Origin of the sequence: Bacillus sp. CHD6a, assembly GCF_001293645.1 — a bacterium.
Classification (GTDB): Bacteria; Bacillota; Bacilli; order Bacillales; family Bacillaceae_I; genus Sutcliffiella_A.
Window position 1 is genome coordinate 1 of the sequence record NZ_LBMD01000014.1, and the last position, 57,671, is coordinate 57,671.

Annotated in this window: 55 protein-coding genes (1 of these 55 running past the window's edge); 52 read left to right on the forward strand and 3 right to left on the reverse strand. The window is 41.3% G+C overall.

Features of this window, described 5'->3' with window-relative positions; translation table 11 throughout:
* The first annotated feature begins 272 nt into the window (after nucleotides 1-272).
* The 12 genes from lspA (at nucleotide 273) to pyrE (ending at nucleotide 13,597) form a co-directional block, all read left to right on the forward strand.
* On the forward strand, nucleotides 273-740 hold the full coding sequence (gene lspA, locus AAV98_RS12075; protein WP_060665828.1) for a signal peptidase II: 468 nt from the start codon (nucleotides 273-275) through the stop codon (nucleotides 738-740).
* Nucleotides 737-1,651, forward strand: a complete 915-nt coding sequence (locus AAV98_RS12080) for an RluA family pseudouridine synthase (RefSeq protein WP_060665829.1) — start codon at nucleotides 737-739, stop codon at nucleotides 1,649-1,651. The genes lspA and AAV98_RS12080 overlap by 4 nt, the downstream gene beginning before the upstream one ends.
* Nucleotides 1,652-1,858: 207 nt before the next feature.
* Complete coding sequence (pyrR, locus tag AAV98_RS12085) at nucleotides 1,859-2,401, forward strand: bifunctional pyr operon transcriptional regulator/uracil phosphoribosyltransferase PyrR (RefSeq protein ID WP_060665830.1); 543 nt, start codon at nucleotides 1,859-1,861, stop codon at nucleotides 2,399-2,401.
* A 157-nt stretch (nucleotides 2,402-2,558) separates the two neighbouring features.
* Nucleotides 2,559-3,878, forward strand: coding sequence for a solute carrier family 23 protein (locus AAV98_RS12090; RefSeq protein ID WP_060665831.1), 1,320 nt, complete (start codon nucleotides 2,559-2,561; stop codon nucleotides 3,876-3,878).
* A gap of 203 nt (nucleotides 3,879-4,081) precedes the next feature.
* The gene (locus tag AAV98_RS12095) at nucleotides 4,082-5,008 is read left to right on the forward strand and encodes an aspartate carbamoyltransferase catalytic subunit (protein WP_060665832.1); all 927 of its coding nucleotides are present in this window, start codon (nucleotides 4,082-4,084) and stop codon (nucleotides 5,006-5,008) included.
* The gene (locus AAV98_RS12100; protein WP_060665833.1) at nucleotides 4,974-6,263 is read left to right on the forward strand and encodes a dihydroorotase; all 1,290 of its coding nucleotides are present in this window, start codon (nucleotides 4,974-4,976) and stop codon (nucleotides 6,261-6,263) included. The genes AAV98_RS12095 and AAV98_RS12100 overlap by 35 nt, the downstream gene beginning before the upstream one ends.
* A complete protein-coding gene (locus AAV98_RS12105) occupies nucleotides 6,260-7,357 on the forward strand; it encodes a carbamoyl phosphate synthase small subunit (protein ID WP_060665834.1) in 1,098 nt (365 codons plus the stop codon). The genes AAV98_RS12100 and AAV98_RS12105 overlap by 4 nt, the downstream gene beginning before the upstream one ends.
* The gene (gene carB / locus AAV98_RS12110; RefSeq protein WP_060665835.1) at nucleotides 7,342-10,557 is read left to right on the forward strand and encodes a carbamoyl-phosphate synthase large subunit; all 3,216 of its coding nucleotides are present in this window, start codon (nucleotides 7,342-7,344) and stop codon (nucleotides 10,555-10,557) included. The genes AAV98_RS12105 and carB overlap by 16 nt, the downstream gene beginning before the upstream one ends.
* On the forward strand, nucleotides 10,557-11,333 hold the full coding sequence (locus tag AAV98_RS12115) for a dihydroorotate dehydrogenase electron transfer subunit (protein WP_060665836.1): 777 nt from the start codon (nucleotides 10,557-10,559) through the stop codon (nucleotides 11,331-11,333). The genes carB and AAV98_RS12115 overlap by 1 nt, the downstream gene beginning before the upstream one ends.
* Complete coding sequence (locus AAV98_RS12120; RefSeq protein ID WP_060665837.1) at nucleotides 11,330-12,271, forward strand: dihydroorotate dehydrogenase; 942 nt, start codon at nucleotides 11,330-11,332, stop codon at nucleotides 12,269-12,271. Before AAV98_RS12115 ends, AAV98_RS12120 begins: the two co-directional genes overlap by 4 nt.
* Nucleotides 12,243-12,956, forward strand: a complete 714-nt coding sequence (gene pyrF, locus AAV98_RS12125; protein WP_060665838.1) for an orotidine-5'-phosphate decarboxylase — start codon at nucleotides 12,243-12,245, stop codon at nucleotides 12,954-12,956. Before AAV98_RS12120 ends, pyrF begins: the two co-directional genes overlap by 29 nt.
* Before the next feature lie 8 nt (nucleotides 12,957-12,964).
* On the forward strand, nucleotides 12,965-13,597 hold the full coding sequence (pyrE, locus tag AAV98_RS12130; RefSeq protein ID WP_060665941.1) for an orotate phosphoribosyltransferase: 633 nt from the start codon (nucleotides 12,965-12,967) through the stop codon (nucleotides 13,595-13,597).
* 418 nt (nucleotides 13,598-14,015) lie between these two features.
* On the opposite strand, the gene AAV98_RS12135 is transcribed toward pyrE, so the two are convergent.
* Both AAV98_RS12135 and AAV98_RS12140 read right to left on the reverse strand, forming a co-directional pair.
* Nucleotides 14,016-14,774 carry a SurA N-terminal domain-containing protein gene (locus AAV98_RS12135; protein ID WP_060665839.1) on the reverse strand — a complete coding sequence of 253 codons (759 nt, stop codon included), beginning with the start codon at nucleotides 14,772-14,774 and terminating at the stop codon, nucleotides 14,016-14,018.
* Nucleotides 14,775-14,938: 164 nt separating this feature from the next.
* The gene (locus tag AAV98_RS12140) at nucleotides 14,939-16,642 is read right to left on the reverse strand and encodes an Rqc2 family fibronectin-binding protein (RefSeq protein WP_060665840.1); all 1,704 of its coding nucleotides are present in this window, start codon (nucleotides 16,640-16,642) and stop codon (nucleotides 14,939-14,941) included.
* A 159-nt stretch (nucleotides 16,643-16,801) separates the two neighbouring features.
* On the opposite strand from AAV98_RS12140, the gene AAV98_RS12145 reads away from it, so the two are divergent.
* The 18 genes from AAV98_RS12145 to spoVM all read left to right on the forward strand — a co-directional run bounded on the left by AAV98_RS12145 (nucleotide 16,802) and on the right by spoVM (nucleotide 35,286).
* Nucleotides 16,802-19,489, forward strand: a complete 2,688-nt coding sequence (locus AAV98_RS12145) for a calcium-translocating P-type ATPase, SERCA-type (protein WP_060665841.1) — start codon at nucleotides 16,802-16,804, stop codon at nucleotides 19,487-19,489.
* A gap of 194 nt (nucleotides 19,490-19,683) precedes the next feature.
* A complete protein-coding gene (locus tag AAV98_RS12150) occupies nucleotides 19,684-20,559 on the forward strand; it encodes a YicC/YloC family endoribonuclease (RefSeq protein ID WP_060665842.1) in 876 nt (291 codons plus the stop codon).
* 60 nt (nucleotides 20,560-20,619) lie between these two features.
* Nucleotides 20,620-20,883, forward strand: a complete 264-nt coding sequence (gene remA / locus AAV98_RS12155; protein WP_010193107.1) for an extracellular matrix/biofilm regulator RemA — start codon at nucleotides 20,620-20,622, stop codon at nucleotides 20,881-20,883.
* A 15-nt stretch (nucleotides 20,884-20,898) separates the two neighbouring features.
* Nucleotides 20,899-21,513 (forward strand): guanylate kinase, encoded by a 615-nt coding sequence (gene gmk / locus AAV98_RS12160; RefSeq protein ID WP_060665843.1) that lies wholly within the window; start codon nucleotides 20,899-20,901, stop codon nucleotides 21,511-21,513.
* Between the two features lies 1 nt (nucleotide 21,514).
* On the forward strand, nucleotides 21,515-21,748 hold the full coding sequence (gene rpoZ / locus AAV98_RS12165; RefSeq protein WP_060665844.1) for a DNA-directed RNA polymerase subunit omega: 234 nt from the start codon (nucleotides 21,515-21,517) through the stop codon (nucleotides 21,746-21,748).
* Nucleotides 21,749-22,390: 642 nt separating this feature from the next.
* A complete protein-coding gene (gene coaBC / locus AAV98_RS12170; RefSeq protein WP_060665845.1) occupies nucleotides 22,391-23,596 on the forward strand; it encodes a bifunctional phosphopantothenoylcysteine decarboxylase/phosphopantothenate--cysteine ligase CoaBC in 1,206 nt (401 codons plus the stop codon).
* Nucleotides 23,593-26,004, forward strand: a complete 2,412-nt coding sequence (gene priA, locus AAV98_RS12175; protein WP_060665846.1) for a primosomal protein N' — start codon at nucleotides 23,593-23,595, stop codon at nucleotides 26,002-26,004. The genes coaBC and priA overlap by 4 nt, the downstream gene beginning before the upstream one ends.
* 18 nt (nucleotides 26,005-26,022) lie before the next feature.
* Nucleotides 26,023-26,502, forward strand: a complete 480-nt coding sequence (def, locus tag AAV98_RS12180; protein WP_060665847.1) for a peptide deformylase — start codon at nucleotides 26,023-26,025, stop codon at nucleotides 26,500-26,502.
* Nucleotides 26,503-26,508: 6 nt separating this feature from the next.
* Nucleotides 26,509-27,456, forward strand: coding sequence for a methionyl-tRNA formyltransferase (fmt, locus tag AAV98_RS12185; RefSeq protein WP_060665848.1), 948 nt, complete (start codon nucleotides 26,509-26,511; stop codon nucleotides 27,454-27,456).
* 1 nt (nucleotide 27,457) lies between these two features.
* Complete coding sequence (rsmB, locus tag AAV98_RS12190; protein ID WP_060665849.1) at nucleotides 27,458-28,795, forward strand: 16S rRNA (cytosine(967)-C(5))-methyltransferase RsmB; 1,338 nt, start codon at nucleotides 27,458-27,460, stop codon at nucleotides 28,793-28,795.
* A gap of 3 nt (nucleotides 28,796-28,798) precedes the next feature.
* A complete protein-coding gene (gene rlmN / locus AAV98_RS12195) occupies nucleotides 28,799-29,890 on the forward strand; it encodes a 23S rRNA (adenine(2503)-C(2))-methyltransferase RlmN (RefSeq protein ID WP_060665850.1) in 1,092 nt (363 codons plus the stop codon).
* 9 nt (nucleotides 29,891-29,899) lie between these two features.
* The gene (locus AAV98_RS12200; protein WP_060665851.1) at nucleotides 29,900-30,649 is read left to right on the forward strand and encodes a Stp1/IreP family PP2C-type Ser/Thr phosphatase; all 750 of its coding nucleotides are present in this window, start codon (nucleotides 29,900-29,902) and stop codon (nucleotides 30,647-30,649) included.
* Between the two features lie 5 nt (nucleotides 30,650-30,654).
* Nucleotides 30,655-32,628: a Stk1 family PASTA domain-containing Ser/Thr kinase gene (pknB, locus tag AAV98_RS12205; protein WP_060665852.1), complete on the forward strand. Its 1,974-nt coding sequence runs from the start codon at nucleotides 30,655-30,657 to the stop codon at nucleotides 32,626-32,628.
* 18 nt (nucleotides 32,629-32,646) lie between these two features.
* Nucleotides 32,647-33,525: a ribosome small subunit-dependent GTPase A gene (rsgA, locus tag AAV98_RS12210; RefSeq protein ID WP_060665853.1), complete on the forward strand. Its 879-nt coding sequence runs from the start codon at nucleotides 32,647-32,649 to the stop codon at nucleotides 33,523-33,525.
* Between the two features lie 4 nt (nucleotides 33,526-33,529).
* Nucleotides 33,530-34,183, forward strand: coding sequence for a ribulose-phosphate 3-epimerase (gene rpe, locus AAV98_RS12215; protein ID WP_060665854.1), 654 nt, complete (start codon nucleotides 33,530-33,532; stop codon nucleotides 34,181-34,183).
* A 52-nt stretch (nucleotides 34,184-34,235) separates the two neighbouring features.
* On the forward strand, nucleotides 34,236-34,421 hold the full coding sequence (locus AAV98_RS12220) for a hypothetical protein (protein WP_060665855.1): 186 nt from the start codon (nucleotides 34,236-34,238) through the stop codon (nucleotides 34,419-34,421).
* Between the two features lie 56 nt (nucleotides 34,422-34,477).
* Nucleotides 34,478-35,134 (forward strand): thiamine diphosphokinase, encoded by a 657-nt coding sequence (locus tag AAV98_RS12225; RefSeq protein WP_060665856.1) that lies wholly within the window; start codon nucleotides 34,478-34,480, stop codon nucleotides 35,132-35,134.
* Between the two features lie 71 nt (nucleotides 35,135-35,205).
* On the forward strand, nucleotides 35,206-35,286 hold the full coding sequence (gene spoVM, locus AAV98_RS12230) for a stage V sporulation protein SpoVM (protein ID WP_060665857.1): 81 nt from the start codon (nucleotides 35,206-35,208) through the stop codon (nucleotides 35,284-35,286).
* A 480-nt stretch (nucleotides 35,287-35,766) separates the two neighbouring features.
* Here spoVM and rpmB read toward each other — a convergent pair whose 3' ends face one another.
* A complete protein-coding gene (rpmB, locus tag AAV98_RS12235) occupies nucleotides 35,767-35,955 on the reverse strand; it encodes a 50S ribosomal protein L28 (protein WP_010193132.1) in 189 nt (62 codons plus the stop codon).
* Between the two features lie 364 nt (nucleotides 35,956-36,319).
* Here rpmB and AAV98_RS12245 point away from each other — a divergent pair, with 364 nt between their 5' ends.
* From AAV98_RS12245 to ylqF, 22 genes are all read left to right on the forward strand, one after another.
* Nucleotides 36,320-36,682 carry an Asp23/Gls24 family envelope stress response protein gene (locus tag AAV98_RS12245; RefSeq protein WP_010193134.1) on the forward strand — a complete coding sequence of 121 codons (363 nt, stop codon included), beginning with the start codon at nucleotides 36,320-36,322 and terminating at the stop codon, nucleotides 36,680-36,682.
* A gap of 16 nt (nucleotides 36,683-36,698) precedes the next feature.
* The gene (locus AAV98_RS12250) at nucleotides 36,699-38,375 is read left to right on the forward strand and encodes a DAK2 domain-containing protein (protein WP_060665859.1); all 1,677 of its coding nucleotides are present in this window, start codon (nucleotides 36,699-36,701) and stop codon (nucleotides 38,373-38,375) included.
* 114 nt (nucleotides 38,376-38,489) lie between these two features.
* Nucleotides 38,490-39,152, forward strand: a complete 663-nt coding sequence (gene sdaAB / locus AAV98_RS12255) for an L-serine ammonia-lyase, iron-sulfur-dependent subunit beta (protein WP_060665860.1) — start codon at nucleotides 38,490-38,492, stop codon at nucleotides 39,150-39,152.
* A gap of 60 nt (nucleotides 39,153-39,212) precedes the next feature.
* The gene (sdaAA, locus tag AAV98_RS12260) at nucleotides 39,213-40,100 is read left to right on the forward strand and encodes an L-serine ammonia-lyase, iron-sulfur-dependent, subunit alpha (RefSeq protein WP_060665861.1); all 888 of its coding nucleotides are present in this window, start codon (nucleotides 39,213-39,215) and stop codon (nucleotides 40,098-40,100) included.
* Nucleotides 40,093-42,141, forward strand: coding sequence for an ATP-dependent DNA helicase RecG (gene recG / locus AAV98_RS12265; protein WP_082380883.1), 2,049 nt, complete (start codon nucleotides 40,093-40,095; stop codon nucleotides 42,139-42,141). The genes sdaAA and recG overlap by 8 nt, the downstream gene beginning before the upstream one ends.
* A 141-nt stretch (nucleotides 42,142-42,282) precedes the next feature.
* Nucleotides 42,283-42,849: a transcription factor FapR gene (fapR, locus tag AAV98_RS12270; RefSeq protein ID WP_010193141.1), complete on the forward strand. Its 567-nt coding sequence runs from the start codon at nucleotides 42,283-42,285 to the stop codon at nucleotides 42,847-42,849.
* Nucleotides 42,850-42,868: 19 nt separating this feature from the next.
* Nucleotides 42,869-43,888: a phosphate acyltransferase PlsX gene (plsX, locus tag AAV98_RS12275; RefSeq protein WP_060665862.1), complete on the forward strand. Its 1,020-nt coding sequence runs from the start codon at nucleotides 42,869-42,871 to the stop codon at nucleotides 43,886-43,888.
* The gene (fabD, locus tag AAV98_RS12280) at nucleotides 43,888-44,844 is read left to right on the forward strand and encodes an ACP S-malonyltransferase (RefSeq protein ID WP_060665863.1); all 957 of its coding nucleotides are present in this window, start codon (nucleotides 43,888-43,890) and stop codon (nucleotides 44,842-44,844) included. Before plsX ends, fabD begins: the two co-directional genes overlap by 1 nt.
* Entirely contained in the window at nucleotides 44,837-45,577 is a 741-nt protein-coding gene (fabG, locus tag AAV98_RS12285) for a 3-oxoacyl-[acyl-carrier-protein] reductase (protein WP_060665864.1), read from the forward strand. Before fabD ends, fabG begins: the two co-directional genes overlap by 8 nt.
* 475 nt (nucleotides 45,578-46,052) lie before the next feature.
* Nucleotides 46,053-46,286 carry an acyl carrier protein gene (gene acpP / locus AAV98_RS12295; protein WP_010193151.1) on the forward strand — a complete coding sequence of 78 codons (234 nt, stop codon included), beginning with the start codon at nucleotides 46,053-46,055 and terminating at the stop codon, nucleotides 46,284-46,286.
* A gap of 262 nt (nucleotides 46,287-46,548) precedes the next feature.
* On the forward strand, nucleotides 46,549-47,262 hold the full coding sequence (rnc, locus tag AAV98_RS12300) for a ribonuclease III (protein WP_197284289.1): 714 nt from the start codon (nucleotides 46,549-46,551) through the stop codon (nucleotides 47,260-47,262).
* 248 nt (nucleotides 47,263-47,510) lie between these two features.
* Complete coding sequence (smc, locus tag AAV98_RS12305; protein WP_060665867.1) at nucleotides 47,511-51,077, forward strand: chromosome segregation protein SMC; 3,567 nt, start codon at nucleotides 47,511-47,513, stop codon at nucleotides 51,075-51,077.
* Between the two features lie 19 nt (nucleotides 51,078-51,096).
* Nucleotides 51,097-52,095, forward strand: coding sequence for a signal recognition particle-docking protein FtsY (ftsY, locus tag AAV98_RS12310; protein ID WP_060665943.1), 999 nt, complete (start codon nucleotides 51,097-51,099; stop codon nucleotides 52,093-52,095).
* A gap of 566 nt (nucleotides 52,096-52,661) precedes the next feature.
* On the forward strand, nucleotides 52,662-53,000 hold the full coding sequence (locus AAV98_RS12325) for a putative DNA-binding protein (protein ID WP_060665870.1): 339 nt from the start codon (nucleotides 52,662-52,664) through the stop codon (nucleotides 52,998-53,000).
* A 12-nt stretch (nucleotides 53,001-53,012) separates the two neighbouring features.
* Nucleotides 53,013-54,359 (forward strand): signal recognition particle protein, encoded by a 1,347-nt coding sequence (gene ffh, locus AAV98_RS12330; RefSeq protein ID WP_060665871.1) that lies wholly within the window; start codon nucleotides 53,013-53,015, stop codon nucleotides 54,357-54,359.
* A 118-nt stretch (nucleotides 54,360-54,477) separates the two neighbouring features.
* Nucleotides 54,478-54,750: a 30S ribosomal protein S16 gene (gene rpsP / locus AAV98_RS12335; RefSeq protein ID WP_060665872.1), complete on the forward strand. Its 273-nt coding sequence runs from the start codon at nucleotides 54,478-54,480 to the stop codon at nucleotides 54,748-54,750.
* An 8-nt stretch (nucleotides 54,751-54,758) separates the two neighbouring features.
* Nucleotides 54,759-54,989 carry a KH domain-containing protein gene (locus AAV98_RS12340; RefSeq protein ID WP_060665873.1) on the forward strand — a complete coding sequence of 77 codons (231 nt, stop codon included), beginning with the start codon at nucleotides 54,759-54,761 and terminating at the stop codon, nucleotides 54,987-54,989.
* A 111-nt stretch (nucleotides 54,990-55,100) separates the two neighbouring features.
* Nucleotides 55,101-55,619 (forward strand): ribosome maturation factor RimM, encoded by a 519-nt coding sequence (gene rimM, locus AAV98_RS12345; RefSeq protein WP_060665874.1) that lies wholly within the window; start codon nucleotides 55,101-55,103, stop codon nucleotides 55,617-55,619.
* 1 nt (nucleotide 55,620) lies between these two features.
* Nucleotides 55,621-56,370, forward strand: a complete 750-nt coding sequence (gene trmD, locus AAV98_RS12350; RefSeq protein WP_060665875.1) for a tRNA (guanosine(37)-N1)-methyltransferase TrmD — start codon at nucleotides 55,621-55,623, stop codon at nucleotides 56,368-56,370.
* A gap of 121 nt (nucleotides 56,371-56,491) precedes the next feature.
* Nucleotides 56,492-56,836 carry a 50S ribosomal protein L19 gene (gene rplS / locus AAV98_RS12355; protein ID WP_010193413.1) on the forward strand — a complete coding sequence of 115 codons (345 nt, stop codon included), beginning with the start codon at nucleotides 56,492-56,494 and terminating at the stop codon, nucleotides 56,834-56,836.
* A 163-nt stretch (nucleotides 56,837-56,999) separates the two neighbouring features.
* The gene (gene lepB / locus AAV98_RS12360) at nucleotides 57,000-57,551 is read left to right on the forward strand and encodes a signal peptidase I (protein WP_060665876.1); all 552 of its coding nucleotides are present in this window, start codon (nucleotides 57,000-57,002) and stop codon (nucleotides 57,549-57,551) included.
* A 38-nt stretch (nucleotides 57,552-57,589) separates the two neighbouring features.
* A protein-coding gene (gene ylqF, locus AAV98_RS12365) for a ribosome biogenesis GTPase YlqF (RefSeq protein ID WP_060665877.1) crosses the window boundary here: on the forward strand, nucleotides 57,590-57,671 show its 5' portion. The gene runs 776 nt beyond the window's last position; the window shows 82 of its 858 coding nt (coding positions 1-82); its start codon is at nucleotides 57,590-57,592; the stop codon falls past the right edge of the window.

Below are 57,671 nucleotides of genomic sequence, written 5' to 3' on the forward strand. Positions count from 1 at the left end.
AAGGGAGAGGTAGTCATAGACCCCGAATGAGGACAAAGTTTCCCATATTTCTAAGAGAGAGGTAGTCATAGACCCCGAATGAGGACAAAGTTCCCAGTATTGCAAAGGCAGAGGTAGTCATACGCCACCAATAAGGACAAAGTTCCCGATATTTCAAAACCAAAGGTAATCCTCCACCCTGAATAACGAATTGTTTCCTAGCAGCTTTATTTACCACCCTCTATTTGCTATAATTCTAAAGTACATATAAAAACCTGGGGGTACGTGTTAAGATGTATTATCTTATTGCACTTGTCATTATCATAATTGATCAACTAACAAAATGGTTGGTAGTAAGATATATGGAAATTGGAGAGAACATTCCGATCATACATAACTTTTTGTACATATCTTCCCACCGCAATAGAGGAGCGGCATGGGGGATACTTGAAGGCCAGATGTACTTTTTTTACATTATTACTGTTGGTGTTGTTATTGGACTTATCGTATATTTGCAAAAGCTTCCTAAAGATCAGCCTTGGATGAAACTTGCATTAAGCCTGATGCTGGGAGGCGCTATTGGGAACTTTATCGATCGTGTATTACACCAAGAAGTAATCGACTTTATCAATACATTCATCTTCACCTACGATTTCCCTATCTTTAATGTAGCTGATTCTGCATTAGTAATAGGGGTTGGGATTATATTAATCTTAACGATACTTGAGGGCAAGAAAGAGAAGGAGTTATCACAAAAATGACTGAAACAATGACGATTCAGATTGATGAATCACAAAAAAATGACCGTATTGACAAGGTGCTTTCCACTCAAAATGAAGAGTGGTCCCGTTCACAGGTCCAACAATGGATTAAAGAAGGACAGGTTCTTGTTAACGGCGAAAAGATTAAACCAAACTATAAATGTAGTGTTGGAGACGATATTTCCGTTACTATCCCGGAACCGGAGGCACTAGATGTCTTGCCGGAAGAAATGGATCTGGATATTTATTATGAAGATGCGGACGTTATTGTTGTCAACAAACCTCGTGGTATGGTTGTTCATCCTGCGGCAGGCCATGCAACCGGCACGCTTGTGAACGGGTTGATGGCACATTGCAAAGATCTTTCCGGTATTAATGGCGTTTTAAGACCGGGGATTGTCCACCGTATTGACAAGGACACTTCAGGGTTGTTAATGATAGCAAAAAATGATTTTGCCCATGAAAAGCTTGTAAATCAACTAGTAGCCAAGACAGTTACAAGAAAGTACCAGGCAATTGTGCACGGTGTTATTTCTCATGATGTAGGGACAGTAGATGCGCCAATCGGCCGTGACAAAAAAGATCGTCAAGCGATGACGGTGACAAATGAAAACAGTAGAAACGCTGTCACTCACTTCCGTGTGATTGAACGCTACAAAGACTTTTCGCACATTGAGTGCCAGCTTGAAACAGGGCGAACGCACCAAATCCGTGTTCATATGAAATATATTGGTTATCCTTTGGCAGGTGACCCTAAATACGGTCCGAAAAAATCACTCGATATTGAAGGACAGGCTCTGCATGCAGGGATCCTAGGGTTTATTCACCCTCGTACGGAAAAATACATGGAATTCCAGGCACCGCTTCCGCTAGAATTCGAGCGCGTTTTAAAACATTTAAAAAATCATTGACAGGTTAATATTATTTTGAGATAATCATACCAGTTGAATAAGACCTTTAAACGACAGTCCCGTGAGGCTGAGAAGGTAACGGCATATACGAATGGAGAAGCTATATCTATAGCCATCCCTCTATTTTCGTGTACAAAAACCTCTCATCATACGGTGAGAGGTTTTTTGTTTCTCGTTACAACTAAGGGCAAGAAAGGGTGAAAATAAATGGCGGAAAAAGCATTGATTTTAGACGAGCAGGCAATAAGAAGAGCGTTAACACGCATCGCTCATGAAATTATTGAACGCAATAAAGGTGTGGAGGATTCTGTTCTTGTGGGAATTAAAACAAGGGGAATTCACTTGGCTAAAAGATTGGCCGAGCGCATCAATCAGATAGAAGAAAAGGATATCGCGGTAGGAGAACTAGATATCACCCTTTACAGAGACGATCTGACAACCAAAACTTCTGATAATGAACCACTTGTCAAAGGCTCTGATATTCCGGTGGACATCAACAATAAAAAAGTCATTCTAGTAGATGATGTATTGTTCACAGGTAGAACCGTTCGAGCGGGAATGGACGCCCTGATGGATTTCGGAAGACCTTCACAAATCCAGCTAGCCGTACTAGTTGATAGAGGTCACAGAGAATTACCGATTCGAGCTGATTTTGTAGGAAAAAACATTCCTACTGCTAGCACGGAAAAGATAGTGGTGGAACTATCTGAAATTGATGATAACGATCAAGTAAGCATACATGATAAATAAATAAACCCTTTTAAATGCAGTCCCGTGAGGCTGGCAAAGGGGTACATTGGTTTTAGAATTCGCTGCTGGCGAATCTTCCTGAAACCTCTCTACCTCTTTGTGTCATCACGCTGCGCACAAAGAGTTTTTTTATGGGAAAATTCGGGAGGTAAACATTATGAGAGAGAAACCAGTTTTAGATATACACGAAGTACCAAGTAAGCCAAAGTGGTTAATTTTAAGCCTGCAGCACTTATTTGCCATGTTCGGCGCAACCATCCTCGTTCCGCTTTTAGTAGGTTTAAGTCCAGCTGTAGCATTAGTATCAAGCGGACTAGGGACACTTGCATACCTTCTAATAACAAAAGGTCAAATACCAGCATACCTTGGTTCATCCTTTGCCTTCATCGTACCAATCATTTTGGCTACTGAAATAGGAGGCCCAGGGGCTGCGATGATCGGAAGCTTTATGGCCGGTCTTGCTTATGGAATGGTAGCATTGTTAATCAAACAGCTTGGACATCAATGGATTATGAAACTCTTGCCGCCTGTTGTGGTAGGACCAATCATCATTGTCATCGGTTTAGGATTAGCTGGAGTTGCTGTGGATATGGCAATGTACGAAAATCCGGGAGCACCGGAAGCTGAATTAATATACAGTGTAAAGCACTTGATGGTTGCGATGGCTACTTTAGCCATCACAATCGGAGCAATCATTTTTCTAAAAGGGATCTTTAGCCTGATCCCTATCTTGATCGGAATAGTTTCCGGCTACCTGATTGCTTATTTTACTGGCCTGGTAGACTTATCACCTGTAAAAAATGCAAGCTGGATTCAAGTACCAGATTTCATCATCCCATTTGTCAGCTACACACCAAGCTTCAATGCATCTATCTTCTTCATCATGGTGCCTGTGGCTATCGTAACCTTGTCAGAGCACATCGGACATCAGATGGTACTAAGTAAAGTTGTAGGGAGACCTTTTATCGAAAAGCCAGGTCTACACCGTTCCATCCTTGGTGATGGAGTGGCAACCATGCTTGCATCACTGATCGGAGGACCTCCAAATACAACCTATGGGGAAAATATCGGTGTACTTGCGATAACAAGAGTGTTCAGTGTGTTTGTCATCGGGGGAGCAGCAGTGATCGCCATCACATTCGGTTTCATCGGAAAAATTGCTGCATTAATTAGCACTGTTCCAAGTGCAGTGATGGGCGGAGTAAGCATCCTGCTCTTCGGAATTATTGCATCAAGCGGATTAAGAATGCTGATTGATAACAAGGTAGATTTCAATAGTAAAAGAAACTTGATCATTGCAGCAGTCATAACGGTTATAGGAATTGGAGGAGCGTTCATAAAGATTGACGATTTCCAAATACCTGCAATGGCAATGGCTGCCATTATCGGAGTTTTCTTAAACCTAGTCTTGCCGCATGATGAACAAGAAAAAACAGAACAAAGAAAATACGAAGAAAAACAAAATACAGTAGCTTAACCTTTTAAGAGAAGTCCAGAGAGGCTGAGAAGGGTGCAAGTCAAACGCTTAGGTGACAAGGAAGATTCTGCAATAGTATCCTCTTGTTTACCTAAGTATGACCGAAACACCCTTCCGGCAAAACGGATAGGGTGTTTTTTGCTGAAGGGAACACAATAGCTGTGCGAAAATCCACAGTGGTGTATGAAATAGGAGGGATGGTAATGAGACACTTACGTACGATGAGTGACTTGGCAAACGAGGAAATTATGGCACTGATTGAAGAAGCAACGGATTTTCAAGAAGGCAAACAATGGACACCAGAAAAACTGACATTCGTCGCCAACCTCTTTTTTGAATCAAGCACAAGAACAAAATGCAGTTTTGAAGTGGCAGAAAGAAAACTTGGCCTTCAAGTAATACCATTTGAAGTCAGTACATCAAGTGTCAATAAAGGGGAAAGTTTGTACGATACCGCTAAAACTTTAGAGTCACTTGGCGTAAGTGCACTTGTCATTCGCCACCCGGAAGAGGAATATTTCGACCAATTACATACTATCGATGCAGCAATCATCAACGGAGGCGATGGTTGTGGAAATCATCCAACGCAATCGCTTTTGGACATGATGACAATATTCCAAGAGTTTGAACGCTTCGAGGGCCTGAAAATAACCATCATCGGCGATATCCGCCATAGTCGGGTAGCAAGATCGAACACAGAAGTTCTTGAGCGATTGGGCGCAGAGGTAAGATTTGTCGCACCTGATGAATGGAAGGATAACACTTTTCCAAAAGAAGCGTACATCACAATGGATGAGGCAATTAATACAAGTGATGTCGTGATGCTCTTAAGAATTCAGCATGAAAGGCATCACAGCAGTAATGCAGAATTGGATGATTACCATGCGCATTATGGTATGACAATTCAACGAGAAAGAAAAATGAAGCCGAAAAGTATCATCATGCACCCGGCACCAATTAACCGTGGGGTGGAAATTGCAGATGAGCTTGTGGAATGCGAGCGCTCAAGAATTTTTAAACAGATGGAAAACGGCTTATACATGAGAATGGCTGTATTGAAAAGAGCATTAACAAACAATGAAGGAGGAAAAGAGCATGACAACATTATTAAAGAATGGGAAATGGCTTAATTCTGAAGGTGAACTGGAAAAGGTGGACATCCTGATTGAGGGGAAAAACATCAAAAACATCGCCTCCGACATTGAAATTAACGGCATGGAAGAAGTAATTGATCTGGAAGGAAATCTTATCTCAGCTGGGTTCATCGATGTGCATGTCCACTTAAGGGAACCTGGCGGGGAAAAGAAAGAAACCATTGAAACCGGAACGAAAGCAGCGGCTAAAGGTGGTTTCACCACGATCTGCGCAATGCCTAATACGAGACCAACACCTGATACGAAAGATCAGCTAGCTTGGATGAATAATAGAGTCAAAGAAACGGCAAGCGTAAAAGTCCTTCCATATGCTTGTATTACGACAAGGCAGCTTGGCCAGGAACTTACCAATTTTGCTGAATTAAAAGAAGCTGGCGCATTTGCTTTTACAGACGATGGGGTAGGCGTACAGGATGCCTCTAAAATGCTGGAAGCAATGAAACAAGCGGCGTCTCTTGATATGGCAATCGTAGCTCATTGTGAAGAAAATACTTTGATAAATAAAGGATCTGTGCATGAAGGGAAGTTTTCTAAGGAACATGGATTAAATGGGATCCCTTCTGTATGTGAATCTGTTCATATCGCACGTGATATTCTGCTTGCGGAAGCTGCAGGCTGTCACTACCATGTCTGTCATATCAGCACAAAAGAATCGGTCAGGGTGGTCAGGGATGCAAAACGTGCTGGAATAAAGGTAACTGCTGAAGTCAGTCCGCATCATTTGTTGCTATGTGAAGAGGACATCCCTGGACTTGATCCAAATTTCAAAATGAACCCCCCATTAAGAGGGAAAGCAGATCAAGAAGCGTTAATCGAGGGGTTGGTTGACGGTACCATTGATTTCATCGCAACTGATCATGCCCCTCATACGGCGGAAGAAAAAGCGGAAGGCATGGAAAAAGCACCATTTGGAATTGTAGGATTAGAAACTGCCTTTCCATTACTCTACACAAACTTTGTGGAAACAAAGAAATTCACGTTAAAGCAATTATTAGCTTGGTTAACTGTTAAACCTGCAGAAGTGTTCAAACTCCAAAGTGGAAAAATGGAAGAAGGAGCTACTGCAGATCTTACCATTATTGACTTAAATATCTCATCCACTATTAATCCGGAAACCTTCCTATCCAAAGGTAAAAATACTCCTTTCACGGGGTGGGAATGTAAAGGTTGGCCAGTGTTGACCATAGTAGAAGGAAAACTAGTTTGGCAGAAAGGTAGTGTTCAAGTATGAATCGACAACTAATTTTAGAAGACGGCACTTTCTTTGTAGGAAAAGCGTTTGGCAGCTTAAAGGACTCTATAGGTGAAGTTGTTTTTAATACAGGAATGACAGGATATCAAGAAATTTTATCTGATCCGTCTTACTGCGGCCAGCTTGTTACCCTCACATATCCGCTTGTTGGTAATTACGGAGTGAACAGAGATGATTTTGAATCCATACATCCTGCCATCCACGGTTTTATCGTGAAAGAAGTCAGCGATTATCCTTCCAACTTCCGTAATCAGTGGACACTGGATGAGTTTTTCAAAGCGAAAGACATTCCCGGAATTGCAGGGATTGATACGAGAAAACTGACAAGAATCATTCGTCAGCACGGAACATTAAAAGGAGCACTATGCGGACTTGATGTAGATCGTGAAGAAGTGATTCAACAGTTAAAAACAACGACGCTTGCAACTAACCAAGTACATCAAGTATCTACGAAGACTGCTTATCCTAGCCCTGGGCGTGGGTACCGAGTGGTTCTTGTGGACTTCGGAATGAAGCACGGGATCTTACGAGAATTGAACAAACGGGGATGCGATGTGGTGGTGGTCCCCTACAATATTACAGCCGAAGAAATCATGCAGTTAAGCCCGGACGGAGTGATGCTGTCTAATGGCCCTGGAGATCCAAAAGATGTTCCAGAAGCCATCACCATGATTCAAGGACTACTCGGAAAAGTACCGGTATTCGGCATTTGCCTTGGACACCAGTTATTTGCCCTTGCATGTGGGGCGGATACGGAAAAAATGAAATTCGGCCATCGTGGTTCCAATCATCCGGTAAAAGATTTGAAAACTGGAAAAGTGGCCTTAACATCCCAGAACCATGGTTACACCGTAACAGAAGAGTCATTAGGAAATACAAGACTAGAAGTAACGCATATCGCACTAAACGACGGTACGGTCGAAGGTGTCAAACATAAAGATTACCCTGTTTTCACGGTCCAATATCACCCGGAAGCAAGTCCCGGACCAGAAGATGCGAACTACTTATTTGATCAATTCATGGAACTTATCAAGGAAGCAAAAAAGGAGGAACTTGTATGCCAAAACGTCTAGACATCCAATCTATACTAGTAATCGGGTCAGGTCCAATCGTGATCGGCCAGGCAGCAGAATTTGATTATGCAGGTACACAAGCGTGTATCGCCCTACGCGAAGAAGGATACCGCGTCATTCTAGTAAACTCCAATCCTGCAACCATCATGACAGATCAAGAGATGGCAGATAAAGTATACATGGAGCCATTAACGGTAGAATTTGTCAGCAGAATCATCCGCAAGGAACGACCAGATGCCATTCTTCCTACCCTGGGAGGTCAGACAGGATTGAATCTTGCTGTGGAGCTGGCAGAAGCAGGTGTGCTAGAGGAATGTAATGTTCAGATCCTTGGGACGAAGCTATCTGCTATTCAAAAAGCAGAAGACCGCGACCTGTTCCGTACTTTGATGAATGAACTGGGAGAGCCTGTCCCTCAAAGTGAAATCATCACAAACCTGGATGAAGCTTATGAATTTATAAAAGAAGTAGGATACCCGGTCATTGTAAGACCTGCCTATACGCTTGGCGGAACAGGCGGAGGAATTTGTTCGGACGAGGAAGAGTTAATTGAAATTGTGACAAGCGGCCTGAAAAACAGTCCTGTCACACAATGTTTGTTAGAGAAGAGCATCGCTGGATTCAAGGAAATTGAATACGAAGTAATGCGTGACAGCAATGACAATGCGATTGTGGTCTGTAATATGGAGAACATTGATCCAGTTGGTGTGCATACGGGAGACTCCATCGTGGTGGCGCCGAGCCAAACACTTAGTGACAGGGAATATCAATTGTTGCGAAATGTTTCTCTAAAAATCATTCGTGCCCTAGAAATCGAGGGTGGATGTAATGTACAGCTGGCGCTTGATCCACACAGTTTCAACTATTACATCATTGAAGTAAATCCTAGGGTTAGCCGCTCATCTGCACTTGCTTCCAAAGCAACAGGTTATCCAATTGCTAAATTAGCCGCAAAAATCGCAGTAGGTTTGACGTTAGATGAAATGATGAACCCAGTTACAGGAAAAACGTATGCATGCTTTGAGCCGGCACTGGATTATATCGTAACAAAAATTCCTAGGTTCCCATTTGATAAGTTTGAGTCAGCGAACCGCCGACTTGGCACTCAAATGAAAGCAACAGGAGAAGTAATGGCCATCGGCAGAACGTTTGAAGAATCACTTCTAAAAGCAGTTCGTTCTCTTGAATCGAACATTTCCTACCTTGAGCTGGAAGGAAGCGAAGGGTTCTCAGATGAACTTGTGGAAAAACGAATCAGAAAAGCTGGAGATGAAAGATTGTTCTATATCGCAGAAGCGATGAGAAGAGGCGTCACTATCCATACTATCCATGACTGGTGTGAGATTGATCTGTTTTTCCTGCAAAAGCTGCATAAAATTTTGGCGATGGAAGAGTTCATCACAAGCAACAACGGATGCCTCTCCACCTTAATTGAAGCAAAAGAAATGGGATTCAGCGACGAAACCATCGCTAAACTATGGGCCACAAGCGAAAGAGACATCTATGAACTTCGCCTTCAAGAGAACATTGCACCAGTCTTTAAGATGGTGGATACGTGCGCAGCAGAATTTGAATCCGGTACTCCTTACTACTATGGAACGTATGAAGAGGAGAACGAATCAGAAGTAACCGAAAAAGAAAGCATTGTCGTGTTGGGCTCAGGTCCAATCAGAATTGGTCAAGGTGTTGAGTTCGACTATGCAACGGTCCATTCTGTTTGGGCGATTAAGGAGGCGGGTTATGAAGCAATCATCATCAACAATAACCCGGAAACCGTATCAACAGACTTTAGTATTTCTGACAAACTTTATTTTGAGCCATTAACGATTGAAGACGTCATGAATATCATCAATCTCGAAAAGCCAAAAGGAGTCGTCGTGCAATTTGGCGGCCAAACGGCAATCAACCTTGCTGCAGAATTAGAAGCAAGAGGAGTAAAGATTCTGGGTACTACTTTGGAAGACTTAGATCGAGCGGAAAACCGTGATAAATTCGAACAGACATTGAACAACCTTGGTATTCCACAGCCTAAAGGGAAAACAGCTATCTCTATCCCTGAGGCAATCGAAATTGCAGAGGGAATAGGCTATCCAGTGCTTGTACGTCCATCTTATGTTTTAGGCGGTCGTGCAATGGAAATTGTCTATAAGTCTGAAGAGCTTTTACACTACATGAAAAATGCGGTAAAAATTAACCCCGAACATCCTGTGCTGATTGATAAGTATATGACAGGTAAAGAAATAGAAGTAGACGCGATCTCAGATGGACAAGATGTATTCATCCCAGGCATCATGGAGCATATTGAACGCGCTGGTGTTCACTCAGGTGATTCGATTGCGGTCTATCCTCCACAAACATTGAGTGAGGCAATAAAAGAACAAATCATTGATTACACAACAAGGCTGGCACAAGGCTTAAACATTATTGGACTACTAAACATTCAATTTGTTATCTACAAAGAGGAAGTTTATGTAATCGAAGTAAACCCGCGATCAAGCCGTACTGTACCATTTTTAAGCAAAATAACCCATGTGCCAATGGCAAAAGTAGCAACCAAAATCATTTTAGGTCAAACTCTTGCTTCACTTGGCTATGGATCTGGACTGCAGCCAGAAACAAAAGGGGTGTTTGTGAAGGTTCCGGTATTCTCTTTTGCAAAACTAAGAAATGTAGACATCACCCTTGGACCAGAAATGAAATCTACAGGAGAAGTAATGGGGAAAGACATCACCCTAGAAAAAGCGCTATATAAAGGTCTGGTTGCATCTGGAATCTCCATAAAAACTTATGGCGCGGTGTTGTTCACCATTGCCGACAAGGATAAAGAAGAGGCGCTTCAACTAGCGAAAAGATTCCACCGTATCGGGTATGAACTTTTGGCAACAGCAGGAACTGCCGAATTCTTTGGAGAATCCGACATCCCCGTAACGGTTGTAAATAAAATAGGTGGAGAATCACCAAACCTGATTGATGTGATTAGAAAAGGGCAAGCACAATTTGTTATCAACACGTTGACAAAAGGAAAACAGCCTGCACGTGACGGATTCAGAATCCGCCGTGAATCAGTGGAAAATGGGATTCCTTGCCTCACATCCCTTGATACAGCAAAAGCGATTCTGAGGGTATTAGAATCGATGACATTCTCCATTGAATCAATCGAGACCTTGGAAAGCTCAGAAAAAGAGGCGGTGTTCAGCTAATGAAAAAAGCCTGGATGACCATCATCTCACAAACTGTTATCGCTCGTAATATTTATGAAATGACCTTAGAAGGAGAACTCGTCGACCTGATGAGTTCCCCTGGTCAGTTCGTTCATATCCGTGTAACAGAAGGCTTAGATACCCTTTTAAGGCGTCCTATCAGTATCTCTTGCATAGATAAAGAAAAAAGCCAATGCAAGATCACGTACAGAGCTGAGGGAAAAGGAACAATGCTTTTAGCTGGTAAGAAACCTGGAGAGAAACTAGATGTATTAGGACCGCTTGGAAACGGATTTTCCTTAGACGAACTCCAACGCGGCGATCATGCATTAATAGTTGGAGGAGGAATCGGTGTTCCTCCGCTGCTGGAATTGACCAAGCAATTAAACCGAAGAGGAGTAAGTACCACCCACGTATTAGGCTTTCAATCAAAAGAAGATATTTTTTATAAAAATAACTTTGCTTACTTTGGTGACACCTATGTGGCAACGGTTGATGGAACTTACGGAACAGAAGGATTCGTGACAAATGTGTTGGAGGAGATCCAGATTCCTTTCACGACACTTTTTGCATGCGGTCCAACTCCGATGCTTGGCGCACTTGAAAATCTATTTCCAGATAAAAACGTCTACCTTTCTCTTGAAGAGCGGATGGGATGCGGAATCGGAGCATGCTTTGCGTGCGTCTGTCATCTTCAAAATGACCCAGAAGGGTACTCTTACAGAAAAGTTTGTACAGATGGGCCGGTTTTCCGAGCAGGGGAGGTTGTACTATGAGTTGCTTATCGATAAAGTTACCAGGTCTTGATTTGAAAAATCCAATCATGCCGGCTTCAGGATGCTTCGGCTTTGGAAGGGAGTTTGCCAAACTTTATGACTTAAATGTTTTAGGAGCAATCATGATAAAAGCCACCACTTCAGAGCCTAGGTTTGGAAACCCGACCCCAAGAGTAGCCGAAACGAACGCCGGGATGCTGAACGCAATCGGGCTGCAAAATCCAGGATTGGAAAAGGTCATGTCAGAGGAACTGCCTTTTTTAGCAGAGTACAATGTTCCGATCATTGCAAATGTTGCAGGATCCTTTATTGAAGACTACGTAAAAGTTGCAAAAGAAATCTCTGTCGCTCCGAATGTTCACGCTTTGGAGTTAAACATTTCCTGTCCAAACGTAAAAACAGGAGGGATTGCATTCGGAACAGACCCTGCGGTAGCTTTTGAAGTAACGAAGGCAGTTAAGGAAATTTCAGAAGTACCTGTCTATGTAAAATTATCCCCAAATGTTGCAAACATTTCAGAGATTGCGGTGGCAATTGAAAAGGCTGGAGCCGATGGATTGACAATGATTAATACACTGCTCGGTATGAGAATCGATCTGAAAACAGGGCGACCAGTGTTAGCCAATGGCACAGGTGGATTATCTGGTCCGGCTATAAAGCCTGTAGCGATTCGAATGATCCATGAAGTCAGTCAAAAGGTTTCCATTCCAATCATTGGCATGGGTGGGGTACAATCTGCTGAAGACGTCTTAGAATACCTTTTTGCAGGAGCTAGTGCCGTAGCTGTTGGAACTGCAAACTTTGTAGACCCATTTGTTTGTCCGACCATCATCGAAGAACTTCCTTATAAAATGCACGAATTAGGATTTGATCATATTTCTGAGTGTATCGGAAGGAGCTGGAAGCAGCATGCAAAAATCGCTTATAGTCGCGCTTGATTTCGCAGGTAAAGAAGACGTTTTGGGATTTCTTGCACATTTTGGTGAGGAAAAATTATATGTAAAAGTGGGAATGGAACTGTTTTACCAAGAAGGGCCAGGAATTGTAGAATACTTGGTTGCAGAAGGCCACGAAGTATTTCTTGATTTAAAGCTTCACGACATACCAAATACTGTTTATAAGGCAATGAAAGGTCTTGGGAAGTTAGGTGTTTCATTGACCAATCTACATGCTGCCGGCGGGAAAGAGATGATGAAGGCAGGATTGGAAGGATTGATGGAAGGTGCGAGTGGACGTCGTCCCAACTTGATTGCTGTCACCCAGCTTACTAGTATGTCAGAAAAACGTATGCAAGCGGACCTCTTGATCAATGCGCCGCTTAATGAAGTAGTTCTGCACTATGCACGGAATGCGTTTGAGAGCGGCTTGGATGGTGTGGTGTGTTCCTCACTAGAAGCAACGATGCTGCGTGATGCCTTTGGAGAGCAGTTCAAAAAGGTGACACCCGGAATCCGAATGAAAGAGGAAAGTGTGGATGACCAGCAACGTGTAGTAACTCCTCTGGATGCACGGAATTTTGGTGCGACCGAAATTGTAGTAGGTCGCAGTATCACCCGTGCTGGTGACCCACGCAAGGCTTATCAAGCAATTTTACAACAATGGCAAGGAGTGGAGATAGGATGAACAATATCATGAATAGAACAGTGGCGGAAGATTTACTAGAAATCAAAGCAGTATTTTTTCAACCGAACGACCCATTTACATGGTCTTCAGGAATAAAATCACCTATTTATTGTGACAACCGTTTAACTATTTCTTATCCTCGTGTTAGGAAGAACATTTCTGAATCTTTGTCGAGATTAATTGTTTCAAAATTTCCGGATCTGCAGGTGGTAGCTGGTACCGCAACAGCCGGTATCCCTCACGCCGCATTGGTGAGCAACGAACTGAACTTGCCGATGTGCTACGTTCGAAGCAAAGCAAAAGCACATGGAAAAGGCAATCAGATTGAAGGAAGAGTAGAAGCCGGCCAGAAAGTTGTGGTTGTGGAAGATTTAATTTCCACCGGTGGCAGCGCTATTGCAGCCGTTGACGCACTAAGGGAAGCTGGATGCGAAGTGCTTGGTGTGGTAGCAATTTTTACATACGGTTTGGAAGTTGCAGATGACAACTTATCTAATTACATGATTGAAGCTCATGCTCTGTGTGATTATAAGACTTTGATGGATGTGGCAATCGAGAAGAACTACATTGCAGAAAATGACCGCAAGAAGCTTTCGAAGTGGGTGGAGAACCCAACGAGTGAGACTTGGATGGAATTTTAAGTTTTTAGGGGAATCCCTTGGACCGGTGGTGGTCTGGGGGATTTTTTTGTTGGGGAGTAAATTATTGAATTAGAAGATTACCTATTATGAAAAAGAGGGAGCTGAGAGGACGAGGGAAAGAGTAGAATATGAGAGTTTAGAGGTAGAAGGTAGGTTGGGAAATGTTCAAGCGAATCCGGGAAATGTAGAAGGTCGCATGAAAAGTGGTAGAAGGTTGCGGTTTTACTGTAGAACCTCACATTGAGCACCAATCTCATCAGTAGTTCCCAAAAATAATGTACGTAGTGCAAGAAGAATAATGAAAGAGTTATCTCTTAAACGAATCGGAACGACTTACAACTGTAGATATTCTCTCAAAAGTCTCCTAAAACAACAAAACGCACCCAAATCAAAGGGTGCGTTCGTTAACTTCATACTATTAGATTAGTTTCTCAATTTTGCTGTCTTTTTTCAGATCTTCAACAAGCGTTTGTAGTTTCTTTTGTGTTTCTTCTTGTTCTAGTTGACCGCGGATTTGGTCTTCAACTTCCGCTAGCTCAGGGAATTTGTTTTCTGGTGCTTCTTCACCTTCAGGAGCTTCTGCTTTCTGTGCTTCGCTTTGCTCTTTTGCTTGGTTGTAGTATTCTTTGATCTGCTCGTCCGTTACTTTTGTTTCAGGGAATTCTTTTTCCATGTATTTTTGAAGAGCCAATTCTTCAGAGATTTGCGCCTTCAAAGTTTCCATAGTAAGAGGGCTTGCTTCAAGTGCCTCTTCGAATTTTTCTTCGCTTTCGTAATTTGCTTTAATATCTTTGATGTAGTCTTCAATTTCTTTTTCACTCGTTTTATAGCCTTTACTTTCTACTTCTTGAGAAAGTATTTTTTGATCAATCAACGCGTTTAGTGTTTGATCTTTCATGGCTTTAGCGTCTCCGCCTTGACCGAATTGCATCATCATCATTTGAGTTTGTTGAAGCATTTCATTATATTCCTGGCCTTTAATTTCCTGTCCGTTGACTTTAGCGACAACTTTTTCAGGATCTACTTTTTCCACTTCAGGGGTTTGCTGTTCTTGTCCTTCTTTCGCTTCTTTGTTTTGATTACCTTCTTTAGAAGCATTGTTTCCATCAGAACCGCATGCAGCTAATAGAACAGCTGTTAACATTGCTACTAGAAAAATCGTCAACTTGTTTTTCATGTTGTTACCCTCCATTTGAAAAAAACATTTAAAACTATTTTTCCATTTAAACATGGTTTTTATAAGGAAGCAAATAATTACCCTTCTTTTTGTAAAAATAAACCTGAATTGTGATTATTTATTTAACGAAAAAGCACCTGCAAAAGTAATACAGGTGCGCTTCTTTAGTTCCTCAACCCAATAATCATTTCCTCATCAGGTGTCACATAAATGGTTTGTTGTTGCTCATAAATGACAAATCCCGGTTTGGACCCAGACGGTTTTTTCACATGTCTCACTTTGGTGAAGTCAACCGGAACGGAACCGGAATGGCGTGCTTTACTGAAGTAGGCTGCAATGGTAGCTGCTTCTTTGATGGTATCGTCAGATGGTTCAGCACTTCTAATAACTACATGAGACCCAGGGATATCCTTTGTATGCAACCATATGTCATCGCGACGTGCAACACGGTTGGTTAGATGATCGTTTTGTTTGTTGTTCTTTCCTACAAGGATTTCTGTGCCGTCGGTAGCTAGATAGGTTTCTAAAACAGGCTTTTGAGGTTTAACTTTTTTGCGCTTTTGCTTCATGCGCATGTATCCTTCCTCCATCAGTTCCTCACGGATTTCTTGGATATCTTTTGGAGAGGCGGTTTCCACCTGTTGGTTCAACATGTCAAAATACTGAATTTCCGCTTTCGCCTTCTCAATTTGCTCCTGCACAATCGCTAAAGAGTTTTTGGCTTTTTGATATTTGTTAAAGTAACGTTGTGCATTGCTTGAAGGAGAACGCTGCGGATCAAGTGTAATGGTGATGGTTCCGGCGTTCTCATCATAATAATTCACTACAGATACTTCTGTATCTCCTCTTGAAATTTGATAGAGGTTGGCTGTCAACAGTTCGCCATACAATTGATATTTTTCCGCATCTCTTGCGTCATCTAGCGTTTTTTCTAGTTTCACAATTTTCTTTTCATTTTTTTGAATCTCATTGGATATAAATCGTTCCAGATCATTTGCTTGCTGTTTGACTCTATCTCTTGATGCTTTACCGAAGTAGAATCGATCAAGGGTTTCGCTAAGAGTCGAGAAATATTTGCTTTCTCCTTTAAGGTGTTCCAAATCAAGTAGGTAGAATACTTCTTTGTTACCATCTGTAATGATTTGAGGGGAGAGGTCTCCAGTTTTTATTTTTTCCACTAAGGCCATAAAGCTCTTCGGTAAAGTGTCCCTATTGGCGAGTCCGGCTCTGTGAACCGCTTCTTTAGCGAAAATAGGAGAAACCCCAGCGAATGTATTTACTAGCTGCTTATCAAGTCTTCCTCCGATAAAATCAATTTTTCTTTGAACCGTTTCTTCGTTAGCTTCCAGCGGATTAAGTTTGTCCTGTGATGGAGGGAGCACATAGGTCTGTCCCGGTGTCAGGCTGCGATGTCTGTTTTGAGCCATCGGAACATGTTTGATACTATCCAGAATCATCTGTTTTTCTTTATCCAAAAAGATAATATTAGAATGTCGTCCCATTATTTCCACAATTAGTTGCTTGTAAGAAACATCCCCGATTTCATTTCGCGCTTTTACATCAAAAACGATGATGCGATCCATATCAATTTGATGGATTTGTGTAATGATAGATCCCTCTAAATGCTTTCTTAGCAGCATGCAGAACATTGGCGGCTCAGAAGGATTTTCATAGGATTCTTCTGTCAGGTGCATTCTTGCATAGCTTGGGTGCGCACTGATCAGCAGCTTATAGTTAGTTCTGCCTGAGCGAATCGTTAAAATAAGCTCATTTTTATAGGGCTGATAAATCTTAGTAATTCTCCCGCTTTCTAGCTTATCCTTCAACTCTGCAGTCATGGCGTATGTAAAAATACCGTCGAAACTCATATATGTAAACTTCCCTTCTTGTTCTTAACATAAAAAATTTCTCTTTTATCATTATATCTTAACAATCTTGATAACACCCAAAAAGTATATCATTTTTTTGGACGAGTCCGAATAGACTTTGTTAGATAGATTTTGTGCAAAGGTTGTGAGGTGGAACAGATGAAATGGCATGAAATGAGAGCAGAACAAGTCGAAGAGCAGATCAATTCCGATTTAGAGGCGGGTTTAAGTGAATCAGAAGCAAAACATCGTCTGTTGCAGTATGGGACGAATGAACTTCAAGAGGCGGAGAGACCGAACGCCTTTTTAGTGTTTTTAGAGCAGTTCAAAGATTTCATGGTAGTGGTGTTGCTTGCAGCAACATTGATCTCAGGTTTGCTTGGGGAATATATCGATGCAATTGCCATCATTGCCATAGTGATCATCAATGCATTTTTAGGCTTTTTTCAGGAGAGAAAAGCAGAAAAATCCTTGCAGGCATTAAAAGAGCTTTCGGCACCACAAGTAACCGTTCTTAGAGAAAAAGAATGGCGGAAAGTGGCTTCAAGAGAAATAGTGGTAGGGGATATTATTAAGTTCGGAAGCGGAGACCGTATTGGGGCGGACCTTCGAATTGTACAGGCCAGTTCGTTAGAAATTGAGGAGTCTGCGCTGACGGGGGAATCAGTGCCTTCCGTCAAAAGTGATAAACCTGTGCAGGGCTCTGACATTTCCATAGGTGATCAGGAAAACATGGCTTTTATGGGAACACTTGTAACACGTGGAACGGGTGTTGGTGTCGTAGTTGCCACAGGTATGAATACTGCCATGGGACAAATTGCAGATTTACTACAGACTGCGGAGACAACCATTACACCACTTCAAAGGAAACTGGAGCAGCTTGGGAAGATATTAATTACGGTTGCTTTAATACTGACTATGCTTGTAGTCTTGGTGGGGGTTCTTCAAGGACATAGTTTGTATGAAATGTTCTTAGCTGGTGTGTCTTTAGCGGTTGCAGCTATTCCTGAAGGCTTGCCGGCAATTGTAACCGTAGCCCTATCACTTGGCGTTCAGCGTATGATCAAAAAGAAATCGATTGTCAGAAAGCTCCCTGCTGTTGAAACACTCGGTTGTGCTTCTGTCATTTGTTCGGACAAGACGGGGACACTGACGCAGAACAAAATGACCGTAACCCATGTTTGGTCTGGTGGTACCACTTGGCATGTATCAGGAAACGGCTATGAACCAAAAGGGGAATTCCTAACAGATGGGGCAGATAGTGCAAGTAAGAATAAATCACTGCATCAACTGTTGACATTCGGTCTGTTATGTAATCACGCTAATATAATTCAGAAAAAAAACCAATACATCCTTGATGGCGACCCCACAGAAGGCGCCCTTGCTGTTGCAGCCATGAAGGCAGGTTTTACTCGTGAAGGTTTACTAAATGAATTCCATATTGTAAAAGAATATCCGTTTGACTCGGAACGAAAGATGATGAGTGTCGTTGTAAAAGATAAGCAAGGAAAGCTGTTTGTCATTACAAAGGGTGCACCGGATGTGATAACGAATGTTAGTGATTCGTTATTATGGGAAGGAAAGCGGGAGCTGTTTTCAGCCAAATATGAAGAGAATGTAAAAAATATGGTTCATACATTGGCCTCACAAGCATTAAGAAATATTGCGGTGGCCTTCAAGCCGATTTCTAATTTTCATGAGGGCATGCACGAAAGAGAGATAGAAAAAGACCTTGTCTTTATCGGACTCCAAGGGATGATAGATCCTCCCCGTCCAGAAGTAAAACAGGCTGTTCGTGAATGTAAAGAAGCAGGTATCAGGACAGTGATGATCACAGGTGATCATATTGTCACAGCTAAAGCAATAGCAGCTGAAATTGGCATTCTTCCGATGGGAGGTAAAGTACTAGAAGGAAAAACTCTTCAGAAGATGAGCCAGGAAGAATTAGAAGACATGGTGGATGATGTGTATGTGTTTGCCAGGGTGTCCCCACAGCACAAACTATCCATCGTAAAAGCACTACAGAAAAAAGGACATATTGTCGCCATGACTGGAGATGGGGTAAATGATGCCCCGGCGATAAAAGCCTCTGACATTGGAATTGCGATGGGGATAACCGGTACAGATGTTGCGAAGGAAGCAAGTTCTCTGGTCCTATTGGATGACAATTTTGCCACGATAAAATCAGCTATAAAAGAAGGCCGTAACATTTATGAAAACATTAGGAAGTTCATCCGATATTTATTAGCTTCGAATGTAGGGGAAATACTTGTCATGCTGTTTGCGATGTTATTGGCATTGCCGCTTCCGCTTGTTCCCATCCAAATTTTGTGGGTGAACCTTGTAACAGATGGCTTGCCAGCAATGGCGCTTGGCCTTGATCAAGCAGAAGGGGACGTTATGAAGCGTAAACCAAGGCATCCAAGAGAAGGCGTTTTTGCCAGAGGTTTATGGTGGAAAATAGTATCCCGCGGTTTCCTAATAGGACTTGCCACCTTGCTTGCATTTATGATTGTATACAAACAACACCCGGATAATCTCATTTATGCTCAAACAGTCGCATTTGCAACGCTTGTAATGGCTCAGCTGATTCATGTATTTGATTGCCGAAGTGATAGATCCATTTTCCATCGAAACCCGTTTCAAAACATGTACCTTGTTGGAGCAGTCATTTCCAGTATTATTTTAATGTTAATCGTTATCTATTATCCACCTTTACAAGGTATTTTCCATACAGTGGCACTGGCTCCCAAAGAGTGGTTATTGATAATGGGGATGGCATCGTTACCTACTTTCTTGCTAGTAGGTACTCTTTTCACAGGAAAAGCAAAAAAGAATATGGTATAATAAATTTAAGGTAGTAGAGGGGAACTCTATTGCCTTTTCTTCTTTTTTCGCCATCAATCAGTTACCCACTTAAATTTCTATAAAAATAGCTTTCAAATTAGGGGAAACAATGCTAATATAGTGGTTGCTTAGCATCAACAATAGCCAGTTTTCCGGCTCTTTTTCTATACTTAAGAAACGGACGTGAGTATACTATGGTGAAAAGTATGACAGGCTTTGGGCGGGCAGAAGTAACTCAAGGATCTTATCAGATTCTTGTCGAGATGAAATCTGTCAACCATCGCTTTTGTGAGATTAATATCCGGATGCCTAAGCAGTTCCTAGCAATGGAAGAGACGATGAAAAAAGTCGTCAGCTCTTATTTGCAAAGAGGAAGAATAGAAATGTTCATAACGATTGAAGGCCAAGACATACAAGATAAACACATGAATGTGGATTGGGAACTTCTTTCGGCATACATAGATTCTATACATAAGGTAAAAGATAGATACCAAATTTCCGGTTCCATTCAGATTAATGATATACTGAAATTAGAAAATGTGTTTACGATTATGGAAACACAGACAGGAATGGAAGCAATAGAAGAATTGTTGCTGCAACAAATCCATTCAGCGTCCAAGCAATTGGTTGCCATGCGTACTGCTGAGGGCGATCAGTTGAAAAAGGATATTATCACTCATTTAAACTTTATCGGAACTATGTCGGAGCAGCTCGCAGAATTAGGACCGACAGTTGTGGAAGCGTATCGGTTGCGGTTGGAAAAAAAGCTGAAGGAATATTTAGGTTCCCAGATTGATGAACAACGTATACTGGCAGAAGCCGCAATTTTTGCTGATAAGGCTGACATTAATGAAGAATTGAAAAGAATTAACAGCCACCTTGGTCAATTTACCCAATCCCTCCATTCTACAGGGCCTGTTGGCAGGAAACTGGATTTCCTTGTCCAGGAATTGAACAGGGAAGTAAATACCATCGGTTCCAAGGCAAACAACGCAAATATTGCGAATCTGGTCGTCGAGATGAAAGCTTGCCTGGAAAAAATTAAAGAACAGGTGCAAAACATTGAATAATCGTTGATTACTAACCATGGAACACGGTTAGAATAGAGTTTGTAACAAGAGGTGGGAACCATGAGCATAAAGTTGATTAATATTGGCTTTGGTAATATCGTATCAGCAAATCGTATCATATCTATTGTTAGTCCTGAATCTGCTCCGATCAAACGAATTATCCAAGATGCAAGAGATCAGGGTATGTTAATAGATGCAACTTATGGAAGACGCACAAGAGCAGTACTAATAATGGATAGCGATCATGTTATCTTATCGGCCGTGCAACCGGAAACCGTGGCACAACGCCTGGTAAATAAAGATGATATGTCTGATGAAGGGTAGGTATTTGTAAATATAATGAGAGATAGAGGATTATTGATTGTTCTTTCCGGACCTTCCGGTGTTGGAAAAGGGACAGTAAGAAAAGCGTTATTTTCAAAAGAAGATGTTAGTTTACATTATTCCATTTCTATGACGACACGTAACCCGCGTGAAGGGGAAGTGGACGGAACGGATTACTTCTTTAAGTCTAGAGAAGTATTTGAACAGTTAATAGAAGAAGATAAATTTATCGAGTGGGCAGAGTATGTTGGAAACTACTACGGTACTCCTGTTGATTATGTAGAACAATGTTTAGCTGAAGGCAAGGATGTCTTCCTTGAAATTGAAGTTCAGGGTGCTATTCAAGTTAAGAGCAAATTCCCTGAAGGTGTGTTCATCTTCCTGATGCCGCCAAGCCTATCTGAACTAAAGAACCGAATCACGACAAGAGGTACTGAAACAGAAGACTTAATCAATAACCGCATGACAGTTGCCAAAGAAGAAATTGAAATGATGGACGCTTATGACTATGTGGTGGAAAATGATCAAGTGGACCTTGCTTGTGACAGAATACAAGCAATTGTACAGGCAGAACATTGTAAACGTACAAGATTGCGTGAAAAATATAAGCAAATGCTGGAGGCTGAATAATATGCTATACCCATCTATTGATTCACTAATGCAAAAATTAGATTCAAAATATACGCTTGTCACCGTTTCTGCACGCCGTGCTCGTGAATTGCAACAAGTAAACGATCAAATGATCGAAAAAACGGTTTCTCACAAATTTGTTGGGAAAGCCCTTGAAGAGATTGACGCAGGCTTATTATCTGCCAAGACAATTAAAACTGCTGAAAGAAGCGAAGGCATCCTAAATCACAAGTAAAGATAACAACCTAGAAATAGGTTGTTATTTTTTTAAAAAGAAAGAAAGTGTACAGTTCGGTTGATTTCGCTTACCTAAGGTTTTGTGAAAAGGCATCTAAATGAGTTAACTGAAAATGAAATAAACTTTCGCTCAAGTAACTTCTAGCTGTGTATTGGAGCAAATGGCAAAGACTCCTGAGTGAGATAGCCCTAGGGGGAGACCCCGCAGGCGTAGCGAAGCCACTGAAAAACTGAAAAAATAAATTTTTTTGATTCCTAGCTGGTGATTGGAGCAAAAGGCGAAGACTCCTGAGGGAGATAGCGTTAGCTGGAGACCCCGCAGGCGTAGCCGAGGAGGCTCCAGCAACGCCCCTAGGAAAGCGAAGCCATTTGCGGAAATCAACAGCGGTGTTTAATAAAATTTCAAAATCAAGGCCTTTTTCAGTGGCTTCAGCGTAGCCGAGGGGGCTCCAGCAGCGCCCCTGGGAAAGCGAAGCCATTTGCGGAAAGGAATAGCGGCGATTAACCAAACCGCAAAAATTTTCACAATAAAAAGGACCGGGCGGATATTGCACGGTTTTTCTTCATGAGGCAAGTGACTTAAGGGAAAGAGGATTAATGGGGTAAAGTAGAATTTCTAGTACATGACGGGGGTTGTGAAATGAAAAATAAAAAAATCCTATTGTGTGTAACAGGTGGTATAGCTGTCTATAAAGCAGTCGCTTTAACAAGTAAATTAGTTCAGCAAGGTGCGGAAGTAAAGGTAATTATGAGCCAGTCTGCCTGCAAATTTGTTACACCGTTGTCTTTTCAAGCCTTATCAAGAAACGAAGTATTCACAGATACATTCGAAGAAAAGAATCCTTCCGTTATTTCACATATTGACCTTGCAGACTGGGCAGATGTGGTGCTAGTGGCACCAGCGACTGCTAATGTAATTGGAAAGCTTGCCAACGGTTTAGCGGATGACATGATTACGACAACTTTATTGGCAAGTACGGCCCCTGTATGGATTGCACCAGCTATGAATGTACATATGTATGATCATCCTGCAGTTAAGCAAAACATGGAGCGGCTTTTGTCTTTCGGGTATCGATTCATGGAACCGGGAGAAGGTTTTTTGGCGTGTGGTTATGTAGGAAAGGGTAGATTGGAAGAACCTGAAACCATTGTCGAAGGACTGAAGCGTTTTTTTCAAAAACATGACAACTTGACGCTAGCAGGGAAAAGGATTCTAGTCACAGCAGGCCCTACTATTGAAAAAGTGGATCCTGTACGCTTTTTCACTAACCGTTCAACAGGCAAGATGGGGTATGCCATTGCAGAAGCTGCTGCTAATTTAGGTGCAGAAGTTATCCTGGTATCAGGGCCGACAAACCTTCCTGATCCTCCGAATGTAAAAACAATTCGAGTGGAATCTGCAGAAGAAATGTTTAACACTGTGATCGCTCATTATGAACAAACCGATGTTGTCGTAAAATCTGCTGCCGTTGCCGACTACCGTCCTAAGTTTGTTTCCGACATTAAAATGAAAAAACAGGACGGGGATAGCGTACTAGAGTTAGAACGGACGAAAGACATCCTCAAAACATTAGGCGAAAGAAAAGAACATCAGGTGCTAGTAGGATTTGCAGCTGAAACGAATAATGTAGAGGAATATGCCAAAGGTAAGCTTGCTAAGAAAAACTTGGATTATGTCGTAGCAAACAATGTAACAGTTGCAGGTGCTGGATTTGGAACAGATACAAACTTAGTAACCATCTATAAAAAAGATGGCACAAGCATTTCTCTGCCGATGATGACCAAACAGGATGTGGCTTATGCACTGCTTGAGGAAGTCGCAGCGACACTTGAGGAAAAACGATGACCTATTATGCTAGTGTGATTGTTGATGTTCCTGCCAAACAAACGGATAGAGCCTTTGATTATGAGATTCCTGCGAAATGGAATGGGTTCATACAACCTGGAATGAGGGTGAATGTACCTTTTGGCCCAAGGCAGATTCAAGGTTTTGTCGTGGATGTGAAAGAAAGTACCACCGTCCCTAAAACACGTCCGATCACATCTTTGATAGATATACAGCCTATTCTGACATCAGAACTTATGCAACTGGCAGACTGGCTTCGAGACCATACTCTGTGTTTTACTATTTCAGCTTACCAAGCAATGTTACCAGCTGCATTAAAGGCAAAATATGAAAAATGGCTAATTGCCAGAAACATAGAAGGAGTCCCTTCCGAGCTTCAACCATTCTTTCACACATCCAATCGCGTGAAATTTGAAGAGGTGGCAGGAACCAGTCACTTTAAAACAATCAAACAGCTGATGGAACAGGATGTTCTAGAAGTATATTACGAAGTAAAAGATAAACTTTCTAAGAAAACGAGAAAAGTAGTAATGGTACAGGTGCCGAATGAGGCCCTTTCACAAGCAAAAAAGAAAATCTCTGCTCGTGCTGCCGCCCAACATAAGCTGTTGGACTTTTTCTTGGAAACAAATATTGAAAAAATGGACAAAAAAACTCTGTTAGAAGAGTTGCAGATTGGGACAAGTGCGATTCACGCATTAGTAAAACTCGGTATCCTCTCAGAAAATGATGAAGAAATATACAGAGATCCTTATGAAAACAGGGAATTTGAAAAGTCTCAAGCGCTTCCCTTGACCCAACAACAACAAGAAGCTATCATTCCCATTCTCCATTCCATTGAACAACATACGCATGAAGCGTTTGTTATGTTCGGTGTCACGGGGAGTGGTAAAACAGAAGTCTATATGCAGGCAGTGGATGCTGTACTTAAGCAAGGAAAAGAAGCAATTGTTCTTGTTCCCGAGATTGCTCTGACGCCGCAAATGGTCAACCGTTTCAAATCAAGATTCGGTTCTGACGTGGCTGTTATGCACAGCGGTCTTGGAATGGGAGAGAAATACGATGAATGGAGAAAGATACACCGAAAGGAAGTAAAGGTTGTAGTAGGCGCCAGGTCCGCTATTTTTGCTCCTTTTGAAAATGTAGGCATTATCATCATAGATGAGGAACATGAAACAAGCTATAAACAAGAGGACACCCCGCGTTATCATGCCCGCGATATTGCTTTAGAAAGGGGCAGATATCACCAATGCCCTGTTGTTCTTGGCAGTGCCACCCCCACACTTGAAACCTTCGCCCGTGCATCCAAAGGGGTGTATAAACTTCTGACGATGGACAAGAGAATGAGTGAACAAGGAATGCCGGCAGTGGAGATTGTCGACATGAGAGAAGAATTGAGAGACGGGAACAGGTCAATGTTTTCGAGAAGCCTTCTTGAAAAGCTCCAGTCTAGACTGGAAAGAGGCGAACAATCCGTTTTATTTTTAAATAAAAGGGGTTATTCTTCTTTTGTAATGTGTCGAGACTGTGGATATGTGGTGGAATGTCCTCATTGTGACATCTCGTTGACCTATCATCGAAGCAGCAATCAAATGAAATGTCATTATTGTGGCTACGAAGAACCTGTCCGTTCAACGTGTCCATCTTGCGACAGTGAACATTTTCGTTTCTTTGGGACAGGTACCCAAAAAGTCGAGGAAGAACTTACAAAACTCCTTCCACAAGCGAGGGTTATAAGGATGGATGTTGATACGACGAGCAGGAAGGGCTCCCATGAAAAGCTTTTGCAGCAATTTGGTGACCAAAAGGCAGATATTCTGCTTGGTACGCAAATGATTGCCAAAGGGCTTGATTTTCCGCTTGTAACCCTTGTCGGAGTATTGACGGCAGATACGATGCTTAACGTTCCTGATTTTCGTTCTTCCGAAAAAACATTCCAGCTCCTCACACAGGTAAGTGGAAGAGCTGGGAGACACGAATTGGCCGGCGAAGTGGTGGTTCAAACGTATAGCCCGGAACATTACAGTGTGGAGCTTGCCGGCACACACAACTACCTGGAATTTTACCAAAAAGAAATGCAAATTAGAAAACTGCATCAATATCCGCCATTTTACTTTTTGGCGCTAGTTACTGTGACACATCAGGAATTAACTAAAGTGGTCACGGTGACAGAAAAAATTACCCATTTTTTAAACATGCAATTATCAGATGAGGCTGTTATACTTGGTCCGGTTGCTTCTCCTATAGCGAGGATAAAAGACCGCTACAGGTATCAATGTATCATTAAGTATAAGCGAGAACCAAATCTGCACGCAGCATTAAAAACAGTAATAGAAAAATATCAAACACAAATGGATCAAGATAAACTAGCAGTTCATATTGACCTAAATCCATATATGCTTATGTAACAGTTGGAGGAATTAAGATTGACTATACTAGATATTGTGAAGTACCCAGCGCAAGTTTTGGAACAAAACTGTGAGGCGGTTACTCTTTTTGATAAAAGGTTGATTCGACTCCTGAACAATATGTATGATACGATGCTTGAGGCAGACGGGGTCGGCCTTGCAGCACCGCAGATAGGTATCGCAAAAAGAATCGCGATTGTAGATATTGATGATAAACACGGGAAGCTAGAATTAATTAACCCTGAAATCATTAAAGAAGAAGGAGAACAGGTAGGACCTGAAGGCTGTTTAAGCTTTCCTGACTTGTATGGAGATGTGAAACGCGCCGATTATGTGAAGATACGCGCACAGAACCGTAAAGGCAAATGGTACGAGCTGGAGGCAAGAGGATTCCTTGCCCGTGCTATACAACATGAGATAGACCATTTAAACGGTGTATTGTTCACATCTAAAGTCTTAAGATATTTTGAACCAGATGAGTTGGAAGTAGAAGGGTGATAGAAAATGAAGAAGAAAATTGTGTTTATGGGGACGCCGGATTTTGCAGTACCAGTCTTGCAGCAAATTATCCATGACGGATATGAAGTAATTGCAGTAGTAACTCAGCCTGACCGCCCGAAAGGCAGAAAAAAGGTGTTAACACCACCCCCGGTAAAAGTAGAGGCAGAGAGACATAACATCCCTGTTTATCAACCGGAAAAAATTAAAGAAGCTGTGGAGTATGAAAAAATCACTTCCTTAGAGCCGGATTTGATTGTAACGGCAGCATTCGGGCAGATTTTACCTAAGCCCCTGCTTGATGCCCCGAAATATGGCTGTATTAATGTCCATGCTTCCTTGCTTCCAAAATTGCGAGGCGGAGCACCAATTCATTACTCGATCATTCAGGGTCATGAAAAAACAGGTGTTACAATTATGTATATGGTAGAAAAATTGGATGCTGGTGATATGCTGACACAGGTGGAAGTGAACATTGAAGAGCGTGACCATGTCGGTACGTTGCATGATAAATTAAGTGTAGCCGGATCTAAGCTGCTATCAGAAACCCTTCCTCAACTTTTTAATGAAAAGCTAAAAGCGGAAGTCCAAAACCATGAAGAAGCAACGTTTGCATCCAACATCAAGCGTGAACAGGAAAAGATTGATTGGACAATGGATGGCGAGCGAATTTATAACCATATACGCGGTTTGCATCCATGGCCTGTTGCATATACAACCATGGAAGGACAAGTCATGAAAGTTTGGTGGGGTGAGAAAATAGAAACGGCGAAAGACGCTGAACCTGGGACCATCATCGGAATTGAGGAGGACGGTTTCATCGTCAAAACAGGCAATACTACAGGGATAAAAATAACAGATTTGCAGCTGGCTGGTAAGAAGAGAATGACTGGTACACAATATTTGAACGGTGCAGGAGCTTCTTTATCAGAAGGCACAAAGCTAGGAGACTAAAATGAAAAATGTAAGAGAACTTGCTTTAGAGGCATTATTAAATGTCGAAAAAAAGCAAGCCTACAGTAATTTATTGTTAAACAACTATTTAGATTCAGGTAAGTTATCTAAAAAAGATGCCGGGCTTTTTACAGAAATAGTTTACGGTACCATTCAACGAACCATCACCTTGGACTTTTATTTGACTTCCTATATTGAAAAACAAAAAAAGTTGCAGGATTGGGTAAAAGTCCTCTTAAAGATGACTTTGTATCAAATGTTGTATCTTGACAAAGTTCCTGCACGTGCAGCTATTTATGAAGCGGTAGAAATTGCCAAAAAAAGAGGTCACAAAGGTGTTGCGTCTGTTGTCAATGGCGTGTTAAGGTCCTTACAGCGTGACGGTGTACCTGATCTGGAGGAAATGGAAAATGATGTAGAACGCATAACCGTTTCAACAAGCCATCCTAAGTGGTTAGTGGAGAAATGGATAGAACAATACGGCGTTCATGACACAGAAAGAATGTGTGAAATGAACCTTGTTCCTCCACACCAATCGGCAAGGGCAAATACGGCGAAAGCAGAAGTGGATGAAGTATTAAACATGCTTACCGCACAAGGATTTAATGTAGAAAAAGGGGAGGTTGCAGACGAAAGCATTGTCTCTTTAAAAGGAAATATGGCTTATTCCAATGCTTATAAAAACGGCTATATGACGATACAAGACGAGAGTTCCATGCTAGTAGCCAGGGCTCTAGGTGTTGAAAAGGGAGACTATGTTTACGATTGCTGTGCTGCACCTGGAGGGAAAACAACGCATATTGCCGAATTGTTAAAGGATAGTGGGAAAGTAATATCAACTGACCTCCATGATCACAAGGTAAAGCTGATAAAAGATCAAGCAGAGCGACTTAATCTATCCAACATTGAAGCACAGGCGCTCGACAGCAGAAAGGCCCAAGAAATTTTCGAACCGGAACAGTTTGATAAAATCCTAGTGGATGCACCATGCTCAGGTTTTGGAGTGATCCGCAGAAAGCCCGACTTGAAATATACAAAGTCCATGCAGGACATCAAGCAATTAGCTTCCATTCAATTGGCTATACTAAAGGAAGTGGCACCTCTTGTAAAAAAAGGTGGAACTTTGGTATATAGTACATGTACAATTGATAAAGAAGAAAATGCTGATGTTGTTCATGCATTTCTAGAAGAAAACAAAGAGTTTGAAATAGATTTCAACATTAAAGAATTACTGCCAGAAAAGGTAAACAGCTATGTTAAAGAAGGTATGCTCCAACTATTGCCTCACTATTTTGGTACAGATGGATTTTTTATTGTTAGACTAAAAAGGCAGGTGTAAAAGATGGAACATAAAACAAAAGAACAACTCAAACAAGAAGAAGCAACGCGTAAACCGTCCATCTATTCTTTACAATTGCACGAATTGGAAGAATGGTTACTAAGTATCGGAGAGAAAAAATTCAGAACAACTCAGATTTTTGAATGGCTTTATCAAAAGCGTGTGACATCCTTTGAAGAGATGTCCAATCTCTCCAAAAGCTTAAGAGAAAAGCTGGAAGAGACATATGCACTAACGACATTAAAGACAATTGTGCAACAAACATCTTCTGATGGAACGATGAAATTCCTATTTGAACTGCATGATGGTTATTCCATTGAGACAGTTCTGATGAAGCATGAATACGGAAATTCTGTTTGTGTCACCACTCAGGTAGGTTGCCGAATCGGGTGTACATTCTGTGCGTCTACTCTTGGAGGGTTAAAACGTAACCTGGAAGCAGGAGAAATTGTTGCCCAGGTTGTGAAGGTGCAACAAGCTCTTGATGAAATGGATGAACGTGTCAGTCATGTAGTAATCATGGGGATTGGGGAACCTTTTGATAACTTCGATGAAATGCTTGACTTCTTAAAAATAATTAACCATGACAAAGCGCTTAATATCGGCGCACGTCATATTACCGTTTCTACAAGTGGAATTATCCCTAAGATTTATAAGTTTGCCGATGAAAACATGCAAATCAACTTTGCTGTTTCCCTGCATGCACCAAACACAGAGATACGTTCAAGACTGATGCCTATTAATAGAGCATATAAACTACCTGAACTAATGGAATCTATCCGTTATTACATCAAAAAAACAGGTCGTCGTGTTAGTTTTGAGTATGGCTTGTTCGGTGGAGTAAATGATCAGGTAGAACACGCCGAAGAATTGGCACAACTTTTAAAAGGCATGAAATGTCATGTCAATTTGATTCCAGTGAATTACGTACCAGAACGTGATTATGTGAGAACACCAAAAGAACAAATTAATTTATTTGAAAAAACGTTGAAAAACCTTGGGGTCAACGTTACAGTTCGTCGTGAGCAAGGTCACGACATTGATGCTGCATGCGGACAATTGCGTGCGAAGGAGCGGAAAGAAGAGACGAGGTGACAATGGTTAATGGTCTTTTTAACAGATAGAGGGAGAGTTCGTTCACATAATGAAGACAATGGGGGAATTTTTGTTAATAAAGACGGCACAAAGCTTGCAGTGGTTTGTGACGGCATGGGGGGCCATCAAGCAGGTGAAGTGGCTAGCGAAAGAGCAGTAAGTCACATCAAGGAAGTGTGGGAAGAGACAACCAACATCTCTTCCCCTGAACCTGCTGAAATTTGGCTGAAGACGTTCATTCTTCAAGCCAACCAAACACTGTTTGACCATGCAAATACCCATGAGGAATGCAATGGGATGGGGACTACAATTGTTGCTGCTATCATTGGCGATACTTTTGTAACCCTGGCACATGTTGGTGACAGCAGAATTTATCTTATTTCAGAGGAAAATGCCAAGCAACTAACAGAAGATCATACATTTGTAAATGAACTCGTTAAAACTGGGCAAATATCAAAGGAAGATGCAGAACATCATCCTAGAAAAAATGTTATACTACAGGCTTTAGGGACAGAAAAAACAGTGAAAATAGATATAAAAACCATTACATATGATGACCCAGGATATATTCTCCTTTGTTCAGACGGTTTGAGTGACAAAGTGAAAGACCGGGAGCTAGTTGAGGTTTTAAACAACGGGAACCATGCATTGTCTGAAAAGGCAGAGGAATTAATAAGACGCGCCAACCATTACGGTGGGGAAGATAATATCACGGTTGCCATCTTGAAATTATCTGTCTCCGAAGCTGGGAGTGGGTGAAATAGGTGTTAATAGGCAAAAGATTAAATGATCGCTACAAAATTAGGGAAGTCATCGGTGGCGGTGGAATGGCGAATGTTTACCTTGCCCATGACATGATTTTGGATCGTGATGTCGCAGTTAAAGTATTACGGTTAGATTTTGCAAATGATGAAGAATTTATTCGCCGCTTTAGAAGAGAAGCACAATCTGCAACAAGTCTAGACCATCCGAACATTGTAAGCATTTATGATATTGGCGAAGAAGATGATATTTACTATATCGTGATGGAGCATGTTTCAGGAAAAACATTAAAGCAGTACATTCAACAATATGCACCTGTGGAACAATACAATGCAGTTGAAATTATGAACCAACTGACATCAGCTATTTCTCATGCCCATGAGAACGGGATCATTCACCGGGATATTAAGCCGCAAAACATTTTGATTGATGATTACGGGACAGTGAAAGTGACGGACTTTGGCATAGCTATGGCTTTAAGTTCTACTACGATCACTCAGACCAACTCGCTTTTAGGTTCTGTTCATTATTTATCTCCTGAACAAGCAAGAGGAAGTTTGGCAACGAAAAAATCTGACGTTTATGCATTAGGAATCGTTATGTTTGAATTGTTAACAGGAAGATTGCCGTTTTCAGGGGAATCAGCTGTTTCTATTGCTCTAAAGCATTTACAATCACAAACGCCATCTCCAAAACGTTGGAATCCTACGTTACCTCAAAGTATGGAAAATGTTGTATTGAAGGCAATGGCAAAAGATCCACTTCACCGCTATGAATCAGTAGATGAAATGCAGGCGGATGTAATGACGACGCTTGAACCAAGCCGTATGAACGAACCTAAATTTTACATTCCAGATGACGATGAAGAGGCGACAAAGGCAATACCGATCATTAAAGGCGGCTTAAACAATATTACCAATGAAGATGAAACTAGAATTCGTCCACCAGAAAATAAACCTGCAAGCGAGAAGGCAGAAGAACCAACTCCACCTAAAAAGAAGAAAAAGAAGAAATGGGTCATTGCTTTATTAGTCCTGTTTTTATTGCTTGTTGGTGGCGGGGTTGCTGCATTTACTCTTCTACCATCCATGCTTCTACCGAAAGATGTAACGGTTCCTGATGTGTCAGGTAAGGAGTATGACGATGCAGTGAAAGAATTAATTGATTTAGGTTTTGTTTTAGAAGAACCTAAAGAAGAACCAAGTGATGACATAGAAGAAGGAAAAGTAACGAGAACTTTCCCTGAAGCTGGAGAAATAGTAAAAGAAGGCAAAGCAATTACCATCTTTCAGAGCTTAGGTAAGGAAAAAGTCGATATGGCTGATTACTCGGGGCTTCCTGTTAATGAAGCTATTAATAGAATAGAATCAGCAGATTATAATGATTATGAATTAGAAGAAATTCATTCTGATGAAGTACCAGAAGGTGAAGTCATCGGACAAGATCCCGAAGCCGGAGAAAGTGTAGTCCCAGAAGAAACAGTAGTTAAACTCATTGTCTCTATGGGTTCAAGTCCGATAGAACTCGATAATTACCAAGGGTCGTCCATTGAGTTTGCGCAACGACATCTTGCAAGCTTAATGTTAGTTCCAGAAGTTACAAGAGAGTATAATGATTCTGTATCTGAAGGGAATATTATTAAACAGGAGCCTGCACCAGAAGCCCAGGTGAAAAAAGGCGATACCATCAAACTTATCGTTTCTGATGGGCCTCAACCTGGTGATAAGACAGTGGATATACCACTTGAAGTAAAGTATGATCCGGAAGAAGAAGGTGCAGAGCAGACAGTTGAATTATATTTAGAGGACCTTAACAACACTATGAATGATGAACCGAAAGAAACCTTCATTATTACAGAGGACTTAATTACAAGTTTCACGATAACTGTGGCATATAAGCAACAGGCTAAATATCGGGTAGTTGTAGATGGGAAAGAAGTGGAAAATAAAACCATCAACTATGACGACATAGAGTAATTATTAAGGAGTGAGTGTATGCCAGAAGGCAAGATTGTCAAAGCATTGAGCGGCTTTTACTATGTTTTGACAGCGGATGGCGAAATTACCCAATGCAGAGGAAGAGGGGTTTTCCGGAAAAATAAGATAACCCCTCTAGTTGGGGACTCCGTGGTATTTCAAGCGGAGAACGACCAAGAAGGATACATTATGGACGTTTTGCCTCGAAAAAACGAGCTAGTAAGGCCGCCAATCGCTAACATTGATCAAGCAATCCTTGTGTTTTCCGCGATGGAACCTGAATTCAGTACCGTCTTATTGGATCGATTCCTTGTGTTGATTGAATCCAAAGGAGTAAGTCCTTTAATTTGTATCTCCAAAATGGACCTGCTGGATGAAGATGCAAACCTTATGAAGTTCGCCGAGTATTATCGTTCCATAGGGTATGAAGTGCTGTTAACATCTACAAAGGAACCAGAGCAGCTTAAGGAAATTTTGCCATACTTGAAAGATAAGACTTCTGTCATTGCAGGACAATCAGGAGTTGGAAAATCATCTCTTTTAAACGTTTTACGCCCTGAACTAGAATTGAAAACGGATAACATTTCCTCCCATCTAGGGAGAGGGAAACACACAACACGGCATGTGGAGTTGATGGAAATCAACCACGGTTTTGTTGCGGATACTCCGGGTTTCAGTTCATTAGAGTTCCTTGAAATGGAAGCAGAAGAAGTTAAAGATTGTTTTCCTGAATTTGTAGAGAAAAGCCATGCTTGCAAATTTAGAGGCTGTACTCACTTAAAAGAACCAAAATGTGCCGTAAAAGAAGCGGTTGAAAAAGAAGAAATTGCAGAATATCGATATAAACATTACGTTTCTTTTGTAGAAGAGATAAAAGACAGAAAGCCGAGGTACTAAAAATATGATAAAAATCGCCCCTTCCATTCTAAGTGCAGATTTTGCCAGCTTAGGAAAAGACATTACAGATGTGGAACAAGGAGGAGCAGACTATATTCATATTGATGTGATGGACGGACATTTTGTGCCAAACATCACCATTGGCCCATTAATCGTAGAAGCAGTTCGCCCCATCACACAGTTGCCGTTAGATGTGCACCTAATGATTGAGAACCCTGATGCATATATTGCGGATTTTGCTAAAGCTGGTGCAGATATTATCTCTGTACATGTGGAAGCATGCCGCCATCTTCACCGCACCATTCAGCTTATCAAATCACAAGGCGTGAAAGCTGGAGTGGTAATCAACCCAGCTACACCGGTAGAAAGCATCATTCCTATTTTGAATGATGTGGACTTGGTACTTTTAATGACAGTCAACCCTGGTTTTGGTGGACAGGCTTTCATTCACGATGTGTTGCCGAAAATCCAACAGGTTGCAACCTTGGTGGAAGAACGAGGATTGACCATTGATATTGAGGTGGATGGTGGTGTGAATCCTGAAACAGCTCAGCTTTGCGTAGAAGCAGGTGCAAATGTTCTCGTTGCAGGCTCTGCCATTTACAACAAAGAAGATCGCAAACAAGCAATCTCCTCCATCAGGAACAACTTGTCATAATTTTATCTTAGTGCGGAATGCTATTGGTAAATGGTGAGGGAGGATTTCTAAGATGAATATTTCCAAGGATGACCAGGCAATACTGGAACAAGCGTTACATTCCGCATTGGCCAATAGCACCGACTATAACGAGATTGACATGTATGAACAACTGCTAAAGAAATTCTCTGCAGGTGGAGCGGAAATTAAACAACTCGATGGATTCCGTTACGATTATGACGATTCCTCCAGCACGTAAAAAGTCTTCGTATAGAAGGCTTTTTTATATTAAAAAAGAAGAAGGGGAGAGCCATATTGAATATACATATTGTTGCAGGGGGACCGACAGAGAGAATGCCCAAACTGCATGATTGGCAAGGGGAAGATGTGATTTGGGTAGGGGTTGACAGAGGGGTTACATATTTACTTGAACATAATATCTTTCCAGCCAAAGCTTTCGGAGACTTTGATTCCATTACAAGTGAAGAACTTCAAAACATAAAAACTCAACTACCTCACGCAGAGATCTATCCAAGCGAAAAAGATGAAACAGATACAGAACTTGCAGTAAACTGGGCACTTGAACAAAACCCAGCACTCATTAGAATATTTGGAGGAACTGGTGGAAGGTTGGATCACTTTCTAGGAAACATACAGCTTGTATTGAAGGGCCTGGAGAGAACTACATTGATTGAAATCCATGATATTCAAAATAAACTTTTTGCTTGCAAGGAAGGTACATACTCAATTAAAAAAGATGTTTTTTTACCATTTATCTCATTTATGCCCATCACTCCTGATGTAAAAGGCATTACACTAACAGGATTTAAATATCCATTAGAAAAAAAGCATATTCGCTTCGGGGACACACTATGTATTAGTAATGAACTTGAAGTGGAAATTGGTACTTTTTCATTTGATGAAGGCATATTAATGGTGATAAGGAGCCGTGATTATCATCCATTATCCTAAAACGGTCCCAGCGATCCGCTAATTTGCAACCTGAATGAATAATAAGGTAAAAGTTCGGAGGAGGGAATGTAATGAAATTTTATACAATCAAACTACCTAGGTTCTTGGGAGGAATAATCCGAGCGATGCTTGGGTCGTTTAAAAAGGAGTAAAGCACCTGGTTAAGGGTGCTTTTTTTATAAATGTATGGAGTATGCTTGAATGTGGAAGGTTATGGGGGTAACGGGTGCAGATTGGGCAAATGTCCGAAGTTTTGGTGATTTTGACCGAAGTTTTTCAAAAGTTGACCGAAGATTTTGCGAAGTTGACCGAAGTTTTCCGGAAAATGACCGAACCAATTTTTTAAGTGACCGAACGTCACTGTAAAGTTGACCAAACATCCAATTGAATTGTCCGAACCACCTTAAAAATACTAGGGAAAAAGACCGAAGTTGCCAAAATATTGTCCGAACCAATTTTTACATGCTAAAAAGGACCAAAAACATACAATCTAAACTCATTTCGACTAATTTTCAACCGTATACACGATAAAATAGTTATGTCAACCTAGATGTACCCTCATAAATCAACTCAAAGTAAAAAGCGACAGGAAGACTAGCTTCCTGTCGCTTCTTTATGTGCGCATTTATAAATTAAACGCGCTCAACTTTACCTGATTTTAAAGCTCTTGCAGAAACGTATACACGCTTTGGCTTACCGTCTACTAAAATGCGAACTTTTTGAAGGTTTGCACCCCAAGTACGACGAGTAGAGTTCATTGCGTGAGAACGTGCGTTTCCAGAACCAGTCTTTTTGCCTGTGATTACACATTTACGTGCCATGTTCAATTCCCTCCTAACTACAAAGAAACATCATTCAATATTTTCATTAGTAATAAGAAAGTACTTTCTTATTATTGCGAGAAAAACCATACATAAGGTCTACGTCCATAGAAGTACCCTTCTATATCATTTTTCTTTACCAAAATAATCTCTTGAAAATACTTATATAATTTAACATACTACCCCACACTTTGCAATAGTTCTAAGGAAAGCTTTCAAGAAAAAAACCTTGACATACATGTTTTTAGCATTCAGTATAATAATAGTATTATTAGAATAGTACCCGCCTGCTTTTAAAATGAACGTTTTTATAGTAAAATAGCGTGTAGACAAGGTGAAAAATCCAATTGAAGGGGGAACCTTTATGTCCATCGAACTAAAAACATCCTATGGTCAAATAGATATTTCTAACGATGTAGTTGCTACTATTGCTGGTGGAGCTGCAGTTGATTGTTATGGAATAGTAGGCATGGCCTCTAAAAGCCAATTGAAAGATGGGTTATCCGAGATCCTTAGAAAAGAAAATTTCACAAAAGGCGTGATTGTGCGCCAAGAAGAAGATCAGCTACATATTGATATGTACATCATCGTTAGCTACGGGACAAAGATTTCCGAAGTGGCTCACAATGTACAGACCAAAGTAAAATATACCTTAAATCAAATGCTCGGTCTTTCCGTTGATTCTTTAAATATTTATGTACAGGGAGTTCGAGTTACGAACCCGTAATAAGGAGGAAAATTTAGTGTCAATAAAAGTTCTAAATGGGAAACGTTTTGCACAAATGGTCATCCAGGGTGCAAATCATCTATCAAACAACGCTAAAACAGTTGATGCGTTGAACGTTTTTCCGGTTCCAGATGGAGATACGGGAACAAATATGAATCTTTCCATCACTTCAGGAGCGAAAGAAGTGAAGGGCAATGTTTCTGAACATATTGGGAAGGTTGGTTCGGCACTGGCTAAAGGCCTACTTATGGGTGCAAGAGGTAACTCTGGAGTTATCCTTTCTCAATTATTCCGTGGATTCTCAAAGCATATTGAGTCTAAAGAAACGATTACAAGTAAAGACTTTGCACAAGCGCTTGAAACAGGAGTACAAACAGCTTACAAGGCTGTTATGAAGCCTGTGGAGGGAACCATTCTTACTGTAGCGAAAGATGCTGCTAAAAAAGCTGTTGCAGTTGCTAAAAATGAAGAAGATATCATTGTTTTGATGGAAGAGACATTAAAAGAAGCAAATGCTTCTCTTAAGCGCACACCAGACCTGCTTCCTGTGTTAAAAGAAGTAGGAGTAGTGGACAGTGGCGGACAAGGATTAGTTTATATCTATGAAGGATTCCTTGCGGAGCTGAAGGGACAAAGCATTGAAGATATCGTTCCTACTACAACGATGAACGAGCTTGTTAATGCAGAACACCATAAGAGTGTTCACTCTGCCATCAATACAGAAGATATCGAGTTCGGTTATTGTACGGAGTTCATGGTCAAGTTTGAAGAGGAAAAAATGAAAGCTAATCCTTTTACAGAAGAAAACTTCCGTAACGACCTATCTCAATATGGGGACTCCCTTTTGGTTATTGCAGATGAGGAAATTGTAAAAGTACACATTCATGCGGAACAGCCAGGAGATGTTTTGACTTATGGTCAAAAATACGGAAGTCTGATCAACATGAAGATTGAGAACATGAGAGAACAGCATAGCAACCTACTTTTTGAAGAAGATGATTATCCTGCTACAAAACCTGAAGTAAACAAAAAACGTGAGAAATTTGGAATTATCACGGTTGCGATGGGCGAAGGGATCGCTGAGCTATTTAAGAGCATCGGAGCAAAGGCGGTCATTGAAGGCGGCCAGACAATGAACCCGAGCACAGAGGATATCCTTAAAGCGATCAAAGATGTGAACGCTGATAACGTGATTATCCTTCCAAATAACAGCAACATCATCATGGCTGCAAAACAAGCAGCAGAAGTTGCTGATCAAAACGTGGCGGTTGTGGAAAGTAAAACAGTTCCACAAGGAATGGCAGCAATCCTTGCATTTAACCCGACAGGAGAGCTCGCTGACAATGAAGCGACAATGAAAGAAGCTCTAGGCTCTGTAAAAACTGGACAAATTACTTTCGCAGTCAGAGATACAAATATTGATGGTGTTGAAATTCAAAAAGATGATTTCATGGGAATTGCTGACGGGAAAATTGTTCTTACTAACAAAGACAAAAAATCCGCTGCAAAGGAACTACTCACCACTATGGTTGACGAAGACTCCGAAATTCTTACTATCATCTACGGTGAAGATGTAACAGAAGAAGACGTGGAAGATCTTGTGAATGAGTTAGAAGAATCGTATCCGGATGTCGAAGTGGAAGTCCATAATGGAAAACAGCCACTATATTCCTTTATCTTTTCGATTGAGTAGGCTAATATAATATTTGAAAACAAAAGAAGGGCTAACACCCTTCTTTTGTATGTGTATAAAAAGAAAATTTGCTGGTGAATGAAACAGCAAATCGACATAGGGGAGTGGGCAGGCATGAAATATAAAAGTGTATTTGATATTATTGGCCCGATTATGATAGGACCATCAAGTTCCCACACAGCCGGAGCAGCTAGAATCGGGCGTGTGGCAAGAAGCCTTTTCGGCAGGCAGCCAAAGTGGGCAAACATATCGTTTTACGGTTCTTTTGCTAAAACATATAAAGGGCATGGAACAGATGTAGCAATTGTCGGTGGCATACTTGATTTTGATACATTTGATGAAAGAATTAAAACCTCCCTTCAAATAGCAGATTCATTAGAAATTGCCATTTCATTTCATGAAGAAGATGCCGTCACAGACCATCCGAATACAGCAAAAGTTGTAATAGGAGATGAACACGGAGAATTGGAGCTTGTCGGTATTTCGATAGGCGGTGGGAAAATTGAGATTACAGAGCTTAACGGTTTTGTTCTGAAGCTTTCAGGAAATCATCCTGCCTTGCTTGTGGTGCATGATGATCGTTACGGTGCGATAGCTGGAGTTGCCAATGTTTTAGCGAAATTCGCCATTAACATAGGCCATATGGAGGTTTCCCGCAAGGAAAAAGGAAAAACAGCCTTAATGACCATAGAAGTGGATCAGAATATTGATGATGCAGTAATTAAAGAACTAACTGCATTACCTAACATCACTCAAGTTACAAAGATTGTAGACTAGCTTTTAGAATAATAATGATAGCGCTTTCAAACGATGTATAGCTCTTAAGGGGGAAAAATTATGTTTCGTAATGTTGCAGAACTGATTGAATTAGCACAAAGCAGTAATAAGAAAATTTCAGAAATTATGATTGAACAGGAAATGGAATTTACGGGCAGAACACGCGCGGACATTTTTGAACAGATGGACAAAAATCTTACGATTATGGAGCAGGCGGTAGAAAGAGGCCTTGAGGGGGTAAGATCTGTTTCCGGTTTAACGGGCGGAGATGCGGTTCTTCTTCAAAAATATATTGAAAAAGGTAATTTCCTGACAGGTAAAAATATATTAGATGCAGTAAGTAAAGCAGTGGCGACAAATGAAGTAAATGCAGCCATGGGTACAATCTGTGCCACTCCAACAGCTGGTTCTGCCGGAGTCGTTCCTGGAACCCTTTTTGCGGTCAAAAATGTGCTTAATCCGACAAGAGAAGAAATGATCAACTTCTTGTTCACGTCAGGAGCTTTCGGGTTTGTTGTTGCTAACAACGCTTCAATTTCCGGTGCTGCAGGCGGATGTCAGGCTGAGGTAGGTTCCGCTTCTGGGATGGCGGCAGCTGCTATTGTGGAAATGGCAGGGGGAACACCTGATCAATGTGCACAAGCAATGGCCATTACACTAAAAAACATGTTAGGATTAGTATGTGACCCTGTTGCAGGACTTGTAGAAGTACCATGCGTGAAGCGTAATGCAATGGGAGCAGCAAATGCAATGGTCGCAGCAGACATGGCACTGGCAGGTATCACTAGCACCATTCCGTGTGATGAAGTGATTGATGCAATGTACAAGATTGGACAAACAATGCCTACTGCACTTAAAGAAACTGCTCAAGGAGGGTTGGCGGCAACACCAACTGGTCGTGAATTGGAAGCGAAAATATTTGGTGTTCCCTTACAAAAAGGTGACTAATTTATCCGAAATGACAGTAACATCCTTAAAAGGCATAGGGGAAGAGACCGCAAACTCCCTGCATGCAATGGGTATTTTCTCAGTAGAAGACCTGTTGATGCATTTCCCCTACAGATACGAGGATTACAGGCTAAGAGATATATCAGAAGTAAAACATGAAGAGAAAATAACGGTCGAAGGGAAGGTTCATGGGGAACCTTCTCTTATGTATTTTGGCAAAAAGAAATCCAGGCTGACGTTTCGATTTTTTGTCGGCCGTTTTTTAGTAAAGGCGGTATGTTTCAACCGACCATATTACAAGAATAAACTTTCCATTAATGATACTATCACGATCACCGGAAAATGGGATCAACATCGACAAACTATTACGGTCATGGAAATTCATTTTGGTCCATTCATGAAAGAAAGTGAAGTCGAACCTGTTTACTCGGTTAAAGGAAATATTACTGTCAAACAAATGCGAAAGTTTATTAGTAACGCACTGAAAACTTATGGACCCGAATTGGAAAGTGCACTCCCTCCTACACTTTTACAAAAATACAAATTACCCTCAAAAGGGGATTCCATACGAGCGCTACATAACCCAGTCAATCAAGAAACGTTGAAACATGCAAGACGCTATTTCGTTTATGAGGAATTTTTGCTTTTCCAGCTAAAGATTCAAGCATTAAGAAAATACAAACGTGAACAAACAAAAGGACTGGTTCACCAGTTTTCTGATAGGGCGCTAGACCAATTCATCAGCAACTTACCATTCCCGCTTACAGGTGCACAGAATAGAGTGTTAGGAGAAATAGTAGGCGACATGACATCACCTTTCCGCATGAATCGTTTATTGCAAGGTGATGTTGGGTCCGGTAAAACTGTGGTTGCGGCAATTTCTCTATATGCTGCACACCTATCGGGTTATCAAGGGGCGTTAATGGTGCCAACGGAAATACTTGCAGAACAACATGCCCAATCCCTAACAAGTCTATTTAATGAAACACCGGTCAACATAGAGTTGTTAACAAGTTCTGTAAAAGGTAAGCGACGCAGGGAACTATTGGAACGATTGTCTAATGGTGAAATACATATCCTGGTCGGAACTCATGCATTAATACAAGACGAAGTGAACTTTAACAGACTAGGCCTTGTCATTACTGATGAGCAGCACCGATTTGGGGTAGGACAACGAAGGGTGCTCCGCGAGAAAGGCTCCAATCCAGATGTTCTGTTTATGACTGCAACGCCGATTCCAAGAACGCTTGCCATTACAGCTTTTGGTGAAATGGATGTTTCGATTATTGATGAGATGCCAGCAGGGCGAAAAGCAATAGAAACTTACTGGGCGAAACACCAAATGATAGACAGGGTATTAGGGTTCGTGGAAAAAGAGCTGCAAAAAGGTAGACAGGCATATGTCATCTGCCCTCTTATCGAGGAATCGGAAAAACTGGACGTGCAAAATGCTATAGATGTGCACGATATGCTAACGCATTACTACCGAGGAAACTGGAGTATTGGGTTAATGCATGGGAGGTTGAATTCTGATGAAAAAGAAAAAGTCATGGAAGCTTTCAGCAAAAATGAAGTGCAACTGCTTGTTTCGACGACCGTTGTAGAAGTTGGTGTTAACGTACCAAATGCGACGATGATGGTAATCTATGATGCAGAACGTTTTGGTCTTTCTCAATTGCATCAACTTCGCGGCCGTGTTGGACGAGGCAGTGAACAATCTTACTGCATTCTGCTTGCAGATCCGAAATCAGAAGTCGGAAAAGAACGCATGAAAATCATGACAGAAACAAACGACGGTTTTGTGCTTTCAGAGAAGGATCTGGAACTCCGGGGACCTGGGGATTTCTTTGGCAGAAAACAAAGCGGGGTCCCTGAATTTAAAGTAGCAGACATGGTCCATGATTATCGCGCTCTCGAAGTAGCGCGACAGGATGCCTACGATCTTCTTTACTCTGAAAGCTTCTGGGTGGATGAGGAATATAAAGGGTTAAGAGAAATGATCGAACACTCGGGGATTTTAGATGGTGACAAGTTGGATTGATAGAGGCAGTGTGAAGCCATTTTAGCAGGCTTTCTCTGCCTTTTTGTTTCGACGTCACGAAATTTTGTCTTGCAATATGCATTTTATGTATATATACTACTATTAGTACCTAGTCATAATAGTTCGGATGGTGTGTATTTTATGAGACGAAACAAAAAGGAGCGCCAGTTATCTTTAAAAGATAAGATACAAGAGAACCCTTTTATAACAGATGAAGAACTTGCAGATTTTTTTCAGGTCAGCATCCAAACAGTTCGGTTGGATCGTCTGGAGTTAAACATCCCTGAGTTAAGGGAAAGAATTAAGAACGTGGCTGCACGGACACTTGAAAAAGAAGTGAAATCTTTGCCTCTTGATGAAGTTATCGGTGAAATAATTGACCTTCAATTAGATGAGAGCGCGATTTCCATTTTCGATGTCCAAAGTGAGCATGTCTTTAAGCGAAATCAAATTACACGTGGGCATCACTTGTTTGCGCAGGCAAATTCTTTGGCAGTTGCCGTCATCAATGATGAACTGGCGTTAACGGCAAAAGCTACCATTCGATTTACACGACCTGTTAAATTGGGTGAAAGAATTGTGGCAAAAGCCTTTGTTAGTAAAGTAGATAAAGAAAAAGGTAGAACAACTGTAGAAGTGAAAAGCTCCGTTGGCAGTGAAAAAGTCTTCCATGGTGAGTTTGAAATGTTTCGCTCTACAAGTTCTTGATTAAAGGCAGGTTATAATGATGAGAATTGCCATTGATGCAATGGGTGGCGATCATGCACCAAAGACAATAGTAGAAGGTGTCATGAAAGCTGTTGAAAAATATAGTGATGTTACCTTCACCCTTGTTGGAGATGAAAATAAGATCCGACCTTACTTAACGAATGAAAAACAAATAACGATTTTACATACAGATGAGGTAATTTCTGGAGATGAGGAACCAGTCAGGGCAGTTCGCCGCAAGAAAAACTCCTCGATGGTCCTAATGGCTAAAGAAGTAAAAGAGGGACGGGCAGATGCTTGCATTTCAGCTGGGAATACGGGAGCATTAATGACGGCAGGGCTATTGATTGTCGGCAGAATAAAAGGAATCGAGCGTCCTGCATTATCACCAACTTTACCGACCGTTGATGGAAAAGGGTTTGTTATGCTGGATGTTGGAGCAAATGCGGATGCAAAGCCTGAACATTTATTCCAATATGCATTAATGGCATCCATTTATGCAGAAAAAGTTCGCGGTGTTAAGGCTCCTAGAGTAGGTTTATTAAATGTAGGAACAGAAGATAAAAAAGGGAATGAGCTGGCTAAAGCTGCTTTTGAATATATCAAAGAATCCAATGCTGTTCATTTCATCGGAAATGTGGAAGCAAGGGACCTTTTAAATGGTGTAGCTGATGTCGTGGTAACGGACGGGTTTACCGGAAACATTACGTTAAAAGCGATTGAAGGAACCGCACTTTCTGTTTTTGATATGTTAAAAGAGGTGCTGACAAGTGATCTGAAAAGCAAGCTTGCAGCTGCAGTTTTGAAGCCGAAACTAAAAACAATCAAAACAAAAATGGACTATTCCGAATACGGTGGTGCGGCTCTATTTGGCTTAAAGGCACCAGTCGTCAAAGCGCATGGTTCTTCAGATGACAATGCTGTATATAATGCTATACGTCAAACACGCGAAATGCTTCAAAAAGATATGGTTGGTACCATTGCGCGGACTATTGAAAAAATGGAGTTTGTGACTAAACAAGAGAACGGGGGAGAATAATGGGGAAGGTTGCATTTGTTTTTCCAGGACAAGGCTCACAAATTGTTGGCATGGCTCAGGAATTAGCCACTGAACATAAAGAAGTTCAAACGGTAATGAAAATAGCGGACGAGAAATTAGGCTACAAACTATCATCTTTAATGTTTGAAGGGCCTCAAGAAGAGCTCACGCTAACATACAATGCCCAGCCGGCGCTTCTGACATCGAGCATCGCTATCTTGCAAATGCTGAAACAAGCAGGTATTAATGCTGACTACACGGCTGGACATAGCCTTGGTGAATATTCTGCACTTGTCGCAGCAGAAGCCATTAGCTTTGAAGATGCTGTCTATACAGTTCATATGCGCGGAAAATATATGGAAGAAGCAGTTCCAGCTGGTGTGGGATCCATGGCTGCTGTGCTTGGTCTTGAAGAAAATTTATTGAAGGAAGCTTGTGAAGAGGCATCTAAAGAAGGTGGACCTGTTCAACTTGCAAACTTAAATTGTCCAGGTCAGATTGTCATTTCTGGTTCCGCACAAGGTGTGTCACTAGCATCTGAAAAAGCGAAGGAAAAAGGCGCGAAAAGAGTAATTCCTCTAGTAGTTAGCGGCCCTTTCCATTCCAGTCTAATGAAACCGGCAGCTTCCAAACTAGAAGATACATTATCCTCGATTGCAATTAATGACGCAACAATACCCGTTATTGCAAATGTGGACGCAAATGAAATGAAAAGTGCTTCAGAGATACCCGTGAAACTTGTGGAGCAGCTCTACTCTCCTGTTCGATGGGAACAATCTGTAGAGAAACTGATAGAACTTGGAGTCGATACGTTTGTTGAAGTGGGGCCGGGGAAAGTGCTTTCAGGTCTCATCAAAAAAGTAAATCGCAGAGCAACGACCATTCCAGTCTACGATAAGGAAACACTTCAAAAAGCAATGGATCACTTTAAAGGGGAGGACTCTACAAATGCTTAAAGGAAAAACAGCCGTTGTAACAGGGGCGTCCCGCGGAATTGGACGTGCCGTTGCACTTGAATTAGCAGAGCAAGGTGCAAATGTAGTTGTAAACTATTCAGGTAGCGAAGCAAAAGCTTACGAAGTAGTGGAAGCCATTAAAGAAATGGGTAGCGAGGCGATCGCAGTTCGTTGTAATGTGGGGAACATGGAAGACGTACAAGCGATGATGAAAGAATCACTTACCCAGTTTGGCACCATTGATATCCTCGTCAATAACGCCGGTATCACACGCGATAATCTTCTAATGAGAATGAAAGAAGACGAGTGGGATGATGTAATCAACATCAATCTAAAAGGTGTATTCAATGCAACAAAAGCAGTAACCCGTCAAATGATGAAGCAACGATCCGGCAGAATCATCAACATTGCGTCCATCGTAGGTGTAATGGGAAATGCAGGGCAAGCAAACTACGTAGCGGCAAAAGCGGGTGTGATTGGCCTTACTAAATCAACAGCACGCGAATTAGCTTCTCGCCATATTACCGTCAATGCCATAGCGCCGGGTTTCATCACAACCGATATGACGGATAAATTAACAGAAGAAGTAAAGGCAGAAATGCTTAAACAAATCCCACTTGCACGATTCGGAGAAGCAAAAGACATTGCCTCTTTCGTATCTTTCCTTGCATCCGAAAAAAGTGCCTACATCACTGGCCAAACCCTCCACGTAGACGGTGGAATGGTGATGTAATCTATGGTTTTGATGATTTTAGCTGTTGATTGTAGCAAAAGGCGAAGACTCCTGAGGGAGCTAGCACTAGGTGGAGACCCCGCAGGCGTAGCCGAGGAGGCTCCAGCAGTGCCCCTAGGAAAGCGAAGCCATTTGCGGAAATCAACAGCGGTGTTTAGTGAAATTTTAAAATTAAGGTCTTTTTCAGTTGCTTCAGGCTTGCCGAGGAGGCTCCAGCAGTGCCCCTAGGAAAGCGAAGCCATTTGCGGAAATCAACAGCGGTGTTTAGTGAAATTTTAAAATTAAGGTCTTTTTCAGTTGCTTCAGGCTTGCCGAGGAGGCTCCAGCAGCGCCCCGCGGAAAGCGAAGCCGTTCGCGGAGATCAACAGCGGAGTTTACGGAATTCTCTATTAAATCATCAGGGAGACTTTCGAAACAACAAACACTAGTTTTTTAAAACCAAATTAACTATAATACTTGAGGGGAGGTGAAAGTTATGGCAGATGTATTAGAGCGTGTAACAAAGATCATTGTTGATCGTTTAGGTGTAGACGAGTCCGAGGTGAATCTTGACTCCAAATTCAAAGACGATTTAGGTGCTGACTCTCTTGATGTAGTTGAACTAGTAATGGAGCTTGAAGACGAGTTTGATATGGAAATTTCAGACGACGAAGCAGAAAACATTACAACAGTTGCCGATGCGGTAAACTACATAAAAGCAAACGCTTAATCTTTTTTGATTGTCCCACTAAGGTGGGACTTTTTGTTTTTGTGGGAATAATAAACCGAAGAATTGCCTTATAGCAATAAAAGATTACCGAATTTATATAAAATCAGGTAAGTTGCTATTTGTATCCTCTAAATAATTTGTTAAAATAGTAATGTTATACAACTTTCATCATCAAAAAAGAAGAACGTTGCCATCTTAGTGAAAGAAGATTGTATGTTGGAGGCTCCTTTACATGACCAGAAACAGAAGTAGAATAAATGAAATGAAAAACGAAGCAACAAAAAAGAATTTTGCTATGCTTCAAGAAAAAATAGGAGTTACGTTTCATAATGAGAAACTTTTATATCAAGCTTTCACCCATTCATCCTATGTGAATGAGCATCGCAGAAAACCTTACGAGGACAATGAGCGCTTGGAGTTTTTGGGTGACGCCGTTTTAGAGTTGACCATTTCTCAATTTTTATATAAGAAATATCCAATGATGAGTGAAGGTCAATTAACAAAACTAAGGGCGTCTATTGTTTGCGAACCCTCTTTGGTTTCATTCGCCAATGATCTTTCGTTCGGTCAATTTGTACTGCTTGGCAAGGGAGAAGAAATAACAGGCGGAAGAGCTAGACCAGCGCTGCTTGCCGATGTATTTGAGGCATTTATTGGCGCACTGTATCTGGATCTTGGCCTTGATACCGTGTTCACCTTCCTTGAAAAGTATGTATATCCTAAAATTAATGAAGGTGCTTTTTCTCATGTGATGGATTTCAAAAGTCAACTGCAGGAGATGATACAACGCAATGCACTTGGAGTAATTGAGTATGAAGTGCTAGAAGAAAAAGGCCCGGCCCACAACCGTGAATTTGTGTCTAAGGTTTCCCTGAATAAAGAAGAGATGGGAATTGGAATTGGCCGATCAAAGAAAGAAGCTGAACAACATGCGGCTCAGTTCGCTCTGCAGAAATTAAAAAAAGTCAGTAAATGAAGGTAGGCGATCCAGCGGTGTCTCAAAATACCTCAAGGATCGCTTACTTTTCTGTTACATAAATATTAAAGAAGTCTAGCTGGTGATTGGTTCAAAAGGTGGAGACTCCTGAGGGTGGGAGGATAAAACAATGTTGAGACCCCTGAAGCGTTGTGAGGACGCTCAATGTCGCCCTCGGGAAAGCGAAGCCATTTGTGGAAATCAACAGCGGCGTTTAAAAGATTATGAAACTAAATGAGGTGAGGAATATGTACCTCAAACGATTGGAAGTAGTAGGGTTTAAGTCGTTTGCTGAAAAAATATCCGTTGATTTCGTCCCAGGTGTCACAGCCGTCGTAGGTCCGAATGGAAGCGGAAAAAGTAATATTATTGATGCCATCAGATGGGTGCTTGGAGAACAGTCAGCCAAATCCCTTCGCGGTTCCAAAATGGAAGACATCATATTTGCCGGCAGTGATAGCAGAAGAGCATTAAATATGGCAGAGGTTACACTGACCTTAGATAACAGTAACCGCATTCTGCCAATTGATTATATGGAAGTGAGCGTTACAAGAAGGGCACTTAGATCAGGTGACAGTGAATTCTTGATTAATAAACAAACATGTAGACTTAAGGACATAGTGGACCTTTTCATGGATTCTGGTCTTGGAAAGGAAGCCTTTTCCATCATCAGTCAAGGAAAAGTGGAAGAAATACTGAGCAGCAAATCAGAAGAACGCCGAAGTATTTTTGAAGAAGCAGCTGGCGTACTCAAATACAAATCCAGAAAAAAGAAAGCGGAAAGTAAACTTATGGATACTCAAGAGAATCTTAACCGGGTATCAGATATTTTACATGAGTTGGAAGGTCAAGTGGAGCCATTGCAAATTCAGGCTTCCATTGCCAAAGATTACCTAGAAAAGAAAGAAGAGCTTGAGCAGATTGAAGTAGGTGTCACGGTCCACGAAATTGAAGAGCTTCATCAGAAATGGGAACAAAATTCTTTAGAAGTCAAAACTAGCACTGAAAAAGAGTTAGTACTGTCTTCTGAATTGAGTCAAAAAGAAGCGACACTTGAAAAGTATAAGGATCAAGTGGCTGCTTTGGATGAATCCATTGATTCCTTGCAGCAAGCCCTTTTAGTGGCGAGTTCGGAACTGGAAAAACTTGAAGGAAGAAAAGAAGTTTTGAAGGAACGTAAGAAGAACGCAACGACAAACCGTGCTCAATTAGAAAATTCTTCGGTGGAACTTGCTGAGTTTATCAACGTTCAAAAACAAAGGTTGGAAAGCGAAAAACAACTTTTGGTTTCCCTTCGTCAAGAATTGGTAGTAACAGAGCAACAACTAAAGGAAAAACAGATCTTGAACGAACAGTTTGATCAAAATATGGAAGAGAAAATTGATGCTTTAAAAAGTGACTATATCGAACTATTAAATAAACAAGCATCAATTCGTAATGAAATCTCCTATCTCGAGCAGCAAGAAAAGCAAGAAGGTATGAAGGTAAGCCGTCTTGACGAGGGGAACAGGAAATATGTCGATCTTCGCGCTAATACCCAACAGAAGAAGGAAAAAGTTCATTCCGACCATAAACAGGTACAAGAAGAGCTGAACAAAACGGTAGATAAATACAGAGGCGAACAAGCCAGTTTGGAACAATTTAAACAGTCCTACCAGAAAAAAGAAACGACCTTGTATCAAGCATACCAATTTTTACAGCAAACACGTGCGAGAAAAGAAATGCTTGAAACGATGCAGGGGGATTTTACAGGATTCTTTCAAGGTGTTAAGGAGATCCTGAAAGCTCGGGATGAAAATAGGCTTACTGGAATAAAAGGGGCTGTTGCCGAACTTATTCAAGTGAACCAAGATGTAGAGACGGCAATTGAGATTGCCCTTGGAAGCGCGACACAGCATATCGTAGTGGATAATGAACAAAATGCAAGAGCATCGATCCAATACTTGAAAAAGAACGGTTTTGGCCGTGCGACTTTCTTGCCAATGACGGTCATGAAGCCTAGGACATTATCAGACTATCAAGTAAACCAGATTAATCAACATGAAGCTTTTGTAGGAATTGCCTCCTCTCTTGTGGAATTCGACTTAGCTTATGAAAATATCGTTCATAACCTCTTGGGTACCATTGTCATTGCAAAAGACCTGAAAGGAGCCAATGCATTAGCAGGTATCCTTCAGCATCGCTACCGCATCGTGACAATAGATGGGGATGTAGTAAACCCTGGTGGCTCCATGACAGGAGGAGCGGTCAAACAAAAATCTAATTCTCTCTTAAGTCGGGGGCGTGAGCTTGATTCCATTTCAGCAAAGCTAGAAGAGATGGAAAATAAAACGGCCTTGCTTGAAGATCAGGTTAAAACACTTAAGAAGAAAATAGAAGAGAAAGAGTCACAAGTTGTTGAGTTGAAGGGAGTAGGCGAGGAACTAAGGTATAGAGAACAGCAGGTTTCAAGTCTTCTTCGGGAAGTCGAACTGGAAGAAAAAAACGTCAATGAACATTTAAGTTTATATGACTATGAAAAACAACAGCTCACTATTTCTATGAATGATGCTGTGAACAAAAAAGCAAAACTAGATGCCGATCTTAAGACGGTCGGACTGCAAATTGCTACGCTAGACAAAGAAATTGCAAAACTTAATTCCTTAAAGGTAGAGCAACATGCAAACAAGGAGAGCGTGCAAAACGAGCTCACCCAACTAAAAGTGGATTATGCGAGTAAAAAGGAAAAGCTTACGAACCAATCAGAAAAAGTGACAACTGTCGAAACAGATCTTGAACAAGCCATTGAAAGATTAAATGATATTAAGGAAGACTTATCTCTTTTACAAAGTGAAATGAATGATAATTCTTCAGGTGAACAAAAACTCGAAGTGGCTGCAGCTGAAAAATTACAAGACAAAAACACCACGATGAAACTCATTGCAGAACGCCGTGCCCAAAGGCTTTCTTACTACGAGAAAGTGGAACATGAAGAGCTTCAACTAAAAGATTTAAAAAGACAGTATAAACAACTTACGGAAGTTCTAAAGGCGGAAGAAGTGAAAATGAACCGTCTAGATGTGGAATTAGATAATAGACTTCACCATTTAAGGGAAGAGTATATGCTGTCCTTTGAAGCGGCAAAAGAAGATTACCCACTTGAGATAGAGATTGAAGAAGCCCGTAAAAAAGTAAAGTTAATCAAGCTTGCCATTGAGGAGCTTGGAACAGTAAATATCGCTGCAATAGAGGAATATGATCGAGTAAGCGAACGATATACATTCCTAAAAGAGCAAAAAGACGATCTTCAAGAAGCAAAAGATACCTTGTTCCAAGTAATCGGAGAAATGGATGAAGAAATGAAAAAGCGTTTTGAAACAACTTTCACGAATATACGCGCACATTTTCACGATGTGTTTCGTTCTTTATTCGGAGGGGGGAGAGCGGATCTAGTGTTGACAGATCCTTCCGACATGCTAAATACAGGCGTAGACATTGTAGCTCAACCGCCTGGTAAAAAACTGCAGAATCTCGGCCTCTTGTCTGGAGGAGAAAGAGCTTTAACGGCAATAGCCCTGTTGTTCTCCATATTAAAAGTTAGACCTGTTCCGTTCTGCATTCTTGATGAAGTGGAAGCGGCGCTTGATGAAGCAAACGTACACCGTTTTGCCCAATATTTAAAACAGTTCAGTGAAGAAACCCAATTCATCGTCATCACGCACCGTAAGGGAACAATGGAATTCAGTGACGTACTTTATGGGGTGACGATGCAAGAATCCGGCGTTTCTAAATTGGTCTCAGTCCGGTTAGAAGAATCCAAAGAACTTGTTAAATAGAGAGGAAGAGAATGAGAAAATGAGTTTCTTTAAAAAATTAAAAGAAAAGCTTACAACTCAAACAGAATCCGCAACAGAAAAATTCAAAGAAGGATTAACGAAAACTCGCGATTCCTTTTCTGGAAAAGTAAATGATCTTGTTGCTCGCTACCGCAAAGTAGACGAGGATTTCTTTGAAGAATTAGAGGAAATCCTAATTGGAGCGGATGTTGGCGTTAACACCGTGATGGAATTGATTGATGAACTTCGAATGGAAGTAAAACGACGCAATATTCAAGATCCTCGTCAGGTTCAAAGTGTCATTTCCGAAAAGTTGGTGGAGATCTATCAAGCTGGAGATGATGTGTCTCCAACCATTAATTTTCAACAAGAAGGTTTAACGGTAGTTCTGGTTGTAGGTGTAAACGGGGTAGGGAAAACTACTTCTATAGGCAAAATTGCTAAGAAGCTAAGGCAAGAAGGAAAGAGTGTACTTCTAGCAGCGGGAGATACATTCCGTGCCGGTGCTATCGACCAGCTTGAAGTATGGGGCCAGCGTGTTGGTGTAGATGTGATCAAGCAATCAGAGGGTTCAGATCCAGCAGCTGTTATGTATGATGCCCTCCAAGCGGCTAAAGCTCGTAAAGTTGACGTACTTCTTTGTGATACAGCAGGTCGTCTTCAAAACAAAGTCAATTTAATGAAGGAACTTGAAAAGGTGAAGCGTGTCATTGAGCGCGAGGTTCCAGGCGCTCCGCATGAAGTCCTTCTAGTGTTGGATGCAACGACTGGTCAGAATGCACTAAGTCAGGCGAAAATCTTTTCTGAAGCAACGAATGTCACGGGAATTGTTTTAACCAAGCTTGACGGCACTGCAAAAGGCGGTATCGTTCTTGCTATAAGAAATGAAATGAAAATTCCGGTCAAGTTTGTTGGGTTAGGGGAAAAAGCAGAAGATTTGCAAGAATTTAATGCAGAGCAATATGTGTATGGACTATTTGCAGATATGATGGAAAAAGAAGAAGAACAAGAAAGCTAATAAACCAATATTATTACTTACCGCCCCTCAATCCTGACGGGCGGCATTTTTATTAGTAAGGAAATCGTGGGAAGGTGTTGATTTCCGTTCCAGGCGCTCCGCTTGCCTGCGGGCGGTCCGTGAGCCTCCTCGGCTTGCAGCGAGGCCGCTGAAAAACTGATATTTCCATGAACTTTATGATTTCTAGCTGTTGATTGGAGCAAAAGGCGAAGACTCCTGAGGGAGCTAGCGCTAGGTGGAGACCCCGCAGGCGTAGCCGAGGAGGCTCCAGCAGTGCCCCTAGGAAAGCGAAGCTTTTTGCGGAAATCAACAGCGGTGTTTAGTGAAATTTTAAAATCAAGGTCTTTTTCAGTGGCTTCCAACGGAGTGAGAAGGCTCAAGCACCGTACCGCGGAAAGCGAAGCCAATTGCGGAAAGGAACAGTGGAAATCACCTAACCAACTATTGGTTTATTTTTATTATTATTACATTCTCACAGGTCAAGAAAAAAACTTGACATTCCACATCCCAACCTGTAAACTAAGCTATTGTAAAGGCATTTCACTTAACAAGGGAGAGTGAAGAGGATGCTTGAAAAAACAACGAGAATGAACTATCTTTATGATTTCTATCAGTCGTTGTTAACACCAAAGCAACGAAGCTATATGTCTTTGTATTACTTAGATGATCACTCCCTTGGTGAGATAGCAGAGGAATATAACATAAGTCGTCAAGCAGTGTATGATAACATAAAACGTACAGAACAAATGCTTGAGCAATATGAAGAAAAGCTTTTGTTATTTCAAAAGTTTCAAGAGCGGCAGTCGCTTGTGCAGCAGATGAAGGACGAAGTCGAAAAAACGGACACTCCGTTTAACGGCCAGACTCTTTTAACGCTGATCGAGTCGCTTGAGAAATTAGATTAGGGGGCGGCATGCATGGCATTTGAAGGTTTAGCCGACCGTTTGCAAAATACGATACAGAAGATACGTGGAAAAGGTAAGGTAAGCGAACAAGACGTTAAAGAAATGATGCGTGAAGTTCGACTGGCTTTACTTGAAGCGGATGTTAACTTCAAAGTAGTGAAAGACTTTGTAAAACGCGTGAATGAACGTGCAGTTGGACAAGAAGTCATGAAAAGTCTTACACCCGGTCAGCAAGTAATTAAAGTGGTAAAAGAAGAACTCACCGCGCTTATGGGTGGGGAGCAAAGTAAAATTGCAGTAAGCAGCCGACCGCCGACCGTCATTATGATGGTAGGTCTACAAGGTGCAGGTAAAACGACGACAACTGGAAAACTTGCAAACCTATTACGCAAAAAGCATAATAGAAAGCCTCTTCTAGTTGCAGCCGATATTTACCGACCGGCAGCTATTAAACAGCTTGAAACACTTGGAAAACAACTCAGTATGCCTGTTTTCTCGTTAGGAGATCAGGTTAGTCCGGTTGAAATCGCAAAGCAGGCTATCCAAAAAGCGAAAGATGAGCATCATGACTATGTGCTAATTGATACCGCTGGACGTTTGCATGTAGATGAAACATTAATGGATGAGTTAAAACAGGTAAAAGAAATATCCAACCCGGATGAGATCTTCCTTGTAGTCGATGCTATGACAGGACAAGATGCTGTAAATGTGGCACAAAGCTTCAATGAACAGCTTGGCTTGACTGGCGTTGTGTTAACAAAACTTGATGGAGATACCCGAGGTGGAGCTGCATTATCCGTCAAGGCGGTAACCAATACCCCAATCAAATTCATTGGTATGGGGGAGAAATTGGATGCCATTGAGCCTTTTCACCCTGAACGTATGGCCTCTCGTATTTTAGGTATGGGAGATGTGCTTACTCTTATTGAGAAAGCACAATCAAATGTAGATGAAGAGAAAGCCAAAGAGCTTGAACAGAAGCTGCGTACGATGAACTTTACGTTTGATGATTTCCTGGAACAGCTTGGCCAAGTAAGAAACATGGGCCCTCTTGATGAAATCCTCGGAATGATACCTGGAGCCAACAAAATGAAAGGCTTAAAAAATGTCCAGGTGGATGAAAAGCAGATTGGTCACGTGGAGGCAATTATCCAATCCATGACCAAAGCGGAGAAAGATAATCCAGATCTAATTAATGCGAGCCGCAAAAAGCGGATAGCAAAAGGTAGCGGACGACCTATTCAGGAAGTAAACCGTCTGCTTAAACAATTTGAAGAGATGAAAAAAATGATGAAACAGATGACAAGCATGCAAAAAGGAAAAGGCAAAAAAGGCGGATTTAAATTTCCTTTCATGTAAGCATCCACAGCATTTTTTCTCTTAATAAATAAAGTGACAAGAAAAAACACTTTACAAACAAGTAACTACTTGTTATCATACTATCTTGTGTGAAATATTTTCGGAGGTGCTATATTAAATGGCAGTAAAAATTCGTTTAAAACGTATGGGTTCTAAAAAATCCCCATTCTATCGTATTGTAGTAGCAGATTCTCGTTCTCCTCGTGATGGACGTTTCATTGAAACAGTTGGAACTTACAACCCTGTAATGCAACCAGCTGAAGTTAAAATCAATGAAGATTTAGCTCTTAAATGGTTACAAGATGGCGCGAAGCCTTCTGATACAGTTCGTAACCTTTTCTCTAACGAAGGTATTATGGAAAAATTCCACAATGCCAAATTAGGTAAGTAAGAGGCAAAATGACAGAACTAATCCAAACAATTGTGACGTCGTTAGTAGATCATCCAGAAAATGTAGTGGTTACGGAAAAAGAAACAGGTAATGTTCTTACGTATCAACTTACTGTACATCAAGATGATTTAGGGAAAGTGATTGGCAAGCAGGGTAGAATTGCAAAAGCAATCCGAACAGTCTTGTTCGCTGCTGCTTCTCACGAGAATAAACGAGTGCAATTAGAGATTATGGAGTAGGGGGAGGCTTTGATGCTTCCCCTTTTCTTTTTGGTTAAATAGGTAAGAGAACCTCTTTTGAGGGTACTCTATTTATATAGAAGATAAGCGTTGCGCGTGGAGGTGCAAGAAATGTCAAAGTGGTTCAACGTAGGTAAGCTTGTTAATACTCACGGTATAAAAGGTGAGGTGCGTGTGGTTTCTAGAACGGATTTTCCTGAAGAACGTTATAAAAAAGGGAATCTCCTATACTTATTCTTGCCAAATGAAAAGGAACCTGTAGAAGTAAAGGTAGCTTCTAGAAGAGTACATAAATCCTTCGACCTTCTCACATTTGAAGGATTTCATAATGTAAACGAAGTGGAAAAATTCAAAGGGGCTATTGTTAAGGTTCCAGAAGACCAACTAGGCGAGCTGGAAGAAGGAGAATTTTACTTCCACGAGATTGTTGGCTGCAAAGTAATCCTTCAGGAAACGATGGAGGAGATTGGAACAGTTAAAGAAGTGCTGACACCAGGTGCAAACGATGTCTGGGTGGTTAAGGCAAAGAAAGGGAAGGACGTATTAATCCCTTATATTGACCAAGTAGTGAAGAAAGTGGATGTGCAGGAAAAGACGATCATCATAGAGCCGCTAGAAGGACTGTTTTAATATGAAGATTGATATCCTTTCCATTTTTCCGGAGATGTTTACAGGTGTTCTCGGTTCCTCCATTTTAAAAAAAGCTGCGGATAAAGGGGCCGTTCAATACAGTGTGACTGATTTCAGAGAGTTTGCGGATAACAAACATAAGACTGTCGATGATTACCCTTATGGCGGAGGCGCTGGTATGGTTCTCAAGGCTCAACCGATCTTTGATGCCGTTTCATCACTCACAGAAACCAAACTGTCTTCCAAAAAGCCCAGAGTGATCCTCATGTGTCCTCAAGGAGAGCGGTACACACAGAAAAAAGCAGAAGAATTAGCACAAGAAGAACATCTGATATTCATTTGCGGTCATTATGAAGGCTATGATGAAAGAATCAGAGAACATGTTGTCACAGATGAGATATCCATTGGGGATTATGTCCTTACCGGTGGCGAACTTGCTTCCATGGTCATAGTAGACAGTGTGGTTCGTTTACTTCCAGATGTATTAGGAAAAGCTTCCTCCCATGAACAGGACAGCTTCAGCACAGGCCTTCTTGAGCACCCACATTATACGAGACCAGCTGATTTCCGGGGCATGAAAGTGCCGGATGTTCTTATATCAGGAAATCATGCACATATTGAAGAATGGCGGACAAAAGAGTCTATACGAAGAACATGGAACAGAAGACCTGACTTATTCGATGAATATCCGTTAACAGATCAACAGCAAAAGTGGCTTGAAGAAATTAAAAAAGAGGATAAGGCATATTGATTTTATTTGTCTAATATGGTATTATACTCTTTGTGACTTAGCTATGGCTATGTCTAAAAACGATGTTCCGCTGCATCAAATAAGTATGGTATGAGCATCTGTGGAAAAGGAGCAGAAAACTATGCAAAAATTAATCCAAGATATTACTCAAGAGCAGTTGAAAACTGATCTTCCTTCTTTCCGTCCTGGTGACACTGTACGTGTTAACGTTAAGGTTGTAGAGGGAACGCGTGAGCGTATTCAGGTATATGAAGGAGTAGTAATCAAACGTCGTGGCGGCGGAATCAGCGAAACTTTCACAGTTCGTAAGATCTCTTACGGTGTTGGAGTTGAGCGTGCATTCCCACTACACTCCCCTAAAATTGAGGGAATTGATGTAGTTCGTCGTGGTAAAGTACGTCGTGCGAAACTTTACTACCTACGTGCATTACGTGGTAAAAAAGCGCGTATCAAAGAGATTCGATAATCAAAGGGGGAGCTTGGAGACAAGCTCTCTTTTTTTACTAAAAAAATGGCTGCGCAATATCTATCGTTTTGTATAAACAAAAACAAGGTATATAATTGGAGTAGAATTACATATAATTCTCGTTTGTATAAGAGAACATAATGAAAACGGCGGAGGAACAGATATGGCACGTTCTAAAAATGAGCTTTGGGAATGGGTAAAGGCCTTAGCTATCGCAGTAATTCTTGCAGCAGCAATACGTTATTTCTTTTTTGCACCAATTGTGGTGGACGGGGATTCCATGATGCCCACACTTCATAATCAGGATAGGATGATCGTGAACAAGATTGGATATAAAGTTGGTGAACCTGAACGATTTGACATCGTGGTGTTTCATGCAACAGAAGACAAGGACTATATTAAGCGTGTCATCGGCTTACCGGGTGACGAAGTGGAATATCGGGATGATGTCCTGTATATCAACGGAGAAGCCTATGAAGAGCCATATTTGGACAGTTATAAGGCTCAATATCCCGATGGCCCATTAACGGAAGATTTCACACTGGAAGAAAAGACCGGCGTTAAGAAAGTGCCAAAAGGTCATCTATTCGTAATGGGAGATAACCGCAGATTCAGCAAGGACGGCCGTCATATTGGAACAGTTCCCCAAGAAGAAGTACTAGGCAAAACCAATATCGTCTACTGGCCGCTATCAGACCTAAGAATGGTAAAGTAATATATGATTTTTCGCAAGGACTTCAGGAGGCAATTTTCATGACAATACAGTGGTTCCCCGGGCATATGGCGAAAGCCCGCAGACAAGTAACAGAAAAACTAAAATTGATTGATATCGTCT

Excerpts from the sequence above, each read along its gene's own strand:
- sdaAA (WP_060665861.1), top strand. The coding sequence starts at position 39,213 with ATGTTTCGTAATGTTGCAGAACTGATTGAATTAGCACAAAGCAGTAAT.
- rimM (WP_060665874.1), top strand. The coding sequence starts at position 55,101 with ATGTCAAAGTGGTTCAACGTAGGTAAGCTTGTTAATACTCACGGTATA.
- rplS (WP_010193413.1), top strand. The coding sequence starts at position 56,492 with ATGCAAAAATTAATCCAAGATATTACTCAAGAGCAGTTGAAAACTGAT.
- coaBC (WP_060665845.1), top strand. The coding sequence starts at position 22,391 with ATGAAAAATAAAAAAATCCTATTGTGTGTAACAGGTGGTATAGCTGTC.
- AAV98_RS12080 (WP_060665829.1), top strand. The coding sequence starts at position 737 with ATGACTGAAACAATGACGATTCAGATTGATGAATCACAAAAAAATGAC.
- fabD (WP_060665863.1), top strand. The coding sequence starts at position 43,888 with ATGGGGAAGGTTGCATTTGTTTTTCCAGGACAAGGCTCACAAATTGTT.
- sdaAB (WP_060665860.1), top strand. The coding sequence starts at position 38,490 with ATGAAATATAAAAGTGTATTTGATATTATTGGCCCGATTATGATAGGA.
- rsmB (WP_060665849.1), top strand. The coding sequence starts at position 27,458 with ATGAAAAATGTAAGAGAACTTGCTTTAGAGGCATTATTAAATGTCGAA.
- ffh (WP_060665871.1), top strand. The coding sequence starts at position 53,013 with ATGGCATTTGAAGGTTTAGCCGACCGTTTGCAAAATACGATACAGAAG.
- pyrF (WP_060665838.1), top strand. The coding sequence starts at position 12,243 with ATGCAAAAATCGCTTATAGTCGCGCTTGATTTCGCAGGTAAAGAAGAC.
- AAV98_RS12105 (WP_060665834.1), top strand. The coding sequence starts at position 6,260 with ATGAATCGACAACTAATTTTAGAAGACGGCACTTTCTTTGTAGGAAAA.
- AAV98_RS12220 (WP_060665855.1), top strand. The coding sequence starts at position 34,236 with ATGAATATTTCCAAGGATGACCAGGCAATACTGGAACAAGCGTTACAT.
- lepB (WP_060665876.1), top strand. The coding sequence starts at position 57,000 with ATGGCACGTTCTAAAAATGAGCTTTGGGAATGGGTAAAGGCCTTAGCT.
- AAV98_RS12140 (WP_060665840.1), bottom strand. The coding sequence starts at position 16,642 with ATGAGTTTCGACGGTATTTTTACATACGCCATGACTGCAGAGTTGAAG.
- priA (WP_060665846.1), top strand. The coding sequence starts at position 23,593 with ATGACCTATTATGCTAGTGTGATTGTTGATGTTCCTGCCAAACAAACG.
- AAV98_RS12100 (WP_060665833.1), top strand. The coding sequence starts at position 4,974 with ATGACAACATTATTAAAGAATGGGAAATGGCTTAATTCTGAAGGTGAA.
- rnc (WP_197284289.1), top strand. The coding sequence starts at position 46,549 with ATGAAAAACGAAGCAACAAAAAAGAATTTTGCTATGCTTCAAGAAAAA.
- lspA (WP_060665828.1), top strand. The coding sequence starts at position 273 with ATGTATTATCTTATTGCACTTGTCATTATCATAATTGATCAACTAACA.
- gmk (WP_060665843.1), top strand. The coding sequence starts at position 20,899 with ATGAGAGATAGAGGATTATTGATTGTTCTTTCCGGACCTTCCGGTGTT.
- AAV98_RS12090 (WP_060665831.1), top strand. The coding sequence starts at position 2,559 with ATGAGAGAGAAACCAGTTTTAGATATACACGAAGTACCAAGTAAGCCA.
- rlmN (WP_060665850.1), top strand. The coding sequence starts at position 28,799 with ATGGAACATAAAACAAAAGAACAACTCAAACAAGAAGAAGCAACGCGT.
- spoVM (WP_060665857.1), top strand. The coding sequence starts at position 35,206 with ATGAAATTTTATACAATCAAACTACCTAGGTTCTTGGGAGGAATAATC.
- rpe (WP_060665854.1), top strand. The coding sequence starts at position 33,530 with ATGATAAAAATCGCCCCTTCCATTCTAAGTGCAGATTTTGCCAGCTTA.
- pyrE (WP_060665941.1), top strand. The coding sequence starts at position 12,965 with ATGAATAGAACAGTGGCGGAAGATTTACTAGAAATCAAAGCAGTATTT.
- AAV98_RS12120 (WP_060665837.1), top strand. The coding sequence starts at position 11,330 with ATGAGTTGCTTATCGATAAAGTTACCAGGTCTTGATTTGAAAAATCCA.
- rpsP (WP_060665872.1), top strand. The coding sequence starts at position 54,478 with ATGGCAGTAAAAATTCGTTTAAAACGTATGGGTTCTAAAAAATCCCCA.
- AAV98_RS12340 (WP_060665873.1), top strand. The coding sequence starts at position 54,759 with ATGACAGAACTAATCCAAACAATTGTGACGTCGTTAGTAGATCATCCA.
- fabG (WP_060665864.1), top strand. The coding sequence starts at position 44,837 with ATGCTTAAAGGAAAAACAGCCGTTGTAACAGGGGCGTCCCGCGGAATT.
- fapR (WP_010193141.1), top strand. The coding sequence starts at position 42,283 with ATGAGACGAAACAAAAAGGAGCGCCAGTTATCTTTAAAAGATAAGATA.
- fmt (WP_060665848.1), top strand. The coding sequence starts at position 26,509 with ATGAAGAAGAAAATTGTGTTTATGGGGACGCCGGATTTTGCAGTACCA.
- rsgA (WP_060665853.1), top strand. The coding sequence starts at position 32,647 with ATGCCAGAAGGCAAGATTGTCAAAGCATTGAGCGGCTTTTACTATGTT.
- trmD (WP_060665875.1), top strand. The coding sequence starts at position 55,621 with ATGAAGATTGATATCCTTTCCATTTTTCCGGAGATGTTTACAGGTGTT.
- plsX (WP_060665862.1), top strand. The coding sequence starts at position 42,869 with ATGAGAATTGCCATTGATGCAATGGGTGGCGATCATGCACCAAAGACA.
- AAV98_RS12135 (WP_060665839.1), bottom strand. The coding sequence starts at position 14,774 with ATGAAAAACAAGTTGACGATTTTTCTAGTAGCAATGTTAACAGCTGTT.
- AAV98_RS12150 (WP_060665842.1), top strand. The coding sequence starts at position 19,684 with ATGGTGAAAAGTATGACAGGCTTTGGGCGGGCAGAAGTAACTCAAGGA.
- AAV98_RS12245 (WP_010193134.1), top strand. The coding sequence starts at position 36,320 with ATGTCCATCGAACTAAAAACATCCTATGGTCAAATAGATATTTCTAAC.
- ftsY (WP_060665943.1), top strand. The coding sequence starts at position 51,097 with ATGAGTTTCTTTAAAAAATTAAAAGAAAAGCTTACAACTCAAACAGAA.
- AAV98_RS12095 (WP_060665832.1), top strand. The coding sequence starts at position 4,082 with ATGAGACACTTACGTACGATGAGTGACTTGGCAAACGAGGAAATTATG.
- acpP (WP_010193151.1), top strand. The coding sequence starts at position 46,053 with ATGGCAGATGTATTAGAGCGTGTAACAAAGATCATTGTTGATCGTTTA.
- AAV98_RS12200 (WP_060665851.1), top strand. The coding sequence starts at position 29,900 with ATGGTCTTTTTAACAGATAGAGGGAGAGTTCGTTCACATAATGAAGAC.
- pyrR (WP_060665830.1), top strand. The coding sequence starts at position 1,859 with ATGGCGGAAAAAGCATTGATTTTAGACGAGCAGGCAATAAGAAGAGCG.
- AAV98_RS12325 (WP_060665870.1), top strand. The coding sequence starts at position 52,662 with ATGCTTGAAAAAACAACGAGAATGAACTATCTTTATGATTTCTATCAG.
- smc (WP_060665867.1), top strand. The coding sequence starts at position 47,511 with ATGTACCTCAAACGATTGGAAGTAGTAGGGTTTAAGTCGTTTGCTGAA.
- AAV98_RS12115 (WP_060665836.1), top strand. The coding sequence starts at position 10,557 with ATGAAAAAAGCCTGGATGACCATCATCTCACAAACTGTTATCGCTCGT.
- rpoZ (WP_060665844.1), top strand. The coding sequence starts at position 21,515 with ATGCTATACCCATCTATTGATTCACTAATGCAAAAATTAGATTCAAAA.
- AAV98_RS12145 (WP_060665841.1), top strand. The coding sequence starts at position 16,802 with ATGAAATGGCATGAAATGAGAGCAGAACAAGTCGAAGAGCAGATCAAT.
- carB (WP_060665835.1), top strand. The coding sequence starts at position 7,342 with ATGCCAAAACGTCTAGACATCCAATCTATACTAGTAATCGGGTCAGGT.
- rpmB (WP_010193132.1), bottom strand. The coding sequence starts at position 35,955 with ATGGCACGTAAATGTGTAATCACAGGCAAAAAGACTGGTTCTGGAAAC.
- remA (WP_010193107.1), top strand. The coding sequence starts at position 20,620 with ATGAGCATAAAGTTGATTAATATTGGCTTTGGTAATATCGTATCAGCA.